Below are 57,671 nucleotides of genomic sequence, written 5' to 3'. Positions count from 1 at the left end.
TACATTTAGATTGAAACCATCAACAGCATAATCTCTATAAGCAGTAGTAAAAATTATTTGTGATTTGTTATTGATAATTTTAGCTAAACTTAATCCAGTAATTTCAGGCATATTAATATCTAGAAAAAATAAATCGATATTTTCTGTTTGTGCAACTTGTAGTGCTTCCATAGCATTTTTACAACTAGAAATTAATTTTAGTTTAGGAGTTTTTTCTATGAATGATTCAAGAATTTCCCTTGCTATAGGTTCGTCGTCAACAATTACACAGGTTATTTTATTAGCCATTTGTTAAAGGGATTTTTAAATCTACAATAAATTGGTTTTCTTCTAATGCTAAATGAAGTTTAAACTGATTGCTGTAAAGCATTTTTAATCTTTTTTGAATGTTTTCTAGTCCAATTCCATTTTTATCTGTTTTGTTTTTTGGGGAAGTGTTTTTAATACGGAAAAACAAGGAATCTTTAGTTGTTTTTAAGTTGATATTAACACTTAATACACCGTCAATCTGAACACCATGTTTAAAAGCATTTTCAACAAAAGGTAATAGTAGCATGGGAGATACTTGGGTGGTTTCGTTATATAAATTCTTAGAGAATTCAACTTGTAAACTCTCTTGAAAGCGCACTTTTTCTAAAGAGATATAATCGTCAATATGTTGTATTTCATTTTTTAAAAGAACAGAAGGTTTGTCTACTTGGTATAAAATATAGTCTAACAAATTAGAGAGCTTTAAAATCATATCAGGAGCTTCTTCTGATTTTTTTAAAGTAAATCCGTATAAGGTGTTTAAGGTATTAAATAAAAAATGTGGATGAATCTGCATTTTTAAAAATTTCAGCTCTTGTTCTTTTAGCTGTAGTTGGGTTTGCAGGAATTTGTTTTTTAAGTTTTCGTTTTTTATGCTAGATAGATAATTGTAAATAATTAAACCTAAAGAGGTTGCTATAATAACAATAAAGTACACACCAATTATGACTAATGGTAAAGATTTAGTTAAGGTCTTTGTGTTGGTTCCTTCTAAAAAAGAGGAAAATACCAAGCCAAAGAAAATAGAGAGCAAAATAGCTGTAAATGATATAATGAAGGTGTAGCAGCTATATAAAATAAAAAGAAAATACTTTTTCTTAAGTAGGTATTTTGGAATTAAATATAAAATAATGAAATAACTTAAGCATATGGTTACAGGCATTAAGTATGCTGAAAAAGTGTTTACATAAGTAGTGTTAGAACTTCCATAGCCTAGGAAGTAGGTGTAAAAGAAATAAACACCTACCCAAAATATAATATTGAATAAGAAGAATATAAAGCGTTTAGCTATTGATGTAAATCTTTTCATTAAGTTGCAATATCTTATTTTTTGAATAAAGAGATAGGTTTTTGCGGTAAAATCCCTGAAATTGTAGACGAACAACGGTTTTCTGTTATTTGGTTGAAAAGGGAATTTAATATGTAGTTTGAGGAACAGAAAAGAGGTACTGTCGATATTACAAAACTCAAATGAATTATAAACATAGGTTTGTGCTGTAAATAACTTTAAAAATTAAAATTATGAAATTCTTATTCTCAAACCTTTTAAATGAAGGAGGATCAATGTTTATGTATCCAATACTGTTAATGCTATTAATTTGTATAGCATTGATATTAAAACTATTCTTAAAGGAAGATAGTAATGGTAAAACAATTAACTTACTTAAACATATAAGTTTATTTGCTTTAGTCTATGGGTTTTTAGGGTTGTTTTTTGGGTTAATTGGTGCGTTTGATAATATTAGTTCAATGCAAGGAGATATAGCAACTCCTGTTTTAGCAGCAGGTTTAAAAATAGGTTTGTTAGCCCCGTCTTTTGGAATGTTAGTTTTTTTAATCGCTAGATTAGGTATAATTGGGTTAACTCTCAAGAAAAAAGAAGCTTAAAATAATCAAATAACTTATTAAATAAACAAAATGAAGAAACAACTAATTGTTTTTATAGGATTGGTATGCTCTATTATTACCTACGGACAACAAGTAAATTTAGATCAACTTTTACATTCTTTTGAAGCAGAGCATAAGGCAATGGGTACGGTTTCTGTTTTTAAAAACGGAGCCGAGGTATATAATAAGTCGTTTGGTAAAGCAAACTTAGCTTTAAATAAAATAGCTAATGAAAATACTATATATAGAATAGGGTCTATATCAAAAGTTTTTACAGCTAGTATAGTGCTAAAACTTATAGAAGAAAAGAAGTTGCAATTAAGTACACGGTTAAGTACATATTTTTCTGAAATTCCTAATTCAAATAAGATAAGAATAAAACATTTGTTAAACCATCAAAGTGGATTATTTAACATTACCGATGAAGAAGGCTTTGATACTTGGATTCGTAAACCAAGAAATAGAAAAGAGATGATAGGTAAAGTTGTAAAAGGAGGAACGGTATTTGAAGTAGGAACACAAACAGCGTATTCAAATTCTAATTTCATACTACTGTCTTATATTGTAGAGGATATAGAAAAGAAACCGTTTGCAAGAGTTTTGAAGGAAAGAATTTTTGAGCCTCTTAATTTAGAAAGAACCTCTTTTGGTGCTGAATTGAACCCGAATAAAAACGAAGCATTTTCTTATTATTCAAATAAAAATGTTTGGACTCCAATTTATCAGGAGACAAACTTAAAGTCAACTATGGGAGCTGGAGGTATATCTTCTACCGCTCAAGAAGTAAATGAATTCTTTAATGCTTTGTTTACTGGTAAAATTATTTCAGATGAAATGATAAAAAAAATGACAACACCAGAGAATGAATGGGGGTTAGGAATATCTGTAGTAAACTTTCAAGATATGATTATTTACGGACATGATGGGGGAATTGATGGGTTCCAATCTTTAGCACTGTATCTGCCTGTGCAAAAAATATCAATAGCTTTTACATTCAATGCAACTAATGTACCTACAACCCCAACAGCTATTCAAATATTACAAACCTATCTTTCATCAGAAGCAAAGAAATAATGACTATGAAAAAAGTGTAATATATTTTATAATGTTTCCATATAACTTGTTTGGTTAACAAGAAAACAAAGGCGATGCCTTTAGGAAGAAGAATATTTAAAAAGAATGATTAATTATACTTGGAATATAGAACAAAAGTAAAACAGTCAATCTAGCTATAAAATACCCGTTTCTATTTCAGAAATGGGTATTTTTGTTTTATGAGAAAAATTAAACTGATTTGGGATTTTAAAGGTCCAGATGGTCTTGAAACCGCAAAGCATCATTGTATCCATTTAAAAGAATTTGCTCAGATTGATAGTTTACCATATCATGAAGTAAATTTTGTATCTTTAAACGAAATGCACACCATTGCTTTTATTGTGGTTGATGAGGAATACATGAAAACCTTTAGAGATGCATTAAAACCTCATAGAGGAGAATTAGCATAATATAACACAAAAAAAATAGATCTATGTTTTTAATTAATGCCTTAGCAAAACCTAAAAAATCTTCTGAACATTACGATGAAGTTATCGGAGCTTACGTAAGCTTATATATCGATTATAAAGATATTGAAGGAGCTATGCGATTAGCAAAATTTTACATCAAAAATGAAGATTGGAAAGTAGTAGAAATAGAAGACGAATATTTTACGTTAGATTCAATTGATGATGTAGAAGATGATGAGCAAAAAGAATTGTATGAAGAAGCTGTAGAGTATGGGTACTCTATCATTTTTAACTGCTACGAAGAAGAAGGAGAAGACGAAGACTAAAAAAAGTAAAGTCATTTCGAACGAAGAAAGAACTCTTAAAACTTTGTTCGAAATGATTTTTTATTCAGCAATTGCATTAGCACAAATAAAACCACCTGTCCAAGCATTTTGAAAATTGAAACCACCAGTGACGGCGTCAATATTTAATACTTCACCTACAAAGAATAAGTTTTGATGTTTTTTACTTTCAAGACGTTTAAAGTTGATTTCCTTTAAATCTACACCGCCAGCAGTAACAAACTCCTCTTTAAAAGTAGTACGACCATTAGCATTAAATAACCCTTTGGTAAGTTCGTTTGCTAAGTTTTGAAGCTGTTTATTACTTATATCAGCCCAATTTTGATTGTTTTTTATTTCTGAAGCTGTAACCAATCGTTCCCATAATCGGCGTGGAATATCACTAAAAGGTGGTTTTAAAAATATCTGTTTTTTAGCCTGTGATTTCTTTAGTCCTTGTAACTCTTCGAGAACAGAATTTGTATCTTGTCCTAACCAATTTACCAGTACATTGTATTGATAATTTTTGTCAGCTAAAATACGAGCACCAAAAGCGGATAATTTTAATATAGCAGGTCCACTTAAACCCCAGTGCGTAATTAATAAAGGGCCAGAGTTTTCTAAATTAGTTCCAACAAGTGTAACTTCTGCATTTGGAACTGATATTCCGCCTAAATCAATAATTCGTTTGTCTTTTATGTTGAAAGTAAATAAAGAAGGAACAGGTTCAATAATCGTATGGTCTAGCGTTTTACATAAATCCCAAACTTTTTTACTGCTTCCTGCAGCAACAACCACAAAATCAGCTTCAAAATCTTGGTTTTTTGTGTTGATAATCCATTTCTCACCTTGTTGATAAATAGAATTCACACCATGGTTTTTTAACACTGTAATTCCGAGGTTATCAACAGCGTTTTGAAAACAATCTATAATTGCTTGTGATGTATTCGCTTCAGGAAATACTCGATTATCTGCTTCAATTTTTAAAGGAACTCCACGATTTTCAAACCACTCAAAAGTATCACCAGTCATAAATTTATGAAATGGGCCAAGTAGTTCTTTTTCACCCCTTGGGTAGAATTTTGTTAGTTCTTTGGGTTCAAAACAAGCATGAGTAACATTACAGCGACCTCCACCAGAAATCTTCACCTTTTGTAAAACCTCTTTTCCTTTTTCGAGAATGGTAATGTCTAATTCAGGATTGAGCTCTTTTGCATTTATTGCAGTAAAATAACCTGCTGCTCCACCACCTATAATAACTACTTTTTTCATTATAAAATCATTTCTTTATACGAAAGAACAGTGTCGAATCCTTTTTGTTTAAAATAACTTATTGTGTCTTCGTTTCCAGTAGCTAAAACAAAATCACCACCCCAAGCTCCTAAACTTTTTACTTCACCAAAATAATCAGAAAACAATCTCTCTTTTACAGTGATTTGCTTTGTAATAGAACTAATGATTCGCTCATGTTCAATGATAATTTTATCTAAGTCTTTGGAAGTTTTAGCTTTTAAAAACTCTTGAGTTAAGTTGTCAATTTCAGGAATTAATGTTTTAGCTTCTACTCTATGTTTTTTATAATGAGCAATTCCTTCTCTACTATTTTGTTTTTGATTCAAATGAATAAAAAACAATTCTTCAGAAAAACTTGGTTTAAAATTAACTTCTTCAACAAGAGGCTGTTTTTCTTTTAGTTTATATAGAATTGGTGTATTGTGTTTTGCACAAGCAATATCGTAACCACTACCAGAAAAAGCATTCCAAAGTAAGGTAAACGGATTCACATTTGCCCAAGTAGCAATATTGTTAATTAAGGTTGATGAACTTCCTAATCCCCAGTTTTGTGGAAAAGTTAAATTGGTTTTTACAATAAAACCGTGCTCAGTATTTAAAAATTCTTGATTTAAACGTTTTACTTCTTGTAAAATATCTCGTAAAGTCTCAGCAATAAACTCAGCACTTCCTTCTTTGTCTGAATTAAACGTTGCTGAAGTTAATCTTAGTTTGGGTAAATCAAAAGAAGCCTCGAACCAACATTCTCCAGTATGTGTAAAACTTCCCCAGATAAGTTGAGGTTCCTTGATAGGTTCAACAATTAAATCTTGCCCAAACTTAGTAGGAACTGCTAATGAGGTTGCACCATCCAAAACAACATATTCTCCAGTGAGTAATAATTTTCCGTTAGAGTAGTGTCGCATTATACTAATCCAAATTGTTTAAAGTGGTGTGTAAAATGTTTTACTTGGAATTTTTTCCAATATTCATAATCTAACTCACCAAAAAATGGGTGTACTACTTTTCTGTTTGGGTTTTCATTAAAAACAGTTTCAAAATATTGTACTTGTTCAATCAAATCATCGATAGCTTCTTCCATAGAGTTAAACTTTAATGGAGTAGGGTCTTCTGATAAAAATGGAGCTTTAAACCCGATTTGTAATTCACTGTCTGAATTTAAAAACGGTTTTCTTCTAGCTGACTTCTCATCAGAAACATAAATGTCGACATTCCAGTTTCCATTAGCTATTTGAGTTACTGCACTTACGTGCTCCACCATTTGCTGTCCATTCATTTTTCCAAATAAAGGTTTTGCATCAGTTTTTAAATTAGCAAGTGTACTACGTACTTCTTCCTCATTTAAAAAATCTACCCATTGTACTTTGGGTTTACGTAATTCGTTTAATTTTTCTACCACAGCACTATGTGAGGCAGTTCTGTCATCAAAATAAGCTACCACAGCTTCCTTTTCTTCATTGGTTGCTTTGTGCTGATTTAAGATATTCATCAAGTGCATTTTCATATGTCCATGTTGAATTCCTTTGGTTGTTAAGGCACGTAAAGCAGCAAAATTTTGAGCTAAACCAGCAGCAGCAATAATTTGCATTAAGGTGCGTGCACTTGGTTTTTGCATCATGTCTAACGATAATTTAGCCATCGGGTGTAAAGCAGTTAAACCACCAACAGTTCCCAATGCTAAAGGGATTTCAATCCAAAATCTAAAAATACCGTCTTTTACTTCACAGTGTGTTAGGCTTTTATATTGGCCGTCTTTTGAAGCATAGGCGTGCGCACCAGCTTCAATTGCTCTAAAGTCATTACCAGTAGCAAGTACAACGGCATCAATTCCGTTCATAATTCCTTTATTATGGGTTACTGCACGGTAAGGTTCTATTTCAGCTATTTTAACAGCTTGTTCAAATTTTTGAGCAAACTTCTCAGGGTTCTTTCCGCCTAACTCTTCTACCTTACAGCTTACTTCAGCTCTAACTAAACATTCAGGAACATAGTTTGAAAGAATACTCATTACAATTTCAATATCGTCCTTTCTAAAAGCCTTTGCAATAGCTTCTAAGCAAGAGTTAATGAAGTTAGCCCCCATACTATCTTTTGTTTCAAACGTAACATGTAATTGATAGTAGTTTGCAAGCTTATCAGTTTTATCAACTAATTGAATATCTAAAATTCCACCACCGCGCTTTTCCATGTTCTTAGTTATGGGTGCCGTGGCTGCATATAATTCAGTTTTATGTTGGTTAAAATAGTTTTCTAACTCATTTTTATCACCAGCATACATAAAATGTACTTGGCCAATTTTGTTGGTAGAGATTACTTCAGTTTTAAATCCACCACGAGTACTCCAAAACTTTGCAACTAACGAAGCAGCAGCAACTACAGAGCTTTCTTCAACTACCATTGGTATTACATAACTACGCCCATTAATAATAAAATTAGGAGCAATACCGTAAGGCATATAAAAGTTAGAAATGGTATTTTCAATAAAATCATCATGCAATTGTTGTAGCTTATCATCTACATTCCAATATTGCGTAATAGTTTGTATAATTTCTGGTTGATTATTAAAGTAAGTTTTTGCCAACCAGTCTATTTTTTCTTCTTTGGTAAGTTTAGAAAAACCAGAGATCGTTTTAGACATTCTCAATTCATTTTTGATGGTTCAAAGATACGTGAATCCTGTTAAAATGGTTATGTTATTTGGTTTTTATGATTTTTTTGAGGGGATTTTTGGCTATTTTTCCGTAAACTTGGCAAACTTTTTAGATAAACAACAACTTAAGATGAAGAAAATATTATTATTGTTTATAGGAATATCTTCGCTAGTACAAGCTCAAAAAAAAGATATTTCTTTAGAGGATATATGGAAAAAAGGCACATTTAGAGCCGATTATATGAACTCTTTAAACTCTATGAATGGAGATTTTTATTCGCTATTGAATTATGAAAATGGAAGTTCTACTGTAGATAAGTACAGTTATGAAACATTAGAAAAAGTTGCAACGATAGTTGATAGTAAAGATTTAGCTGGATTAAAATATTTTCAATCATATAGTTTTAATAATGATGAAACTAAATTAATTTTAGGAACAAACTTCAAACAAATTTTCCGTCACTCATATTTAGGTACATTTTATGTGTATGATATTGCTAAAAAATCATTAGACTTAATTGGTACAGATATTCAAGAACCAACTTTTTCTCCTGATAGTAAAAAAATAGCATACGCTAAAGACAACAATTTATTTATTAAAGATTATTCAGATGCCAATGTGGTAATTCAAATTACTAATAGTGGTAAAAAGAATGAAATCATAAACGGTATTACTGATTGGGTTTATGAAGAGGAATTTGGTTTCGTAAAAGCATTTGAATGGAGTAAAGACAGTAAAAACTTAGCATATTTACGTTTTGATGAGAGTAAAGTAAAAACTTTTTCAATGGACGTATATGGAAAAGGAAAATATCCAACACAGCATGTGTTCAAATATCCAAAGGCTGGTGAAGAAAATGCAAAAGTAGCATTACGTATATTTTCATTAGAAACGAACAAAACTGCAGAAATTAGAGTTGGAGACTATGAATACATTCCTAGAATTAACTGGACAAACAATCCAAATATTTTAGCAGTTAGAACATTGAACCGTCACCAAAATGATTTAAAAATGTATTTTGTTGATGCGACTACTTTTAATAGCTCTATAGTTTTAAATGAAACTGACAAAGCTTATGTAGATATTACAGATGATTTAACTTTTTTAGACGATAATAGTTTTATTTGGACAAGTGAAAAAGATGGGTACAACCACATTTATCACTATGATAAAGACGGTAAGTTATTGAATCAGGTAACTAAAGGAAACTGGGAAGTTACTTCTTACTACGGATACAATGCTAACAAGAAAACTATTTACTATCAATCGGTAGAAAATGGATCTATTAATAGAGGAGTATACAGTATTTCTTTAGATGGAAATAATAAAAAATTATTAAGTAATGCTTCAGGAACAAACAATGCTTCTTTTAGTAAAAATATGCATTACTTCATTAATACTTTTTCAGATGTTAATACACCTCCTGTGTATACGTTAAGAAACGATGAAGGGAAGGTATTAAAAACTATAAAAGATAACGCAGCTTTAAAAGAAACTATTGCAGGATATAATTTAAGTAAAAAAGAGTTTTCTACTATTAATGTTAACGGAAACGACTTAAATATGTATACTATCAAGCCTGCAAACTTTGATGCAAATAAAAAGTATCCAGTTTTAATGTATCAATATTCAGGACCAGGTTCTCAAAATGTAAAAAACAGTTGGAATAGTTCTAATGATTATTGGCATCAAATGTTAGCACAAAATGGTTATATAGTTGTTTGTGTTGATGGTAGAGGAACTGGTTTTAAAGGTCGTGATTTTAAGAAAGTTACTTACATGAATTTGGTGAAGTATGAAACCGAAGACCAAATTTCTGTAGCTAAAGAGTTAGCAAAATTACCATATGTTGATGCAAATAGAATAGGTATTTGGGGATGGTCTTTTGGAGGTCATATGAGTACTAACTGTTTATTAAAAGGAAATGATGTGTTTGCTGCTGCAATTGCAGTTGCACCAGTTACTACATGGCGTTTTTATGACTCTATTTATACAGAACGTTATATGCGTACTCCAGAGGAAAACCCAGCAGGATATGATGACAATTCACCTTTAAATTATCCAGAATTATTAAAAGGAAAGTATTTATTAATTCACGGTACAGGAGATGATAATGTGCATGTTCAAAATGCTTACAGAATGGCTGAAGCTTTAATTCAGGCTAATAAGCAATTTGAATGGGGTATGTACCCAGATAAGAATCATGGTATTTATGGAGGGAACACTCGTTTACACTTGTATACCAAAATGACTAACTTTATTAAAAATAACCTATAAAATTCGACAACTATGAGTACACTTAAACAAACAAATCAAAGTGAGTTTTTGGGGCATCCCAAGGGCCTTTATGTTTTATTCTTCGTAGAAATGTGGGAGCGTTTTTCATACTATGGTATGAGAGCTATTCTAACACTTTTTTTAGCAGCACCTGTTCTTTTAGGTAATCCACAATCAGGTTATGGTTGGTCTAACGCAGAAACGCTATCATTTTACGGAACATATACAATGTTTGTTTATTTAATGTCTATTCCTGGAGGTTGGATTGCAGATAAATTTATTGGTCAGAAAAAAGCCGTTATGCTTGGCGGAGTATTACTTTGTCTAGGGCACGGTATTTTGGCAATTGATGCTCAGTGGGCGTTTTTTACAGGGTTAATATTAATTGTTATTGGTGTAGGTTTTTTAAAACCAAATATATCAACAATGGTTGGAGGACTTTATAAAAAAGGAGATGACAGAAGAGATAAAGGATTTTATATTTTTTATATAGGGATTAATCTAGGAGCTTTTTTAGGAGCTTTAATTGTAGGAGCTGTGGCAGCTAAATGGGGATGGCATTATGGTTTTGGATTAGCAGGTATAGGAATGGCTTTAGGGCAAGTAGTATACATGTTTGGTCTAAAATACTTAGAAGGAGTAGGTGACTTTTTAGGAAAACAAGATTCTCCAGATAAAGATTTAATGAAGAAACCTCTTACTGCAGTAGAGAAAGATAGAATGTTAGTTATGTTTTTATCTTTCTTAATTATCATTGTTTTCTGGGGAGCGTTTGAGCAAGCTGGAGGTTTAATGAGTTTATATACAGAACAGAAAACAGATAGAGCACTTTCTTTTTCATTACCACTTATAGGAAATGAAGTTCCTGCAGCTGTTTTTCAATCAATAAATGCATTTTTCATCATTACACTAGGAACTTTAGTGGCTAACTTCTGGTACAAGTGGGGGAAAAAAGGTAAAGAATCATCTTCCTTATTTAAAATGGCTATAGGAGTTATTATTATGGCTTTTGGTTTTTTCTTTATGAGTAAAGCTAGTATGGAAGTTGTTATGGATGGAGATGAAATAGTAGAAAAGTCAGCAATGATATGGTTAGTCTTAGCATATTTATTCCATACAGTTGGAGAGTTATGTGCTTCACCAGTAGCATTATCATTTATTACTAAATTGGCACCAGTTAAATATGCTTCATTTATGATGGGAGCCTATTTTGCAGCAACAGGTTTAGGAAATAAGGTAGCTGGTTTTGTAGGTGAACTTTCAGAAGGAGCAGGAGAATTCCAAGTGTTTACTGGTATTGCTATTTTTTGTACAGTTTTTGGATTGTTAATCTTAGCTATTTTAAAACCTTTGAAGAGATTAACACATGGAGCAGAAGAACTAAATGGAACTTCACATGAAGAAGCTGAAGGATTCGAATTAGCAGATAATAATTAAGAAAAACAGACAAAAAGCCTAAGTAATAATTAGACTGTTACTTAGGTTTTTTAATTTATTATAAATAAGGATATTCATGAGTGAAACATCAAATGATTTTTTTAAATCAAAGGTATTAGGACACCCATCTGGGTTATTTGTACTGTTTTTTACAGAAATGTGGGAGCGTTTTTCGTTTTACGGAATGCGTGTATTATTAATAAACTTTTTAACAGCAGCAGCAGTTGGAGCTAACCCAGGTTGGGAGTGGTCAGCTGAAAATGCAGGAGCGCTATTTGGTACTTATGCAATGTTGTTGTATTTAACACCAATTTTAGGAGGTATTATAGCTGATAAATTAACGGGTTACCGTTGGGCTGTGGTTATAGGGTCGATAGTTATGACTTTAGGGCATGCAGCTATGGCTATTGAAACTGAATTTTGGTTGTATGTAGGTTTAGCTTTATTAGTAATAGGTACAGGTTTCTTTAAACCTAATATGACTTCTATTATTTCTGAAATGTATAAAGATTTACCAGAGAAGAAAGACGGTGCTTATACCATTTTTTATATGGGTGTTAATGCAGGAGCTTTCTTTGGAATGATGTTGTGTGGATACTTAGCTGAAAAAGTTGGTTGGTCTTGGGGATTCGGTTTAGCTGGAATCTTTATGTTATTAGGAACCTTACAATTCTGGTTAGCTAAACCATTATTCGGTGCTATTGGTGATGTTCCTTCAAAAAATAAAGAAGAGGAAACTAACGAAACGTCGGTTACAGAAACATCTAATGATAGTGATAAAGAAAATCCTTTTACAAGTTTAGATAAAATTTTAATTGTAATTTCTTCGGTAATTGGTTTAGGATATGCAATTAATGATCCGTTATCAAAAATTGGAGGAATCGATATTTTTGGAGCATTAAAAGTTGGAGATTTTGATGGACAGTACGTAGCTGTATTGTTTGGTTTAGCAGTATTCTTATTTTTAACAATTTCTCGTATTTCACGATACACCAAAGTTGTTAGAGATAGAATGATAGCAGTAATTATTTTTGCATTTTTTACTGTTTTCTTCTGGATGAGTTTTGAGCAAGGAGCAACGTCATTAATACTTTTTGCCCGAGACAATGTTGATAGAGTTTTAACAGGTAACGCTCAAACAATATTTAATATAGTAAATACACTATTAACTGTAATTCCTTTAATAATTATTACTTGGGTATTATATTTATTAGGAAAAGAAACAGGTAAAAGAATTCCAGTATCAAACATTGTATTAGCAATTTGTTTTCTTGGTGTTTGGGCATTAGTAGGATGGATGTTATATGTTGAGTTCTCAGCTGAGGCTTCAGAAATCACAGTATCATGGTTCTCAATCTTAAACTCATTCTTCATTATTGCTTTTGCTAACTTATTCTCAAAATGGTGGGATTCAAAATACAATCCATCTGCAGCTGTTAAATACGGTTTAGGTTTAATTATCATGGCTGTTGGTTTCGGCTTATTAGCTTTTGGAGCATACGGAATTACTGATGGAGTTAAAGTAAGTATGGTTTGGTTAATTTTAGCATACTTATTCCATACATTAGGTGAATTATGTTTATCTCCTGTAGGGCTTTCTTATGTATCTAAATTGGTACCAGCGCGTATGATTGCATTTATGTTTGGTATGTGGTACTTAGCTATTGCGATAGGAAACAAGTTAGCTGCAGTATTTGGAGGTCAGATAGAAAATATTACAAAAGAGTATAGTTTATCAACATTCTTTTTAATTTTTACCATAGTGCCAACGTTAGCTGGATTATTGGTAATCGCATTAAATCCTGTGATTAAAAAATTAATGCATGGAGTTAAATAACTCTAAATAAACGTTAAAACAATCTTTTACAGCCTGTCAATTTTATAAGTTGGCAGGTTTTTTTGTAAATTTGGAACACTTATTGAGACTTAAGGAGTATGAAAAAAATAATATTAGTAGCAGTTTTAACCTTTATTTCATTAGGGGTCAAGGCACAAGATAAAGTAAATTGGTTAAGCTTTGAGCAAGCGATGGAAATGAGTGAGAAAGAACCAAAACCAATTTTAGTAGATATTTATACTGATTGGTGTGGTTGGTGTAAAAAAATGGATAAAACGACTTATAAAAATAAGGTAATTATTGAGTATATCAATACACATTATTATCCAGTAAAGTTAAACGGGGAAACAAAAGATGATATTACGTTTCAAGGAAAAACGTTTAAGTACCAAGCTCAAGGAAGAAGAGGGTATCATCAATTGGCAGCTGCTATAATGAAAGGACAGTTAAGTTATCCTTCAACAGCTTTTTTTAATACAGAAAGACAGTTGTTACAAAATGTCCCTGGTTACTTAGAAGAAAAAAGGTTTGAGAAAATACTAGCATATTTTAACAAGGATAATTACAAGAATACACCATGGAAAGAGTTTGAAAAAAACTTTAAAAGCGCGATGTAAAATCTATTCTTTAAAAATATAAGCACCATTTTGACCAGTATACCAAAATGGTGTTTTTTGTTTATAGCAAGTTTCTCTCCATCTAGTAATATATGATTTATAATTACTACCATCAGCAATAATTTGTTGAGGTTTTAAGGTAGTAATAAGTCTATCTAAATTAATTTTAGGGCTGTCTTTCAGAATAACTATTGGGTTTTCAAGTTCTTTTATTTGATAAACACTTAGACTATCTACAATCAAAACATGTTTGTCCATATAGGAGGTTATATTTAAAATTGAATCAGTATTTTTAGAATAAACCTCTTCATTAACTCTATAAGATTGTAGTAGCTTTTGATGACGAAGAACAGAATCATTCAAAGAGCTAAAAATGTTTATTTCGTTACCATTTCTTTTTCCTATAATAGAATGTCTACTTTTATGAAATACAATAAATTCACTTTTTCTGTTAATTTGAAACTTTTCATAAAAATAAATTCCCTGAAGTAGGAGAGTAGAAGCCAAAAGTAAAAATACACGTTTATAAGTTTTTTGAATCCAAGCCAGATACAAGAAAATAATAAAAACATACCAAGCTAGCATTGCTTCAAAAGACATTGAGAGTTCTTTCAATAAAAAACCTTCTTGGTGAGAAATCCAATCAACAAAATAATTCATTATTGAGATTATAAATCCGTAACCATCAGCCATAAATTGAGGTAGTATGCTCAGTGTAGCTAATAAAATAATTACAATTCCGAAGAGTAAAATTACGCCTAAAAAAGGAATGATGATTAAGTTAGATAAAATAAATAAACCTGGAAATTGATGAAAATAATACAAACTTATTGGTAATATACCTGCTTGTGCAGCAATTGAAACGGTAAATAAACTCCAACCTTTATTTAGTAACCAAAACTTAGGTTTCCATAGATTGTAGAGTAATGGTTGAACCCAAACAATACCAAAAACAGCTAAATAACTTAATTGAAATCCAACATCGAATAAAAACATCGGTTTTATTAAGAGTAAGAAGAACATCGAACTGACTAATGAATATTCAATAATCTTTTTCCGCTTGAATGATTGTCCAATAGCAACAAAAGTAAACATCGTTACTGCACGAACTACTGAGGCTGATAAACCAGCGATAAAGGCAAAACACCATAAGAGTAATACAATACAGATGGTTTTTACGAGTATTCCGTTAGGAAGCTTTTCTATGGGTTTAAGTAAATAGGAAAAAAGTAGTAGTAAAATACCAATATGCAGCCCAGAAATGGCAAGAATATGAATAGCACCAGCATTTGTGTAGCTTTCTAACAAGTCTTTTGAAATTTCTTGTCGTTGACCTAGTAATAAAGCATTTATTACGGCGAACTCATCATTGGTAAAGTGATATTTTTTTAAAGAGGTTTGTACGCTTTCTCGAATATTAGCCGATAAAGTGATTAAAGAAAAACTAGCATTGTTAAGTTGTTTAAACTCATGTTTGCTTAAAAACACTTGATGATAAATATACTGTTTGGCTAAATACTGTTTGTAGTCAAATTGATGCGGATTTAAAGGTGGAATCAGCACTTTAAAAGGAGTTTTAATACAAATACGATTACCTACCTTTAATACAGGTGATAAACTGTCCTTTTGAATGTTCAGAAGAATATATCCACTGGTTTTGGTAGAATCAACCTGAGAGACTTTAGTTACATATTTTGTATAATAATTCCCGGGTTTTAATACTTTTTGTACATCAAGTATGTAAGTAGAATTCTTAGTTAATTGATGTTCATAATAATTCGCGTAATTTCTCGGATTGTGAATATACGCGGTACTAATTCCGATAAAAACAAAGAATAGCGGTGTGGCTATACTAAATGTTTTTCGTACCTGAGTTCTTTTTAAAAAATAAAGAATAATTAAAAAACCGATTAAAGAATAAGCCAAGTATATAAAACTATACTGCCAAATTTGTGTGAGAAATTGGAATGTTATGCCAATAACAAGGCACACCAAAAAGTGAAAAGGAGGGTATTCTGACAATTTTTTCATAGCCTTTTAAAGTTATGAAAAAATAGTGAACTTGAAAAAAACAGTTATCTTTTGTTTGTGATTAGTTGATGGAACCCGGAACTAAATTAGAAATTAAAGATACATTTTGTTAGTTTTGGTGCTTTTTATAATAGGTTTATATTGTTTTTTAACTTGTTTTATTTGGTGATGGAGATAAGAATTTAGATTTGATTCTACTTAAAGTTTCCTGTGATATATTAATATAAGATGCTACAATCTTATTTGGTAAGCGTTTTACAATATTTGGGTTAACTTTAAATAATTGTTTATATCGCTCTGATGCATTTAGCGTAGTAAATGAAATTAATCTTTTAGAGTTGTTTACATATGCTTTTTCTAAATAAATATTATAAAAATCTCTCCATTTTGGAATGATTTTCATGAGATATCTAAAGTCCTTGTGAGTGATATATAAAAGTTCACTGTTTTCAATGACTTGAATAGATTCTTGAGCAGGTTGATTTGTTATAAAACTAACTAACTCTGTTGCAAATTGATTTTCAAATGCGATATAACGTGTAATATCCTTCCCTTCTTCATCTATATAGAATAACCTTAAACAACCTTTTATAACAAAATAACTAACCTGACTATTTTTTCCACTTGGAAGTAAAATTTGATTTTTGTTTTTTTTAATTGTTTTAAAATATGATAATACGATTTTTAAATCTTCATTATCAATATTGATATTTCTTTTTATAAACTTGGCAAGTTCTTTATGATTAGTCATCTATTTATAATCTCTTACAAATTTACGGTATAGAATAATATCTTGAATTGATAGTACAATTAAATTATGCTCTTTTGCAAAGTGCAAAATAGAATCATTTTTTGCCATCGTTCCGTCATCATTCATTAATTCACATAAAACAGCTTCAGGTTTTAAACCAGCTAGCTTCATTAAATCTACACTTCCTTCGGTATGACCTTTTCTTGTTAGTACACCATTATTATTCGCTCTTAAAGGAAAGATATGCCCAGGCTTAGCTAAATCACTACTTTTAGTATTTTCACTACAAGCTACTTGGATAGTTTTCAATCTGTCTTTAGCAGAAACTCCAGTAGTAACACCTTCTTTTGCTTCAATTGAAATAGTGAAAGGTGTTTGAAAGTTACTAGTATTTTCTTTTATCATATATGGAAGGTTAAGAAAATCAGCTTTTTCGTTTGTCATGCATAAACAAACTATGCCACTACATTTTCTGATCATCAAGGCCATTTGATTAATAGTCATATTGTGAGCAGAGAATATCAAATCACCTTCATTTTCCCTATCTTCATCATCAACTAATATAATTCCATTACCATTCTGAAGATTTTTTAATGCTCTTTCAAGGCGCTCTTGGCTATTGTTACCAAATATCTTTAGTTTATCTAAATCTGCGATTACCATATTGTTTTTTAATTTTTATATGGCAACAAAACTAATCTTCTTTTAAACGAAACTATTTGACCTAAGTCAATAAATTAATCTATTAGATAGCTGTAATTTCAGCTGTGCATTAATTCAGACTTGGTTTTAAAATTCAACTTCTGTTTCTTTTGTTTATATCATTGATTAGCTAATTTGGACAGAACCTCCTAACCCTTTATTTCACTTAAAGTCTATTCATAACAGTTAAACTTTTTTGCATTAAATGAGTTGTAAAATACAAGTTGGAGTTGCTACAACAGTATCTATTAATGTTTTTTAAGTTATTTATAATAGCATAAAAACCAAACAAAAAAGCAATCTCAAACGAGATTGCTTTTTAATTTTATATAGCTTTTTGAAATACTTTATACAACTTCAACAAATAAACCTTCCTCTGTTTTTTCAACTTTAGCAAGACTGTTTTTAGTTAGTCCTTTAATAGTTTTGTCCCACTTTTTATTAGACAAACCACTTTGAGTTTTTAACTCATTTAAACCTATTTTTTCAGCTTTTTCTAATAAAGCTAATACAGCTTTTTCATCGTCGTTTAGTTCAACTGTAGGAGCTTTCTTTTCAGGTTTCATCTGTGGAAAGAATAATACTTCTTGAATTGATGGATTGTTCGTTAAATACATAATTAAACGATCCATTCCAATTCCTAATCCAGAAGTAGGAGGCATACCATATTCTAACGCACGTAAGAAATCTTGATCGATAAACTCTCCTGCTTCATCATCACCACGAGCAGCTAACTTTAACTGAGCTTCAAAACGCTCACGTTGGTCGATTGGGTCGTTTAACTCAGAATATGCATTGGCAATTTCTTTACCACATACCATTAACTCAAAACGTTCAGTTAATTCAGGATTATCACGGTGCTCTTTACATAAAGGAGACATTTCTTTTGGATAATCAGTAATGAATGTTGGTTGAATGTAGTTTCCTTCACATTTCTCACCAAAAATCTCATCGATTAACTTTCCTTTACCCATTGTTTCATCTACTTCAATTCCCATGTCTTGAGCAGCTTTACGGATTTCATCTTCCGATTTTCCGTTGATATCAAAACCAGTAAAGTGTTTGATAGAATCTGCCATAGTAACACGTGCATATGGAGCTTTAAAGTCAACTTTATGCTCTCCAAAAGTAGCTTCAGTAGTTCCGTTTACAGCTAAAGCACAGTGCTCTAATAATTTTTCAGTGAATTCCATCATCCAGTTGTAGTCTTTGTAAGCTACATAAATTTCCATTGCGGTAAATTCTGGATTATGTGTTCTGTCCATTCCTTCATTACGGAAGTTTTTAGAAAACTCATATACACCGTCAAAACCACCAACAATCAAACGCTTTAAGTATAACTCATTCGCAATACGCATGTATAATGGAATGTCTAATGCATTATGATGTGTAATAAATGGTCTTGCTGCTGCACCACCAGGAATTGGTTGTAGAATAGGTGTTTCTACTTCAAAATATCCCGCATCGTTAAAAAACTGACGCATGGCGTTGAATAATTTTGTACGTTTTACAAACACGTCCTTTACTTGCGGATTTACCACTAAATCAGCATAACGCTGACGGTAACGCATTTCAGGATCAGTAAAACCATCAAAAGTATTTCCTTCCGAATCTACTTTAGGCAATGGTAGTGGTTTTAAAGATTTACTTAATAATTTAAAATCTTTTACCATTACAGTGATCTCTCCAACTTGAGTTTTAAATAACTCCCCTTCAATACCTACAAAATCACCGATATCTAATAATTTCTTGTATACTTCGTTGTACAAAGCTTTGTCTTCACCTGTACAAATTTCATCTCTGTTAAAGTATACTTGAATGCGTCCTTCACTATCTTGCAATTCAGCAAAAGAAGCTTTTCCTTGAATACGACGAGACATTAATCTACCAGCAATAACTACCTTCTTACCTTCCTTAAACTCCTGTTTAATCTGTTTGGAATTCGTATCTAATGGAAATAAATCTGCTGGATATGGATTGATACCCAATTCACGTAATTTTGATAGTTTTTCTCTACGTACAACTTCTTGTTCTGATAATTGCATTGACTTAATTTTTAAGTAATTTTTGTTTAAAGGTGCAAAGATACAATCTATTACAAAATTAGACAACGGTAGTATGATATAGATTTTATAAAAAAAGTAATTTTTATTTGTAGGTTTTAAAAAAGGATGTATATTTGCAGGCTGTCTAATTTTAAAAGGACAGCATTTAGTTGTGTTGTTAGATACTTTAAATAGTATCATGGTTTTGTTAACCAATGGAAAGCTTCCCTTAGATGGGTTGCTTTTTTTTTGCTTTTTATTTACGTTTATTATGAAGCTATTTCCCGCTTTCCGCACTCGCTCTCTACGAGGAGCTCAAACAAATGCTTCAATCGGGGCTAAATAATTAATCGTCATTTCGACCGAAGAGAGAAATCTTAGAGTTATTAGTTAGAATTAAAATGTAAAAAAAACTTTTTCTTAAAAAAAAGCGGCTTTATACTCCCAGAACTTAACAAAAAACAGTACTAAGAATACCATAGATATTGAAAATTTAATTGTAGCAGAAGCTAAAAAGCCTAAGAATGCACCAAACGATGCTTTGATAGCTCTGTTAGTATCTTTACTATCATAAATTAACTCACCAACCAAAGCACCTACGAAAGCACCAATTAAAATTCCGAAAGGAATAGGAGAGAGTAATCCAATAATTAAACCTATAGTGGTACCGTATACTCCATATTTCGTACCTCCAAATCGTTTAGTTCCCATTGCTGGGATAAAGTAATCAAGAAAAAATATAATGACAGCAATAGCTAAAGTGATTCCTAAAAATGTCCAATTTTGAGGAACTGCTTTTGTTAAATGTAATAATAACAAACCTACCCAGCTAGTAATAGGACCTGGTAATACTGGTAAAAATGAGCCAATAATTCCTAAACAAGCAAATACAAAACCGAGTATAACTAAAAATATATCCATTAACTTTTTTATAGATAAGACGAAGATATGAAAGCTTTGTTACACATTTGTTAACTAAAAAATTAGTTTAAACTAATTTTTTAGTTATATTTGTTTCAGAACATTTCATAAAAATATATAATGAGTAAACAATTAACGAAGGCAGAAGAGCAGATAATGCAGGTGTTATGGAGGTTAAATAAAGCTTCAGTAAAAGAAGTAATAACAGAATTACCTGAACCCAAACCAGCATATAATACAGTTTCAACTATTATAAGAATTTTGGAGACGAAAGAGTTTGTAGGGCATGAGCCAAAAGGTAGGGGGTATGTGTATTATCCGTTAGTGGAAAAGTCAGAGTATAGCAATGAGAGTTTACACAAGTTAATGAATGGTTATTTTGGAGGTTCATTTAAAAGTATGGTGTCATTTTTTATGAAAGAAAACAAAATGGACATTCAAGAGCTAGAAAGTATTTTAAAAGAGGTGAATAAAAATAAGAAGTCATGATAAACTATATTATCCAAGTTATATTATTTCAAGTACTTTTTGTAGCGGTGTATGATTTCTTTTTAAGTAAAGAAACTTTTTTCAATAAAAATAGATGGTACTTGTTAAGCACTGCATTACTTTCTTTTATGTTGCCTTTATTTAAAATTCCGACAGTTCAAAAAGCTGTTCCTCAAGAATATTACACTTTATTACCAGAGGTAGTGTTATCACCTCAAAAAGTAATCGAAAAAGCTGCTTGGTATCAATCTGTTAATTATTTAGATGTACTATTTTGGATTGGATGTTTATTATTTTTTGTAGTGTTTTTAGTAAAATTAGAACGTATTATTCGATTAGTTTTACAATATGGTGTTGCTAGAAAAGAAACTTATAAGTTGGTTTTATTGCCAAAAGAAACTAAGGCGTTTTCATTCTTCAATTATATTTTTTTAGGAAACGAAATTCCTTCTTCGAAAAGAGAGAAAATTATTCAGCACGAGTTGGTACATAGCAAACAGAAACACACATTAGACCTGTTGTTTTTTGAGTTTTTGAAAATAGTTATGTGGTTTAATCCGATGGTATATGTGTATCAAAACCGCATTTCTCTGGTTCATGAATATATTTCAGATGCTGTAGCCAGCAAATCAGATAAAAAAGAAAATTATATAAACCATTTACTCGCTGATATTTTTCAGGTCGAGCATATTTCATTCATTAATCAATTTTACAAACATTCATTAATCAAAAAACGAATTATTATGATTACGAAAACACAATCAAAAAAAGTTAAACAATTAAAGTATTTATTACTAATACCTCTCTTAGGGAGTATGATTTTGTATACAGCTTGCTCAAGTGAAGAAGTTAAAATGAATAAGGTTGAAAAACAGCCTGTAACAGTATATAAAAGTGAGGGTGGTAAAATTGTAAAAAAGCCTTCTACTGGTTACCAAAGTAAATATCTTGATTTATTTTTAGGGAAAGAACTTCCAAATACTAAAGAATACTCTATAGATGAATTGACAGAAGAAGAGAAAGGAGAATATTTAGCTTTATTAAATGGGTTTAATAAAGAAGGAATGCCTCAATTAAACATTAGAGTTTTTGAAGCTGAAAATGGTAGAAAAATGGTTGCTTTTGACTTTGTTGGGAAAAATGAAAATAAAGAAAAAACTAATTACCAAGACTCAGAAAGCATTCCTTTTTCCATGCTAGATAAAGCACCAACTTTTCCTGGGTGTGTTGAAGGAGATAAAGTTTGTTTTAATAGAAGTTTACAGAAATTTGTAAAAGAGAATTTTAATCCATCTATAGCTAATGAATTAGGTTTAGATTCAGGTAAAAAAAGACTTTATATTAAATTTAAAATAGATAAAAAAGGTAATGTGACAGACATAATGGCAAGAGCACCGCACCCTACATTAAAACAGCATGCAGAAGAATTGGCACAGAAGTTGCCTCAAATGAAGCCAGGAGAAAAAGATGGAAAGATTGTGGCGACTGGGTTTGTATTACCAATCAGATTTAACGTAGAATAAATTAATTATATTGGTCACAAATAACCAATGAACAACACCAAAAATAGAAACGTGAGAAATAAAATTTTACTTATTGTTTTTGTAATAGCATTTCTAAAAGTCGAGGCACAAGTTTCGACTTTTAAAACTATTGATAGTTTAGTAAATATAGGACGTTACCAAACAGCATTAACAAAGTTGCATGAGTTAGATACTACTTTTCAATCAACTTCAAAAGTAGCATCTATTTACGCTTCAATTGATAATTATAAAAAAGCCTCTTTATATTATGAAAAGGCATTGGAGTTAAAAGATGATTATTCAGTAAAAATAAGGTTGGCAAAAGCGTATAAAAAAGAGAAAAAGCTACAAAAAGCTATTGATGTTTATGAAGGTATTATAAGTAAAGATGCTGAAAACTTACTTATAAAGTATCAGTTAGGAAAATTGTATGCACAAACCAAGCAACCAGCAAAAGCGATTGATACTTTTAAAAATATTATTAAGCAAGATAGCACGAATGCAAATTATCATTACCGATTGGGAATTGCTTATGGAATGTTGAAAAAGCGAAATCTAAAAATAAACAGTTTTTTAGAGGCGTATAAAAATGATACAACCCACATTAAATCTATTCACCACTTAGCATTAGCTTATACTTTATTACACGATAAAGATTCAGCAAACATATTTATAAATAGAGGCTTGGTAGTAAACCCTAACCATATTAATTTAAATAAGCTAAAAATTAATAGTTTATATAGAGAAGAAAAGTTTACTGAGGCTATTCAATTTTTAAAAAGGATAGATACTATAGAACCCAACGAACATTACACGCAAAAAATGCTAGGGCGTAGTTATTTTAATCTAAAGAAATACGAAGAGGCAAAAAAGTATTTTAATAAAGCCATAAGAATAGATAAATCAGATTTTAAAGCCTATACCTATCTAGGTGATATTAATTTTGAAAAGAAAAAATTTTACAAAGCTCAGTTAGATTATATGGTGGCAACTTTTGCTGGTAAAGAACCCAGAGATGTTGAATATTATCAATTAGCAAGAGTTTATAAAGAATTAGGAAACCCTAAAGAAGAACTTAAATCATATAAAAAATCTTTTGAAGAGAATAGGAAAAATTATAAAGCATTGTACCAACTAGCAAAAACTAGTGAAGACTATTACAAGGATAAACGAATAGCTTACAAACATTATAAAAATTATGTAAACCGTTTTGAAAGAAAAGATTCTGTATTAACTAAGCACGCTAAAGAAAGGTTAAAAGAAATTAAAAAGTACTATTTCTTACAAGGAGAGATTTTACAATAGTATTTAATTTTGTATATTCATCTTAAAATCAACAAGATGAGTTTTCGCTATGTGGCTTTTTTAATTTGTGCCTTGCTATGTTCTTCTTGCGACTTCTTTTCATACCCAAAAAAGAATAGTGCGCAAGCTTTAGATACGATTGTAGATTTTACAAAAGTAGATGTATATCCCTCTTTTAATAGGTGTAAAGATTTACTTGATGAAAATTGTTTTAGAAAAGAAATTCATAAAAGAATAACAACGGATTTAAAACAATATAATTTTGTTACTAAAAACAACTTAGATGAAGAAATTTTAATTGATATTCTGATTAATAAGGAAGGGGAGTTTGTTTTAGTTGAATTAACTACATCTGATATTGTTACCAATCAATTACCAGAATTAGATAGTATTGTAAAGTTAGCAATAGAAAAACTCCCAAGAATAAGTCCTGCTATTAAAAGAGGGATTCCAGTAGTAACAAAATATCAATTGCCTATTAAAATTAAAACAGAGTAGTACGTTTATAATTTCAAAAGTTCCTCAACAAAATCACGACTATTTGATAAACGAGGAATTTTATGTTGTCCACCTAATTTTCCTTTTTCCTTCATCCAATCATAAAACAAACCTTTACGGGCTTGATGTATCTTAGGCATTGCTAAAGTCATATTATTATAACGTTTAGCTTCATAGTCAGAATTACAATTTTTTAAAGCATTATCTAACTCTTCAGTAAAAAAGGTAAGGTTTTCAGGAGCTTTTTTAAACTCAATAATCCACTCATGTGCACCATTCTCTTTACCATTCATAAAAATAGGACCAACGGTATACTCTTTAATTTCACAGTTAGTTTTATCACTCGCTACTTTTAAAGCATCTTCGGCATTTTCAATAATTAACTCTTCGCCAAAAACATTAATATGATGCTTAGTACGTCCAGTAATTTTTATGCGATAGGGATCAGTTGAGGTAAACTTAACAGTATCTCCTATCAAGTAACGCCATAAACCACCATTTGTGGTAATAATAATGGCGTAATTAACATCTTTTTTTACATCAGAAAGAGGAATAGCTTTAGAGTTTTCTCCATTGTATTCACTCATTGGAATAAACTCATAAAAAATTCCGTAGTCTAGCATTAATAGCATTTCATCAGAATCATTTCGGTCTTGAATAGCAAAAAAACCTTCCGATGCATTATAGGTTTCATAATATTTAAAATCGTTTCTTGGAATGAGTTTCTTATACTGTTCTCTGTATGGATTGAAGTTTATTCCTCCGTGAAAATAAACCTCTAGGTTAGGCCAAACCTCTAAAATATTATCCTTTCCTGTTTTTTCAAGTACTCTATTTAATAAAACTAACATCCAAGAAGGAACACCAACTAAGCTTGTAATATTTTCATGAATAGTTTCATTAATAATAGCTTCCATTTTTGTTTCCCACTCACTCATTAAAGCAGTTTCTTGCCTTGGAGCTGAGCTAAAGTCTGCCCAAAAAGGCATATTTTCAATAATGATTGCAGATAAATCACCAAAATAAGTGTTGTTGTCTTCATATACTGCTGAACTTCCACCTAAACGTAGTCCCTTACCAGTAAAAAGCTTTGCGTTTTCGTTATTGTTTATATATAAACATAACATGTCTTTTCCTGCTTTAAAATGACAATATTCAATAGCTTCATCACTTACAGGAATAAATTTGCTTTTTGCATTAGTAGTACCACTTGATTTTGCAAACCAACGTATAGGCGTAGGCCAAAATAAATTTTGTTCTCCTTTTCGACAACGTTCAATAAGTGGTTCAATACTTTCATAACGTTGAATAGGAACATTGTTAGCAAAGTCAGCATAACTTTTAATTGAAGAGAAATCTTGTTGTTTTCCAAATTCGGTATTCTTAGCAGCGCTTACAAGCTTTAGTAATAGCTCATTCTGAACATCAATAGGATATTTTAAAAACAATTCTACTTGATGTTTACGCTTTTTTAAGAACCAAGAAATGATGGAATTTATAAATGGAAACGTCATAGATTAACTCTTAATTCAATTTTTTTACTGTAATTTTGTGAAGCTAAATGTAACAAAATTTAAGACATGCAATACCAAGGAGTTTTAAAAAAAATGCCTACTGAAAATTTAAGTACAGTTCAATACTATTTAGATATGAGAGGTGATTTTTTGAATATGAATCAGTTATTGAATAAGGAGCTAACCTTAAGTTTTGTTACTTACGAGTGTTTAAACTGCCATTTAGAAAAAAAAATCTACCGTCAAGGTTTTTGTAAAAAATGCTTTTTTGAAACTCCAACAGCTGGTGATTGGATAATGCGTCCTGAATTAAGTAAAGCGCATTTAGGAGAAGAGGATAGAGATTTGGAGTACGAAAAAAAGGTACAGTTGCAACCACATATTGTGTATTTAGCAAATTCAAGTAACGTAAAAGTGGGAGTAACAAGAAAACAACAAGTACCAACTCGTTGGATAGATCAAGGGGCACATGAAGCCATTGAAATTGTTGAGGTGCCGAATCGTTATTTAGCAGGAATTACCGAAGTCGCCTTAAAAGAGCATGTTGCTGATAAGACAAATTGGAGAACCATGCTAAAGAATGATATTAAGGATGAAAACTTAGTAGAATGGAGAGAAAAGTTACAAGAGTTTATACCTGATGAAGCTAAAGAATACTACATAGCTAATAATACTGAAACGAATATTCAGTTTCCAGTTGAAAAGTTTCCTAAAAAACCTAAAAGTTTAAATTTAGAAAAGGAAGAAACATACACTGGTAAACTGGTAGGTATTAAAGGACAATACTTAATATTTGAGGATGAAACAGTGTTTAATGTTCGTTCTAATGAAGGATTAGTAGTTAAAATTGAGTTTTTATAACAGCTCAATTTCTCTTTGAATATTTATACGAGCAGTTTCTTCAAACTTTAGATAAAAATATTCTGTTTTAAATATATTTTCCATCGTTAAAAAATGCTGTAATGCTTTTTTTCTCCCTGAGTTATAAATCCCACTAGGATAAATGGCGTATTCTTTTCGTACATTTTTATAATACTGAGTATATACTTCCCAGTCTTGCCCTAAAATAGATAAATCAGCATCAGTAAAAAAGTTAGTATCTGAATCTTCAGAGGTTTTATGAGATTTAGTAGCTAATATTTGAGAATAACAATTTTCTATAATTTCGTTTGGTACTGAAAGTTGTTTCATTCTTTTAATAGCTAATTCAGCGCTTTTTTCTTCATTATTACTTTTTAAAGAGTTGTAGATAATATCATGATAAAACAACGTGAATAAAATTGTGTTCCAATGGTTTACTTCAGTTTTTATTGGAGTAAGTTGAAAAAGTAAACTCTCAAGATGTTCCAATGTATGGTAGTATCTCTTTTTATCAGAATAACTCTCAACAACTTCTTGCCATAACAGGATGTTAAGGTTGTTATCGTTTGAGTAAGTAGCTAACAGGTTTAAAAAAGTATTTTTTAGCATAAAATGAGTAAAAAAGAAAAAGGGTTCATTTGAACCCTTTTTTTAATGTTTTACAGCAACATGGTTGTTGTTCATTTTTAATTCGCTTAGTACGTTTAGCGCTTCATTTATGTAAATATCTTTCTGAAGATTTTTATGCCATGCAACACGTTTTTCTTCTAAAACAGTATCCTTTTTAAATAGGTTTAACTCGTACTTAGGAGAAACAAATGTTAAGTGTGAATCAAATTTAAAAATATCTTTAAATTGTTCTCCTTCTTTAGTTTTAGCCTCGCTTTCCTTTTTAAAAGCATCATAGTTTAAAGAATAGACTCTTTCGTCTTGGTTTTTCTTTAACCACTTAGCATAGTCATTTATTTTATTAAACTTTTCGTTGTTCATTACACGTTGCTTACTATTGTAAACAACATCGGCAAAATTACTATATGAGTTGGTAGTGGTATATTTAGCTTGTTGTACCTTATCCCAAGGTAAAGCACCATCTAAATCACGTTCTCCAAAATCCATATAACTATATCTGGTAGGTAAAGAAATATCAGAATAAACTCCTTCAATTTGAGTAGAACCACCATTGATTCTATAGAATTTTTGAATGGTCATTTTTAAAGCTCCTAAATCATTAGGATATTGCTCATAAAAACGGTTTATAGGTAACACATTTTGTACAGTTCCTTTACCGTAAGTTTGCTTACCACCAATAATAACACCTCGTTTATAATCTTGCATTGCTGCAGCAAAAATTTCAGAAGCAGAGGCAGAAAATTCATTTACCATTACTACTAATGGTCCTTCCCATTGAATTTTTGGATCAGTGTCAACCTTTACTAAAGGATCTTCACCACGATATTTAACTTGAACAATTGGTCCTTTGTTGATAAATAAACCACCAATTTCAATAGCTGTTTTTAAAGAACCACCTCCGTTATCACGTAAATCAACAATTAAACCTCGAACATTTTCCTCTTTTAAACGTTCAATTTCTTTTTCCATGTCTTTTGCTGCATCTCTACGGCTTAAGTCATTAAAATCTATATAAAACCTAGGAAGGTTAATGACTCCATATTTTTTACCATTTTTTTCAACTATACTTGACTTTACAAAAGTTTCTTCAAGCTCAACTACATCTCTAATAATTGGAATAACTTTAATAGAACCGTCAATTTTTTTCTTTACAGTTAAACGAACTTCTGTTCCTTTTTTTCCTTTGATAAACTTTATAGCATCATCCAAACGCATTCCAACAATATCTAAAGGCTCTTCATCTCCTTGAGCAACTTTTAAAATAATATCGTCAGCCTCTAACTCACCTTGTTTCCATGCAGGTCCTCCAGAAATTAATTCAACAATATGAGTGTAAATACCTTTTTTCTGTAAACGAGCTCCAATACCTTCTAATTTACCAGACATCTCTTGGTCGAAACGTGTTTTAATTCGAGGAGACATATAAGTTGTATGCGGATCAAAACCGCTTACTACGCTATTTAAAAACGTAGAATACCAGTCAGAGTTTTCAAGTTCACCTATACGCATGTATAAGTCGTCCATATTTTTTAAGACTTTTTTTCGTGCTTCAGCCTCTAAAACTTTAAAACTTTTCTTTTTAAAGCTCTTATCTTTTTTAGTCTTCTCGTTTTGTTGATTTTCAGCGTCTTCAATATTGCTTAAAATCGATAATTTTAATTGCTTCCTCCAATAATCAATTAACTCAGTTTCGTTTTTAGCATACGGAACTTTGTCGTAATCAATATCAATAACCTCCTTTTTCTTATAGTTAAAAGGTTGCTTTAATAAAGAACGATAGGTCTTTTTACCTGACTCCATCTTTTCTAAAAAACGTTTATATACTAATTTGTAAAAATCAATATTCGATTCTCTTAGTTGATTGTCTATTTGATACTTGTATTGAGAAAACTCTTTTAAATCTTCTTGAGTAAAATAACGCTTACTAGGATCTAAACCATCAATAAATGTAGTATACACATGTTCAGAAAAATCGTCATTTAACTTTTTTTGAACGTAATGGTATCTACTTAAAATATTTTTTAAAACATAAACAATAACACGGTCTTTTTCAGGATCGTTATTTGGAAGCGTATTCGAACTAACAGAGTTAGAAAATAAAAGGGTGATTGCTAAAAATGGTATAATAAACTTCGTCTTCATAAAACCTTCTGTCTTTTTAATTTGTGTTGAGTCGTTGTGTTGCTAAGCTACTAAAATAATGCCAATTTTTTAGATTTATTGCTTTTTATAAATGCCTCTAAAAACTTCTTTAGTCTTTTTAAGGTCTTCATTAAGAAAATTCCAAACTTGAGTTACAGAACCATCTTTGTTCTTTGTCCAAGTAATTTGATTGTAATAATTGCCTTTTTCATTTTTTACAAGATCACTTTTTAAAGTCATAGCATTATCTTTAAAATAACCTTTTAAAACTAGTGAAAAACCAGTGTTATCAATCCAAACTTGGTTCCAAGTATTATCTGCTTTGTTATAATAGTTGTAACTGGTTCCTTGACTTTTTGATGTTTTAGAACTCCAATTTTCTTGAATAGCACAAGCATTAGGCGTTTTTATAATGTTGTTATGACCAATTAATTTTCCTTGTGTATTATAAACATTCCAATTTCCGATCCAAAAATCAAACTGGGTATAGTTTATTTCACTGCAAGGTTTTGTGGGGGGATTTTGAGCAGAAATAATTGAAAAAAAAGAAGAAATAACAAAAATTGTAACATAAACAATAATCCGTACCATAACGCTTGAGTTTGATTACCACAATTTTACACATAAAATGAACCAATCTGTCTTTACAAAATGTTAAAAATAGAATCCTTTTTTTATGTTACATTTGTTGTAAAACTTACTTACTATGCAAGATAGACCTTTGATTTTAGTTACGAATGATGACGGAATTACTGCTCCTGGTATTCGTATGTTAATTGAAATTATGAATAAAATTGGAGATGTAGTTGTAGTTGCACCTGATAGTCCGCAAAGTGGAATGGGGCATGCTATTACTGTGAATAACGTGTTACACTGTAACCCAATTACTATTGATGAAGGTCCACAAATAGAGTACAGTTGTTCGGGTACTCCTGCTGATTGCGTTAAAATGGCAAAAAATGAAATTTTAAATCGTACACCAGATTTATGTGTTTCAGGAATTAATCATGGAGCAAACTCATCAATTAATGTAATTTATTCAGGAACTATGAGCGCTGCTGTTGAGGCTGGTATTGAAGGGATTCCTGCAATAGGTTTTTCTTTATTAGATTTCGATTGGCATGCCGATTTTAGAGCAGCACGTAAGTTTATCGAAAAAATAGCGTTAAATGTTTTATTAAATGGATTACCAGACGGTGTAATTTTAAACGTAAACATTCCAAAGTTAAAAGAAGACGAAATTAAAGGAGTTCGTATATGTAGACAAGCGAATGGTTACTGGAAAGAAACGTTTGATAAACGTAAAAGTCCTTTTGGGAAAGAGTATTATTGGCTCTCTGGAGAGTTTATTAATAGAGATAAAGGACAAGATACTGATATTTGGGCATTAGAAAATGGTTTTATATCTGTAGTACCTGTTCAATTTGATATGACAGCACATCACGCAATTCAAAAATTACACACATGGGACATATAAAAAAAGAGATATTGATTGGAATTATAGTCTCATTGTTGGCAACAACTTGTGGATTTTTTATTTATTTAGAGTATATCTCAGAACTTAGTATTTCTGAAACTATTACTACAATAAAAGAAGGAGGAGTATTGGGATCTGTAATAGCTTTAGCAGCGATACCTAATTTATTTGTTTTTTGGGGGTTTCTAAAAAAGAAACAAGATTATAGAGCAAGAGGAGTGTTAATAACTACAATTGCTGTAGCTTTATTAACAGCATTTTTAAAGTTTTTCTAATTTTAATACATGAAATATTACATTCTTGTAGGTGAAGCTTCGGGTGATTTACACGGAGCCAATTTAATGAAGGCCTTGTTTAAGGAAGACCCAAAAGCTGATATTCGTTTTTGGGGAGGAGACCTAATGCAAGAAGTTGGAGGTACTCTTGTTAAGCATTATAAAGAGCGTGCTTTTATGGGGTTTGTTGAGGTGTTGATGAACTTACGTAAGATTTTAGGAATGATTTCTTTTTGTAAAAAAGACATTGCTCAATTCAATCCTGATGTAATTATTTTTATTGATAACTCAGGTTTTAATCTTCGTATTGCTAAATGGGCAAAAAAGCAAGGTTTTAGAACTAATTATTATATTTCACCTCAAGTTTGGGCAAGTAGAGCTGGTAGAGTTAAAGATATTAAACGAGATATTGACCAAATGTTTGTAATTCTTCCGTTTGAAAAAGAGTTTTATAATAAGCATGGTTATGATGTTCGTTTTGTAGGGCATCCTTTAATTGATGGAATTGCAGGAAGGGAACAAGTTTCTATAGAAAAGTTCAGGAAAGAACATAATTTGGGACATAAAGAGGTTATAGCATTGTTACCAGGAAGTAGAAAGCAAGAAATAACAAAAATGTTATCAGTAATGCTTTCGTTGGTAAAGAATTTTCCACAATATCAGTTTGTAGTGGCTGGAGCACCAAGTCAATCGTACGAGTTTTATAAAGAAATAATTGGAGACACAAATGTGAAATTCATTAATAATAAAACTTATGATTTATTAAGTATTTCACATGCAGCTTTGGTAGCGTCAGGAACAGCAACTTTAGAAACAGCTTTGTTTAAAGTGCCTCAAGTAGTGTGCTATAAAGGAAGCAACATTTCATATCAAATAGCCAAACGAATAATAACATTAAAATACATATCGTTAGTTAATTTAATAATGGATAGAGAAGTGGTAAAAGAATTGATACAAAATGATTTTACCAAAGAAAATTTGCAATACGAATTAACACGTATTTTAGAACCAGAGCATCGTCAGCAATTGTTTTTGTCATACTTTGATTTGGAACAAAAATTAGGAGGAAAAGGAGCCTCTGCAAAAACAGCAAAGTTGATTGTTGCTGGATTAAAAAAGTAAAAATAGCATGATAAAAAAAGTCTTCTTTATATGTATGGTATCATTTTTAATGATTTCTTGTGGATCATCAAAAAATGTTAACACGACTTATCAAAAAAGAGCTTCAACAGTTAACCCTAAAAAAGTAGAAGTTACAGATACTAAAACCAGTGAAACATTAACAAAAAAAGAGGATGTAACCGTTGCAGATAAAATTGTATGGACGGCAGTAACTTATAAAGGAGTGCCATATCGTTTTGGAGGAATGACTAAAAGAGGAATGGATTGTTCTGGATTAATTTTCACATCGTTTAAACAACGAAATGTACCCATAGCAAGAACATCGCACCAAATGTACGTACAAGGAGAAAACATTTCATTACGAGAGGTTCAAAGAGGAGATTTACTATTTTTTAAAACTTCAAGAAAAAGGGGGAGAGTAAATCATGTTGGGTTAGTAACTTCTGTAGATAATGGAGATATCCGTTTTATTCACTCAACCACTTCACGAGGGGTGATTGTAACCTCACTTCATGAAAATTACTGGAAACGCGCTTTTATTAAAGCGAAGAGGGTGCTGTAATAATCGTTAAGCCAAGTTTTAACTTCTATAATTAACACTAAAGTGGATTTCTTTATTGGGTGTTATTTGTCTTTCAGCTAAAAAGTAACTGTTTATAAGTTAGCATAAATATAACTTTTAATTAAAGATGAAAATAATTTAATACTTTTGAGCATACCTCTTAAAACTTAATTTAGAAATGAAGACATTGGATGTAGTTATTATAGAAGATGAAGATTTAGCGGCATCTTCTCTAGAGAATTTATTACTTAAAAGTCCATATCCAATTTCTGTAAAAAAGCGGTTGGAAAGTGTTGAAGATTCAATTCTATGGCTTCAAAAAAACACTTGTGACTTAATTTTAAGTGATATTCACCTTGGCGATGGTTATAGTTTCGAAATTTTTGAGAGTTTGAAAACTTCAATTCCTATTGTTTTTACAACAGCTTTTGATGAGTATGCAATTAAGTCTTTTCAGTTTTTTGCAATAGATTATTTATTAAAGCCCTATAGTGAAGAGTTACTTAATAAAGCTATAGAAAAATACATAAACCTTCATGAAAATAAAGGATATACCAATAAGTTAGAACAATTACTGTTACAAATGAATAGTAGAATACAGCATCAAAAAGAAAAAGAACGTTTTTTAGTGTCAAAAGGAAGCTTATCTATTTCTATAAAAAGAGAAGATGTAGCTTATTTTATGGCGCAAGGAAAATATTTATTCCTATTTACTTTTGATAATGAAAGTTATCTTTATGACGGGACAATTTCTAGTTTAGAAGAAGAGTTATCTGAAAAATACTTTTTTAAAATTAATAGAAAATACATTATTCAACATTCAGCGATTAATAACATATCAAAATATAGCAATAATCGTGTAAAAATAGAATTACAACCAAATTTAAATATAGAAGAGATGCTTTTAGTGAGTGCTCAAAGAATTAAAGAGTTTAAAAAATGGCTGGATAATTAAATTTCATGAAGTTTCCGTTAAAAAAAAGAAAGCACCAATATTACCTTTTAGTAAGTGTATCATTAATAGTACTGTTTTTTATTGGGTATAGATTAATAACTAATAAAATAACTTTAGAAGCAGAAGGTTTGATGGAGGTTGTTATAAAGCAGTATGCAAAGGAAAAGGAAAGTATTTTACAATTTGACTTTAATGAATTTAATAATTTTATTATTGACACTCAGAGAATTATTGAGAGTAGTGGAGACTTAGATAAAAGTGAGCTTAAAAATAGATTGCTTTTTAATAGTGAATTAGCTTTTTCTGAAGAAAACATAGATGTAAGCTTTGTTTATTTTTTGGAGGATAAAGAGGTCTTAGATTCTTACTTTTTTGGTAGCATCAATGTTAGTAAAAATGTATTAGAAAAAATAAAATCTCTTGAAGATAAAAATCAAGTTTTTGATACAGTTTTAAATTTAGGAGGTAAAACATATTACCGAAAGATTATCAAATATCAATTGCAAGATGGCGCTTTTGTTGTTTTTGGTTATGATATTAACTTGTTAAAATACTGGAATTATTTTTCACAAAAATATAGTGGAAAAGGAGGGTATGTTACTTTAACGAATAATGAAGGTGTTTGTATGCTACATCCTGAAATAGGGTATATAGGAAAGCGTGAGACTTCTTTTTTTGATAAAGTCTCGTTGAATCAGGTTATGAAAAACTTTGAACGGGAAGATTACAAAAATAAAAAACAAGTTAAAGTAGCTGCAATTTCTGAATATTTGAAATTGGAGGTGATGCGCTATTATGATGTTATACAGGTGGGTAATTCTGAATTAATTTTAATAACAAGCTTTCCTTTAAATATTTTTATTAAAGAGTCAGTAAATAATATAAAGCAGTATTTACTTTGGATGAGTTTATTGGCATTATTAACCTTTATGTTAATATTGACTTTTTCCCGAAGTCAATTAAGAAGTCAGCACTTAAAAACACTTCAGTATGAGCAAGAAAGAAAACGATTAGCTATAAGTAATGAACAATATCAACAAAAAAACGCACGATTACAGTTAAGTCAGTTACGAAAAAAGTTAAACCCTCATTTTTTATTCAACACATTAAATTCTTTACATGTTTTAATAGGGTTAGATAAAACAATGTCTCAACAGTTTGTTCTAAAGCTTTCTGAAGTTTATAGATACTTATTAAAAGACAGAGAAGCTAATTTTGCTACTGTTAAAGAAGAATTATACTTTTTAGAACAATATTTCTTTTTGCAAAAAATCAGATTTAATAATAGTATAAACTTAAGTATTATAGATAATAGTGAAGATAAAGCACTGTTGAAGAAGATTCCTTTTTTAGCATTAGAAACATTAGTGGAAAATGCTATTAAGCATAATGAAATAACAAAAAAGACTCCCCTTTTCGTTAAAATTTTAATTGAAAAGGGTGTAATTGTAGTTAGTAACAATTATAATCCAAGAAAAGGTGAAAAAGAAGCAAGCTATAGTGTGGGTTTGAATTATTTGAATAATTTTTATGAATTTTATAGTGTAAATTCATTTAAGGCAGAAATAATTGAAGGTGAATTTAAATGTTATCTTCCTTTATTATCAAAATAATAAAATTCACTCCTTAAAAAAACTACTTCACTCTTATTTAATTTTTAAAACGCATCTTCAGTTCTACATTTGGTTTCTTGTTAATCAAAATAATTTAAGAAGGGTTATTCTCAAATGAAGTATGTTAATTTAAAAACGCTTAGTTTACTTTTTGTAATTTTTACGACTTCTGTTTTTGCACAAAAAAAAGAAGAAAAGAAAGATTCTATAAAAGATAGTGGTGGTGTATCTTATTCCAAATTAAAAAAAGAAGGAAGTAAAAAAGAGGGATTGTTTAATATTTATAGATTAAAAGAAGATATCTATTTTGAAATACCAGATTCATTATTCTCAAAAGACTTTTTAATTGTCAATAAAGTTTCTCAAGTTCCTTATGCACTAAACGGACACGGACTAAATAAAGGGATGGCTTATGAAACTAAATTAATTAGATTTTATAAAGACACAGTATTAAATAAGGTTTGGGTAAAAACAATTAACCCAAGAGTAACTTCGCCAAAAAATAATGCAATTACACTTTCGGTACATGATAATTTTGGGGAATCTATTATAGAGGAGTTTAAAATTGAGTCAGAAAATGAAAAGAAAACATCAGCATTAATCAAAGTAAACAGAGTTTTTAATGGAAAAGATAAAAGTTTTAATGATTTATTGTCAAATATTGGTTTAGGTGGTAGTATTAAAACAAAATTATCTAAGGTTGAGAAAGTAAAAACTTTTTCTAAAAACATAGTAGTAAAATCTCTTTTAACAACTTCTGTATCTGAAGGGAAAAGTGCAGCACTACCTTTATCTATTGGAGTTACGACTAATATCGTTTTGTTACCAACTAATATAATGAAGCCTCGTTTTGGAGATAAAAGAATAGGGTACTTTAGTAAGCCAATGGATTATTATTCTGATAGTCAGCATGAAGTAGAACATAGAGAATTAATTACACGTTGGAGGCTTGAACCCAAAAAAGAAGATATCGAAAGATATAAAAAAGGTGAATTAGTAATTCCCAAAAAACAAATAGTGTATTATATAGACCCTGCAACACCAAAAAGATGGATACCATATATTGAAAATGGAGTTTATGATTGGAATAAAGCTTTTGAACAAGCAGGGTTTAAAAAAGCAGTAGTTGTAAAACAAGTTAACAAAGAAGATGAAAATTTTGATATTGATGATGTTCGTTATTCGGTAATTACCTACGTGGCTTCAGAAAGACAGAACGCTATGGGACCTTCAATAGTAGATCCTAGAAGTGGAGAAATTTTAGAGTCAGATATCATTTGGTGGCATAATTTAATGAAAGGTTTACATCAATGGATTCGTGTTCAAACAGGACCTATAAACCCTGAAGCAAGAGCTAATGTTTTTTCAGATGAAATTATGGGAGAATCTATTAGGTTTGTATCCTCTCATGAAGTAGGTCATACCTTTGGGTTAAAGCATAATATGGGAGCATCATTTAGTTATCCGGTAGATTCGTTGAGATCAGCCAGTTTTACTGAAAAAATGGGGGGAACGGCGCCATCTATAATGGATTATGCACGATACAATTACGTTGCACAACCTGGAGATAAAGTAACAGAAGTTAGCCCGAAAATAGGAGTTTACGATAAGTATGCTATTAACTGGGGGTACCGTTGGTTAGATGGGAAAACACCTCATGAAGAGTTACCAATTTTAAACCAGTGGATAAGAAAACATGAAAATGATCCATTATTTTTTTATGGTCCACAGCAAAGAAAAGTTATAGACCCAAGGTCTCAAAGTGAAGATTTAGGTAATGATGCTGTAAAAGCAAGTGAGTACGGGCTGAAAAATTTACAAAGAATTGTACCAAACATTTTAAGATGGACAAAAGAGGAAGGGAAAGATTATTATAGAGCGTCTAAGTTATATAAAGCAGTTATAGATCAATGGGTGCTATACAATAATCATGTTATGGCAAATATTGGAGGGATTTATATTAACAATACTATTTACGGTGATAATAAAAATACCTTTGTACCAGTCCCTGTAGAAGTTCAAAAAAAATCATTAGAGTATATAATAAGTAAAGCAATTTTACCACAAAAATGGCTGTTTACTCCTGATTTAATTCATAAAGTATATCCTGTAAGAGATGCACCAGATGGAGAACGGTTTTACTCTCCGGTCTCTATGCATCGAGCCTATCAGACAAACATGATTTTCCGTCTTGTTGAGACAGATAGATTAATGCGAATTACAGAAAACAAAGTGTTAATGTCTGATGATAAAAAAGCTTTTACAGAAGAGTACTTATTCGATGAACTTTTTAAAGCAGTTTTTAAGAAAACAATTAATAATAAAGTTTTAGACATGTTTGATCGTATGACTCAAAAAAACTATGTAGACGTATTAACTGTAGATAGAAACATATTATTAAAGAAAACAAAACAAACAACATTAACAAGCCAACAGAAGGGGTTTAAAAATGTACATTTTACTTACATACCTAGAGTATCAGATGCTGGTTCAAATAAAAGAGCAGAATTAGAAAGAATCTTAAAATTATTGAAAAAGAAAAGAAAGAAAGGGGATAAGGCTACTCAAAATCACTACAATGATTTAATAGCTAGAATAGAGTATAATTTGAATAATTAAGATGATGAATAAAAAAATAATTTACCTACTGCTTCTTATACCATTTTCAGTTTTTGCGCAGAATACAAAGACAATAAGTGGAACAGTTATCGATGAAGCCAGAAACGAAACCTTGCCAGGAGTTAGTATTTATGCTTCAACAAAAATGATTGGAAATAAAACCAATATTGATGGTATCATACAAGCTTCTATGATTGGTACAACTACTGATTTTGATGGAAATTTTTCATTCAAAGCACCAGCGGAAACAAAATATATTATAATCTCATATATAGGCTTTGAAACAGAAAAGGTAAACGTAGAAAATAGAAGTACTAACATGATTATAACCCTAAAAGAGAAAGAAGAGCTTTTAGGAGAAGTTATTGTTATGGGATATCAAAAAATAGAAAAGAGAAAAATTACATCGTCGTTTGCCAAAATAAAAACAGATGATGTTAAACGAGCAGGAACTGCTAATATAGATCAAATGCTTTCAGGTGAAATTTCAGGAGTACTTGTTCAACCAACTAGTGGAGCACCAGGAGCGCCAGCAAAAATTCAAATTAGAGGTACTTCAACTTTAAATGGTTCTTCAGATCCTTTATGGGTTCTAGATGGAATTCCTTTACAAGGAAACGATATTCCAAAAGACTTTAGAGATAAAGATAATATTGATAATTTAAAATCTTTTCCTATTGCAGGAATTAATCCAGAAGATATTGAAGAAATTACGGTATTAAAAGATGCTTCAGCAACTTCTATTTATGGAGCAAGAGCTGCTAATGGAGTAATTGTAATTACGACTAAAAAAGGTAAAGAAGGAACAATGAGAGTTAACTTTAATGCAAGTACTTTCTTAACTTTACGACCAGATTTTGATAAGTTAAATTTAATGAATGCTTCAGAGAAAGTAGATTTTGAATTAGGTTTAGCTAGTAGGTCAGATTTAACCTACCAAAACGAAAGAGGAGGAGTATCTCGTATTTTACAAGCTTATGGAGAATATGATAACTTTCAAAACAATGGTTTTTCAAGTATAAATCCATTAGCACAAAACGCAATCAATAATTTAAGAAATCAAAATGCTAATTGGGGTAATGAGTTATACCAAGCAGCAATAAATCAACAATACGGATTAACACTTTCTGGCGGAAGTGAAAAATCAAGGTATTACTTCTCTTTAGGGTATTTTGATGAAGAAGGAACTACAAAAGGAACAGGTTTAAACAGGTATAATCTTACTTTTAAAAATGACTATGATCTAAACGATAAATTAAATATTGGAGTATCGGTTTTTGCTAGTAGAAACAAAAGTAACTCTTACATTACAGGTGCAGATGCTTACACTAACCCAGCTAATTATTCAAGAAGAGTAAATCCATATTTCACGCCATATAATGCAGATGGAAGTTATAATTATGATCCGGATTTAATTGAAAGATCAGAATTAAACTTAAGCTATAACCCATTAGAAGAAAGACAGAACACAAATCAAAAACTTACATCGTATTCTATTAAACCAATAATTGATCTTACATATGAGTTTGATAATACTTTAAAATTATACACTCAATTAGGTATGCAGTTCGATTTTGATCAAACTGAAAAATTTGGAGATAAAAATAGTTACTATACTAGGAAATATAGATTTGGGTCTAGATATCAAGATGAAGATGGGAATGATGCTTTTTTTATGCCAGAAGGAGGTATAAATCAAAACTGGAATAGTGATGCTTTTCAATACAATTGGAAAACAACTTTAAATTACAACACTTCTATTAATAATATTCATGAACTTGATGTGATGTTAGGTACTGAGTTTAGAGAAGACAAGCGTACAGAAATTCATACAAAAGGATTTGGTTTTAATAGCAATACTTTAAGAACCATACCAATAACAGATGAAAGAGCTTTAGGAAATGAATTGTTTAATCCTTACAAAAAAACAATTAACGAAAATGCATATGCATCTTTCTTCGGAACAGCTTCGTATACTTACGATAGAAAATATACAATCTTTGGAAGCTTACGATATGATGGCTCAAACTTATTTGGAGTAAATCCAGAGTTTAGATATTTACCTTTATGGTCAGTTGCAGGTTCTTGGAATGTAGTGAGAGAAAGCTTTTTTGATGTAGATGCTATTAATGAGTTTAAAATAAGAGGTTCATATGGTGTACAAGGAAACATAGATAAATCAACATCCCCTTTTGTAGTAGGAAATTATAAAGATGAAATTATTTTACCAGGAAATTCAGAACAAGGAATTAATGTAATATCTGCTCCGAACAAAGATTTACGTTGGGAAAAAACAATTTCATTAAATGTAGGGTTCGACTTAGGTTTATTCAATAACAGATTATACGTATCAGCGGATTATTATTACCGTAAAAGCTCAGATTTAATTGGCTTACAAGCAATACCACTAGAATCTGGTTTTAATTTTATTAATACTAACTGGGCAACATTAAGTAATAAAGGTATTGAATTAGCTATAAATACGAGAAATATTGTAAAAGATGATTTTACATGGACAACTAGCTTTAACATATCACACAATAAAAATAAAGTAGAAAAGATTCAAATTAGAGATAATGAATTAAAACCTTCTTTATTAGGATATGGAGTTAACGCAGTTTTTGCAATAAAAACAGCAGGTTTAGATAGTAATGGTTTACCTCTTTTTTGGAAAGATGGGAAAAAAGTAACAGCGGTAGATTTTTATAATTTATCAGAAGGGGTTGATGGAAGTCAGTTAACAGAAGAAGAGCATAGAAATCTATATACTTATGTAGGTAACGGAGATCCAGAGTTTAGCGGAGGTTTTATAAATAAATTTCAGTATAAAGATTTTAGTTTAAGTATTGCAACTAATTTCAACATAAACCAAACTATAAAACGAACACCTTCATATCATCCAACTCAAATAAGCCCAACATATAACTATAATAAAGAAGTTTTAAAGGCAGGTACAGGACATTATCCAGCTTTTATAGGAAGTACAACACCTGGTTTTGAAACAGATTTAGTATACAATTGGTATCACACTTACGATACTGGTAATACGTTCAGAGATTTAGATATTTGGGTAGATAAAATTTCATACATAAGAGTTAATAGCATAAAGTTTGGGTATAATGTACCAAGCAAATATCTAGAAAGTATGAATGTTTCAAGGTTAAGCTTTAACCTAGAAGGAAGAAATTTATTTGTTTTCGGAACAGATTATGACGGATATTTTGATCCTGAAACCTTTGGTAGCCCGTATTCACAACCAATACCAAAAATTATTTCTTTCGGATTTAATCTTTCTTTTTAAAAAATATAGAAATGAAAAAACATATATACATATTATTAATTAGCATAGTAAGCATTGTTTCTTGTGATGATTACTTAGATATAGAACCGGTAGGACAAGTAATACCAAAATCGGTTGAAGATTACCGAAGCTTTTTAACAACAGCTTATGCAACAGAAAAAAATAACCACATATTAACTACTTATAGAGCAGATGAGCTACAGTTAAGCAAAAGCTCTGTAGGTTCAGAGCAGTATGAAGATATTTATTTATGGAATGATGCTAGTGCGTCACCACTAACAACGCCTTTTTCGTATGCTAGTTTCTATAAAATAATTTTTCATACAAACCATGTTATAGAAAAAGAAACTGAAATTACTGGAGACGCAACAGCAATTACCCAATTAGTAGGAGAAGCTTACGCTTTAAGAGCACTACAATATTTTCAGTTAATTAATTTGTATGCAAAGGCATATGATACAACAACAGCAAGTAATGATAATGGAGTCCCTATAGTTACTGAATATAACTTAGACCAAAAGTATGACATTCAATCAGTAGAAGAAGTATATACACAAATATTAAGTGATCTTTCTAATGCCGAAGTACGTTTAAATATAGAACAGCAAGCTTCTGGTTTTAACTATAGATTTTCAAAAATTGCCTTAAAAAGTTTAAAAGCTAGAGTGTATTTGTATAAAAAAGAGTGGCAAAAAGCTATTGACGCAAGTAAAGAAGCTTTAGCTATAAAAAATACAATACAAGACTTAAATTCAGATAGCTCAATAATGACTTCAGAATTTAGTTCTGTAGAATCTATTTTAGCATTAGATCAAGTGTCGTCTTTTGATATAACAAGTAATGCTGCGGTTTCTGATCAATTTTTAAATAAATATGATCGAACAAATGACTTAAGGTTTAACTTATATTTTAAGAAAGATGGAACGGTATACAGGGCAGCTAAAACAGCTGATATCAAATACAAATCAACCTTTAGAGTAGCAGAATTGTACTTAATTTTAGCAGAAGCATATACACAATTAAACGAATTAACATTAGCAAAAGACCAATTGTTAGTATTTGTAAAGAACAGATATACACCAGTTAAAGTTACAACTTATAACACCTATATTAATCCATTAACAAAACAACAGTTATATGAAGAAATATTAGACGAGCGCGCACGCGAATTTGCCATTGAAGGTCAACGTTGGAACGATTTAAAAAGAACTACACAACCTGAAATAATAAAGTGGTATGAAGGAAAAAATTATACCTTGAATAAAAATGATAGTAGGTATGTAGTACAATTTCCAAACGATGCTAAGATAAATAACCCAAATTTTTAAGATAAATATATCCGGTAAGTATCAAACGGATAAAAATAAAATTGATACTTAATTACTAATTATTTAAATATTTACATTATGAAAAAAGTTTTCCCTTTTTTGTCTTTAATTATTGCACTTGTAATAGTAAGCTGCTCTAGTGATGATAGCGATAAAGTAGTACAATCATCTTTAAACAGTATTACAAGTTTCAAAATAAATTTTGAAGGCTTAAGCGAAGAGGATGTTATATATGATTTAGGAAATAACATTACAATAAGTGTTCCTTTTAAAACAGATATTATAGGTTTAGTTCCTAATATTACCATATCAGATAAAGCTACCATTTCACCAGCCTCAGGAGAAGCGGTAAATTTTGTTGACGGTGAAGCAATGCCTTTTACTGTTACTGCAGAAAATGGTGATGAAAAAATATACAATGTTACTATTAACATTCGTGGTGAAATAGGTAGTGGTTCTCAAATAAAAACATATCATTTTAAAGATGATTATAGTGAGAGTATTACTACATATACGTATGATGACAACTCTAATTTTATAAGTTCATATACTATAGAAGAAGGAGGAGCTACTACAACGTATACATTTGTATTTAATGATAAAAACCAAGTAATAGAAGTAAAGTCAGATACAAAAAGTACTGTATACACGTATAATGAAGAAGGTTTAATTGTAAGTGCAATAGAGAAGGAAGACGGTATAGAATCTTACACTTATACATATACGTATGATGCTGAAAATAAATTAGAAAAAAAAGAGAGAGTGAATAAAGAGAATGATAAAGTAACCAATACAAGTTATGTATATAATGAAGAAGGAAATGTTAAAACAGAAACAGTAGGTACCGAAGCATTAGAGAATACTTATGATGATAAAAGCAATCCTTTTAAAGGAGTATATCCTTCAGCTTTTGCTAAAATTAATGTAGGAACAGGGTTAGATGGAGTAAATATTAATAACCCAGCACAAGGAAGTTTTTCAAGCGATACTCCAGTAACCTATGTATATAATACAGATGGATACCCTGTAACAGCTTCGTATGTTGTATTCGGTTTTATTAATACTAGTATTACATATACATATTATTAATTAATGTTTATTCCCCAGTAAAGCACTCTTAGAATTTATTTCTGAGGGTGTTTTTTTATTCTAAAATTTATGAAAAAAATAATAATACTTATCACAGCTTTTTTAGTAGTAAGCTGTAAGACAAGTGAAACTAAAAAAGAAGAGGTAGTAGAAAACTTAACAAAAGAAGAAAAATTAAAGGAACTATATTTAAAAACAGTAAAACCGCTGTTTAAAGAGTTTGCAGATGTTGATATTCCAGATAAGTTTAGAATAGATAAACACGATACTTCTGTGAATGCAGGAGCAGCAATGAATTATGTTGAGGTAAGTCAAGGTTTAATAGATTACGATAAAGATTATATAAAAGTTTTTGTATTAGCCCATGAGCTAGGTCACCTTGTAACATTAAAACAGGCAGAACAGTTTAATTTAGGCGCAGAGATACACTCTGGAACTCATACAAACGCTTATAAAAAAGCAGAGTATTTAGCAGATTTAATTGCTATACATTTAATGCTAACTAAAGAGAAAGCTTTAGGAGAAGAATTAAAACAGAATTTAGAAGTAGTTCAATCTTTATTAGGTCCAGAAATATTTACACATCCAAGTGCTGTAGATAGAGTAGCACTAATGAACTTGTATATTCAAAAAAGTTCTAAAAAAAATTCTAGCATAGTTTTTAAAGAAATTTTTGAAAAAGTTTGGAACATGAATTAAAATAAAAAAGCAACCTCAAATGAGATTGCTTTTTCCAATATTATTTAAGCTGAATAATTAATTCAACATTTGCCACAGTTTGTCTTTCAACTCCATCAAGCCCTGTTGAGTTACAGAAGAAATAAATAACGCTTCAATACCTTCTGGTAAATCTTGTTTGATTTCTTCTTTTAATTCATCATCTAACATATCCGATTTTGAGATAGCTAACAAACGATCTTTATCTAATAATTCAGGATTGTGTTTACGAAGTTCATTTAACAAGATTTCATATTCCTTTTTTATATCCTCGCTATCTGCAGGAATTAAAAAGAGTAGGGTAGAGTTACGTTCAATATGACGTAAAAAGTGGTGTCCTAAACCTTTTCCTTCAGCAGCCCCTTCAATAATTCCAGGAATATCAGCCATTACAAAACTTTGATGATTACGATACTCTACAATACCTAAGTTAGGTTTTAAAGTTGTAAAAGCATAATCAGCAATTTTAGGCTTAGCAGCTGTAATTACTGATAATAAAGTAGACTTTCCTGCATTTGGGAAACCAACTAAACCAACATCGGCTAAAATTTTTAACTCAATACGATACCAACCTTCTTGTCCGTCAATACCAGGTTGAGCATAACGAGGAGTTTGATTGGTAGGAGATTTAAAATGCCAGTTACCACGCCCACCTTTACCACCTTCTAGAAGGATGATTTCTTGTTCGTCTTCAATAACTTCATATAAAATTTCGTCAGTATCGGCATCACGGATAATCGTTCCTAATGGAACAGGGATTATAACATCTGCACCATCATGCCCAGTACTTCTACTGCTACTTCCATCGCCACCGTGTTCAGCTCTAAAATGACGTTTAAATTTTAAATGGAAAAGTGTCCACATATTTTTATCGCCACGTAATATTATGTGACCACCTCGACCTCCGTCACCACCATCAGGTCCACCTTTCGCAATATATTTTTCGCGATGTAAGTGTGCAGATCCACGACCACCTTTACCAGATGATGCGTAGATTTTAATATAGTCGACAAAATTTCCTTCAGTCATTGTTTGTTGTTTATTTGTAGAATCGTTAAAAAATGATAATTGTTATTGTTTTAACGATTAAACAATCGTTTGTTATAGTGTATCAAATACGTCTGATAAACGTTGTGTAATTTCTTCAATAGAACCAACTCCGTTTACTCCGTAATAGTTGTTTTGCGATTGATAATAGTCTTTTAAAACAGCAGTTTTAGTGTTGTATTCATTAAAACGATTACGGATTTTACTTTCATCCATATCGTCAGAACGACCACTAGTTTTTCCTCTTTCTAAGATACGTTCAACTAATAAGTCTTCAGGAACTTCTAAAGCAACCATACCGTTAATACGTTCACCTTTTTCAGCTAAAAAAGCATCTAAAGCTTCTGCTTGCGATTCTGTACGAGGAAAACCATCAAAAATGAATCCTGCTGAATCAGCATTTTTGTTAACCTCTTCTTTTAACATATTAATGGTAACTTCATCAGGAACTAAATCACCAGCATCAATATATTTTTTTGCTAATACACCTAATTCAGTTTCATTTTTAATATTAAATCGAAATACATCTCCTGTTGAAATGTGTACTAAATTATATTTTTCTTTTAAAACTTGTGCTTGAGTACCTTTCCCTGCTCCAGGAGGGCCGAATAATACGACGTTTTTCATTTTGGGTTGTGTTGTTAATTGATAAATAGCAGGCAAGTTTCTACCATACCCTTTGTAATCTAATCCGTAGCCTACAATAAACTTATCTTCAATACCTTTTCCGATATAATCTATATGTAGTTCTTTACGGTAAACATCAGGTTTGTAAAAAAGCGTTACTATTTTTAGTTCTTTTAAATTTTTTGTTTTAAAGATTTCATAAATCTCTTGAAGTGTTGTACCTGTATCAATAATATCTTCTAAAATAATAACGGTACGACCAGTTAAATCTTCATTAAGACCAATTAAATTCTTTACATTTTCTGTTGAGGAAGTGCCTTGGTAGGAAGACAATTTAACAAAACTAATTTCACAGTTTCCTTTATATTCACGTAAAAAATCGGCAGTAAAAACAAAGCATCCGTTTAAAATCCCTATAAAAATAGGAACTTCATCAGAAGGTAAATCTTTTCTTACTTGCTCAGCTAATGAGTTAACAATTTTAGAAATTTCATCAGCTGAAATAAATTCTTTAAAGTATAAATCGTGGAGTTTTGTAATTTTCATCAGACTGCAAAGATAGTTGCTTGATATTAAATGAAAAAACCGTTTTGAATAAACTTCAAAACGGTTTTATGTATGTTTTTATATGAGTTACTTGTTTTCTTCTTTTTTAGAAACGTCAAACATAATTGGCGTTGCAACAAATAGAGAAGAGTAAGTACCTACTACCACACCTACGATTAATGCGAACATAAATCCTTTAATACTGTCTCCTCCAAAGAAGAAGATAGCTAACATTACTAATAATGTAGTTAAAGATGTGTTGATAGTTCTTCCTAATGTACTGTTTAATGCTTTGTTTACTAAGCTAGCAGTAACTGAGTTTTTACCTTCTGTAAACTCTCTAATTCTATCAAAAATTACCACGGTATCGTTTAATGAATATCCTACTACTGTTAATATTGCAGCGATAAATGATTGGCCAATTTCCATATCAAATGGCATGAACTTGTATAGTAAAGAGAATACACCCAATACAACTAATACATCATGGAAAACAGCTACTACCGCACCGATAGAGTATGCCATTTTTCTAAAACGTAATAAGATGTATAAGAAAACTACAATTAATGAACCTAAAACTGCCCATAAAGCTGATTGCTTAATATCATCTGCAATAGTTGGTTCTACTTTCATATAGCTCATAATTCCATTTCCTGCTTTTTCAAAACCAGGTTTAAAGTTTTCATATGAAGTATCACCTAAATATGGTTTTAAACCATTGTATAGTGCATTTTGTACAGTTTCATCAACATCAGTACCCTCTTCATCAATTTTGAAGGCAGTAGTAATTTTTAATTGGTGATCAGAACCATAAGTTTTTACTTCTGGAGCTGTACCAAATACATCTTTTAATTGTTCAGCTACTTCGTTTCCTTTCATAGCTTCATCAAAACGTACTACATAAGAACGACCTCCTTTAAAATCTACTCCCTGTTTTAAACCTACAGTAAAAATAGAAACTAAACCAACTACGATAAAGAATCCTGAGATAATATAAGCAACCTTACGTTTTTGTAAGAATTCAACACTAATATTTCTAAACCAGTTTTTAGAGAAACCTGTATTGAAAGGTAATTTAGTTCCTCTTTCAACAGCACCGTCAATAAATAAACGAGTAATAAATACTGCTGTAAATAAAGAAGTAGCAATACCAATCATTAAAGTTAAAGCAAAACCTTTAATTGGTCCTGTACCGAAAGTGTATAAAATAATACCAGTTAATAAAGTAGTAATGTTAGCATCAATAATTGCAGATAACGCTCCTTTAATACTAAATCCTTCATCTACTGATTCAGCTAAGTTTTTCCCTCCATATAATGCTTCTTTGATTCTTTCGAAAATAATCACGTTTGCATCTACCGACATACCTATAGTTAAGATAATACCAGCAATACCAGGTAGGGTTAATACAGAATTGAATGAAGCTAAAATTCCAAAAATGAATAAGATGTTAACAACTAAAGCGATGTTGGCATAAATACCTGCTCTACCGTAGTATAAGAACATCCAAACTAATACTAAGATAATAGCTAATCCGAATGACCACATACTTGCATCAATAGATTCTTTACCTAAAGATGGACCAACAACCTGTGCTTGGATAATACGAGCAGGAGCAGGTAGTTTACCAGCTTTTAAAATGGTTGCAATATCTTGTGCTTCGTTAACTGTCATAGAACCTCCAGAAATAGAAGAGCTACTACCTAATTGTTGATTAATAACTGGTGCAGTATAAACATAGTCATCTAACACAATGGCAACGAATTTACCAATGTTTTCTCCTGTTAGCTTAGACCATTTCTTGGTTCCTACTGCGTTCATCATCATAGAAACTATTGGCTTACTAACTTGGTCGTATTCTTGTTTTGCATCAGCAATCACATCTCCTTCAATAGGAGCTTGATCTTTTCTGTTAGATTTTATAGCATATAAACCAATAAGCTTAGTTCCATCAGCACCAGCTTGAGACTTATAGTCCCATAAAAACTTAGTGTACTTTAAATTGTTAGGTAATAAAGCTCTTATCTCCTTGTTGTGTAAGAAGCTATTTACTTTCGCAGTATCTTGAACTCTAGCTTGTGCAACTAAAGAACTTATTTGTTGTTGGCTTTGAGCTACATTAGGGTATAAATAAGAAAATAAATTCTTTTGAGTTTCAACTTTTGTTGAATCAGCTGATTCACCTAATAAATCATCAATATCATTGTCTGCCTTAGCAGTATCTTTCACTTGCTCAGTAGCTGAATCATCTTTTAACATTTCAGCAACCTTTGCATTTGCAGCAAAGAAAAAGTTTTGGACATCTGCATTCGTGTGAACTTCCCAGAACTGTAATTCAGCAGTACTCTGTAATAATTTCTCAACACGATCAATGTCTTTAGCCCCTGGTAATTCTACTTGAATTCTACCAGAGTTTCCAATACGTTGAATGTTTGGTTGTACAACACCAAACTTATCAATACGGCTACGTAATACTTCAAAAGCAGTGTTGATAGAAGTGTTGATTTCTTCTTGTAAAGTCGATTTAACCTGCTCATTTGTTTTGTTGAAGTCTATTTTATCACGTAAAGCTTTAGTTCCAAAAATACTTGGATCGCTTAATTTAACACTACCGTTGCTTAATTTTTCGAACTCGCTGTAGAATAAATCTAAGTAGTTCTCTTGACTATTCTTTTGAGCTTCATCAGCGTTTGCTAAAGCTTGCTTAAAAGTTGTGTTTTGAGAATCGTTAGATAATCCGGTTAAGATATCTTTTACCGATACCTGTAAAATTGCATTGATACCCCCTTTTAAATCAAGACCAAGGTTCATTTCCTTGTTCTTAATATCGTTGTAAGAGTACTTTGCAAATCCTAAGTTTACTACCTCTTTGTTAGCTACGCTATCTAAGTATTTTCTTTCATATCTAGCTAAAGCTCTACCATTGTTGTCACTAACATTAGCCTTAGCATACTGTTTCGCACTATCCTCTACCTTATTGGCAAAGAATGTAAACGATAATTGATAAATACTTACTAAACCAAAAAGTATAGCAAATAATTTAATTAATCCTTTGTTTTGCATTGTAAATAATTTAAATCGACTTTATTTTAAAAACGTGCAAATATAGCGTTTCATTAAAAGAAAAGCCAATTCTTTTACCATATTTATGTCTTTAGATAATAATTAAGGAATATTTGCTAACAAATGTCAGTTTTCATAGGGATTATATTACGTATATTTACCTGCTTTTTTAGTACAACAAATAACTTAAAAAATTAAATAATTTGCCATGGCGCATTTAACCGATATCGAGATTGCTCAAGCAAAAGAATTACAACATATTAAACATATAGCTAGTAAGTTACAAGTAAAAGAAGATGATTTAGAAATGTATGGAAAATATAAAGCTAAATTACCTTTAAACTTAATAGATGAAAAAAAAATAAAGCAAAATAACCTAGTGTTGGTAACAGCATTAACTCCAACACCTGCAGGAGAAGGGAAAACCACTGTTTCTATAGGGTTAACTGAAGGGTTAAATAAGGTAGGGAAGCAGGCTACAGTAGTGTTGAGAGAACCATCATTAGGACCTGTTTTTGGAATTAAAGGAGGAGCTGCTGGTGGTGGATACTCGCAAGTTGTTCCTATGGAAGAGATTAACCTACATTTCACAGGAGACTTTAATGCAATTGAGAAAGCTAACAATTTATTATCAGCATTAATAGATAACAACTTACAAAGCAGGACTAATAATTTAAATATCGATCCGCGTACCATTTTATGGAAACGTGTAATTGATATGAACGATCGTTCGTTACGTCAAATCACAATTGGTTTAGGAGGAACAGCAAACGGAATACCACGTGAAGATGGATTCAATATTACACCAGCATCAGAAGTAATGGCTATTCTTTGTATGGCAACTTCTTTTGATGATTTAAAAGAACGTTTAGGTAATATTTTTATAGGATTTACTTTTGATAAAAAGCCAGTTTTTGCTCGTGATTTAAAAGCACAAGATGCTATGGCTATTTTGCTTAAAGATGCGGTAAAACCAAACTTGGTACAAACGTTAGAGGAAAACCCAGCAATTATTCATGGTGGACCTTTTGCAAATATTGCGCAAGGTACCAATACAATTATTGCAACTAAAATGGGATTATCGTTATCAAATTACGTAGTAACAGAAGCTGGTTTTGGAGCTGATTTAGGAGCCGAAAAATTCTTGAACATAAAATCACAATATGCAGGGTTAAATCCTAAATGCGTGGTGTTAGTAGCAACAATCCGAGCATTACGTCACCATGGGGGGGCTCCAAAAGAAGAATACAATACACCAAGTTTAGAGCGTGTACAAAACGGATTTAAAAACTTAGAAAAGCATATAGAAAATATTAGAAAGTTTAATATTGAACCAGTAGTGGCTATCAATTCTTTTATTTCTGATACAGAAGAAGAAGTGAAGTTTGTAATTGACGCTTGTGCTAAATTAGGTGTACAAGCTGTCGTTTCTGAAGGATGGGCTAAAGGAGGAGAAGGAACTAAAAATTTAGCCGAAGCTGTGGTTGATGTAGTTGAAAATAAAGCTACACAATACAAGCCTTTGTATGACTGGAAAAGTCCTGTAAAAGAGAAAATAGAAAAAATTGCTAAAGAAATTTACGGAGCTGATGCTGTAACTTATGATAAAAAAGCTGAGTTAAACTTGCGAAGAATTGATCGTTTAGGTTTTAATGACTTTGCTGTATGTATGGCAAAAACTCAAAAATCATTTTCAGATAATGATAAGTTAATTGGAAGACCAGAAGAGTTTACAGTAAATGTTAGAGAAATAGAAATAGCTGCAGGAGCACAATTTATAATTCCAATTTTAGGAAAAATGATGCGTATGCCAGGGTTACCTGCAACACCTGCATCTGAAAATATGACGATTGACAATAACGGAGTAATTTCAGGATTGTCCTAAGTAATAGGATGCTAGTAACTCTTATAAGGAAATAAAACCTGTTTAAAAAATAAAGAATTATACTGATGGATTACAGCAGTTTTAATAAAAAAATCCCGAGCTTATCACTCGGGATTTTTTGTTAAAACTATTAGAAGCTAAAATTTATTTGCTGATAAGATTGTTTAGTTTTAAGTCTTTTAGAATTTCTAAGTTTCCTTCTATAGAGTTTAAGATTCCTTTTAAATCGTAATTTCTGCCATTTATCGTAACAAGTATACCAATTTTACTAACTTTACCTTCTTTGCTAGTTTGATAGATTTGATATGTAGCATTTTTGTTTTTAAAGGTTAGTGTATTTTTTGTTTTATTGAACTTGAAATTAGAATCTACTCCCGTCATTTCAACAGGGAATGAAAACTCTACAGTGCCATTAGGTTTAATTAAAGCATAATTAAGTACTAGACCATTCATGCTAAATAGAACTACTTGTTTTTGGTTTTTAATAAGGTTAAATGATAGTATTTTAGAAAGACCATCATATTTTAGATCTAGTGTTTTAGTAGTTTTTTTGCTCTTTTTATTTCTGTTCCATTCTGTTGTAGTAGTTGAATAAAAAGGAGCATTTCCAGCGCTTTCTTCTATAATTAGAGTAGGGGTTGGTATATTGTTAACTATTTTAAAAGTTGAATATTGATGCCAACAGCAACCACTTTTTGTGATTGTGTGAATGGTTTTTGTTTTATCATTTGTTTGAAACATACCGCAATATTCTTGAGCTAATCGGGTAAATTCTGGGTTAAATGTTAGTTTGTTGTTAATTTCAAGATATATTCTAAAAGAAGGTCCATGATAACAGCTGAATTGTCCGTCCATGATGGCTAAATCTTTAATGCCATCAAAATTAAAATCTTTATAAATTAAAATACTTTGTTCTCCGTAAGGAAGCTCTAAAGTATTAGTCTTAACAACTCCGATAGCATCTAGTTCAAAAGTTAATTCGTCGGAATGGATTTCTATAATTTTTGTATTTGTTTTAGATTCAAAAACAGCAATACTTCCTTTTTTAAAAATTTCATTTTCATAACCGTTATCAATATTCAACAAGCCTTTGTACCTGTCTGAAAAACCTTTAATCTCATATTTGGATTGGGCAAATGCGTGTAGAAAAGTAAAAATTAATAATAGTGTTATATTCTTTTTCATTAATTAATTTGTTAGGTGTAATAATTTTAAATAGCTTTTTATAATGGTAAATTAATACCTAAAAATAAAAGAAGTAAATACAAAAAGCAACCCTTTGGTTACTAAAGTAGCCAGATGAGGGTTGCTTTTTTATGTAAAACTACGAGGTGTGTTAATTTACACCACGTTGTTTATTAATTTCGTCTTGTAACTGTCTACGAAGTTTTTGCTCTTTTTCAATAGATTTTCTTTTATATTGCTCAAATTCCTCTTCAGTATCAGTTAGCAAACTTTTGGTTTCTTTTGTAACCACATTACTGTTTTTAAACCTGTAGATGAAGAAAGCTAATCCAGCAAGTAAAACAAAAATAATTCCCCAGACTATAGAGTTATAGGTAGATTTGTTTAAAGGAATACCAATAAAGGCAATAGCATCCTCTTTATCAATAGAAGTAGCTAAATCTTTATTCAATGTATCTATTTTAGTTTGTAACTCAGTAATGTTTTTTTGCTGCTCATCTATTTTTACCTGTTTTGCAGCAGCATCTGTTTTAATAACTTTTATACTATCTAAAATACTATTCTGTAGTCTTAAATATTCATTCTTTTTTACAACCTTGTAAATTTGATAGTTGTTTGATTTTTTATAAAGCTCTTTAAATTGATTTTCAACTGTATTAGGTTGGTCAGGAGCGCTATCTTGAGCAATAATACTTTGAGTAAAGATAAAGATGAATACTATTTTAAAAAATTTCATAGGATTGATATTTTAGTTCAATTGATGAATGTGGATGGTTTAAAAAAACCCAAACGTTAAGGTTTGGGTTTTTAGTATAAGCAAGGTTATGAAACTTATTTTACTTTTTCTACAATGGCCTTAAAAGCTTCTGGGTTGTTCATAGCTAAATCAGCTAAAACCTTACGGTTTAACTCGATATTATTAGCTTTTACTTTACCCATAAACTGTGAGTAAGACATTCCGAACTGACGAGCTCCAGCGTTAATACGTTGAATCCATAATGAACGGAAGTTTCTCTTATTGTTTTTACGGTCACGGTATGCATATAACATTCCTTTTTCAACCGCATTCTTTGCTACTGTGTAAACGTTTTTACGACGTCCAAAGTAACCTTTTGCTTGCTTCAAGATTTTTTTTCTTCTATTTCTTGAAGCTACTGAATTTACTGATCTTGGCATAATTCAAATGTGTTTTTGTAGTAGGCGACTTATTTAAAAGTTCTTAAACGAGCCCAACTCCATGGTTAATAATTAAATTCCCTGTGCTAACAATTATTTTAAAACTAATTGTTGCTTAATACTTGCTTCATCAGATTTATGTACTAATGTAGCGTGAGTTAATGCAAGCTTACGTTTTTTAGACTTCTTTGTTAAAATGTGGCTTTTAAACGCGTGCTTTCTTTTGATTTTTCCAGTACCAGTTAACTTGAAACGTTTCTTAGCACTAGATTTTGTTTTAATTTTAGGCATCTTTGTTCTTTAGTTTTATCTTGCTTATATTATTGTTATATGTATTATTTACTCTTTTTGGGAGCAATAAACATAATCATACGTTTTCCTTCTAGTTTTGGCATTTGTTCTACCTTACCATATTCTTCTAATTCTTGAGCTAATTTTAATAGTAAAATTTGTCCTTGTTCTTTAAATACAATAGAACGCCCTTTGAAGAATACAAAAGCTTTTAATTTAGCCCCATCTTGTAAGAACTTAATTGCATGCTTCTTTTTGAATTCGTAATCATGTTCGTCAGTTTGAGGTCCAAAACGAATTTCCTTAACGGTAACTTTAGTAGCTTTAGCTTTTAAAGCCTTTTCACGTTTCTTTTGCTCATATAAGAACTTTTTGTAATCAATAACTTTACAAACAGGAGGAACAGCTTTAGGTGAAATTTCAACTAAATCTAATTCTAACTCTCGTGCAATCTCTTTAGCTTTAGCTAATGGATATACACCAACTTCCACGTTATCGCCTACAAGACGAACTTCATCAACATGTCTAATTTTTTCATTAATTCTATGTTGATCTTCTTTAATTACTCTCGCGGGTCTTCTACCGCCTTTTCTTCTAATTGCTATGACTTATAAATTTTAAATTACTATCTTATTTTTAACTTCCAAAAGGAACTAATGTTTTACTAACTTCTTTCTGTATTAGAGAAATGAACTCTTCTATAGTAAATGTTCCTAAATCACCTTCACCATGTTTTCTTACAGATACTGTACCATCTTTTTCTTCCTGTTCACCAACAATAACCATAAAAGGTATTTTGCTAACTTCGGCATCACGTATCTTTCTTCCTGTCTTCTCGTTACGGTTATCAACGAGGGCGCGAATTTCGGAATTTTCTAACAAAGTTAAAACTTTTTCGGTATATTTTTGATATTTCTCGCTGATTGGCAGTACAATAACTTGCTCAGGAGTTAACCAAAGAGGGAAATTACCACCAGTATGCTCCAGTAGAACAGCTATGAAACGCTCCATAGAACCAAACGGTGCACGGTGAATCATTACTGGACGATGTAGTTGGTTGTCTGCACCTTTATAGTGTAAATCAAAACGCTCTGGTAAGTTATAATCTACTTGAATAGTTCCTAATTGCCAACTTCTACCTAAAGCATCTTTTACCATAAAGTCTAACTTAGGTCCATAAAAAGCTGCTTCACCTTCTTCAACTACATAATCTAAACCTTTATCTTTAGCTGCATTGATAATTGCTTGTTCTGCTTTTTCCCAATTTTCAACCGAACCTATATATTTATCAAGATTCTCCATATCTCTAATGGATACCTGAGCAGTAAAATCTTCAAAACCTAAAGACCCAAATACGTATAGTACTAAATCAATTACATTTTTAAACTCTTCATCTAATTGTTCTGGAGTACAGAAAATGTGTGCGTCATCCTGAGTAAAACCACGAACTCGAGTTAAACCATGTAACTCGCCACTTTGTTCATATCTATATACGGTACCAAATTCAGCAAAACGCTTAGGTAAATCTTTATATGAATAAGGTTTATGATTGTATACCTCACAGTGATGTGGGCAGTTCATAGGTTTTAATAAAAACTCTTCGTCAGCTTTCGGAGTAGTAATCGGCTGAAAACTATCTTCACCATACTTCGCATAGTGACCAGAAGTAACATATAATTCTTTCTGACCAATATGAGGAGTCATTACCATTTCATAACCAGCTTTCTTTTGAGCAGCTTTTAAGAAGTCTTCTAAACGACCACGCAAAGCAGCACCTTTAGGTAACCATAAAGGTAAACCTTGACCTACTTTTTGAGAAAAAGTAAAAAGTTCTAATTCTTTACCAAGTTTTCTATGGTCACGCTTTTTAGCTTCTTCAAGTAGTTCTAAATATTGCTTTAATTCTTTTTGTTTAGGAAAAGAGATTCCATACACACGAGTAAGCTGATTATTCTTTTCGTCACCACGCCAATAAGCACCAGCAACATTCATAATCTTTACAGCTTTGATTATCCCAGTATTAGGAATATGTCCACCACGACATAAATCAGTAAAGTCACTATGATCACAAAAAGTGATATCACCATCCTCTAAGCCTTCAATAAGTTCTATCTTATATTGATTGTCTTGAGCTTTATAATAAGCTAATGCATCAGCTTTAGAAATAGAGCGCATCTTAAATTCAGCTTTTTCACGAGCACGTTCCAAAAACTTCTTCTCTATTTTGTCAAAATCTTTCTCAGAAATAGTGTCCTCACCAAAATCAACATCATAATAAAATCCATTTTCAATAGCAGGACCTATGGTTAATTTAGCGTTAGGATAAAAATCTTGAATAGCTTGTGCTAATACGTGAGCAGAAGAATGCCAAAAAGCTTTTTTACCCGCAGTATCATTAAATGTATATAAAACCAACGAGCCATCTGTGGTTAAAGGAGTAGAGGTTTCAACAGTAGTTCCATTGAAACTTGCAGAAATAACATTTCTAGCTAAACCTTCACTAATACTTTTAGCAACATCCATTGGAGTGCTGTTCATTTCAAAATCTTTGACGCTCCCGTCGGGTAGTGTAATCTTAATCATTATATATATTATGTTTTGTATAATTTCCTTACAAGTGGAAATTTTGAAATGCAAAGATATTGTAAAAGCATTTTTCCTACAATACATAAGTAAATGTATTTCAAGAAAGAGTTTAATTTTTAGGGCGTTTCACTTTATTGTTTGTTTTCGCTGCGCTATAACAGAACAAAGTGTCGGGCTTTCCGCTATATCTTTTGCTTAGTCTGCTAAGGGCAGCCTAAGTAAAAGGATGCCGCTTCAATCCCTAACGCGAACAATTACATTATATATAGAAGTATAAAAAAGGGAAGTTTCTCCATATTAGAAGTACCAAAATAGTAATAAGTATAATAAACAAAGGTATGAGAGGGGTGTATTGAAAAAAACTTTTGTATGTAACTAATTAGATTTTAAAGTATTAAAAAATAGTTTCAAAAAAAGGTTAAGAAAGTACTTGTTGAATGGAAAAAGGTATCTATATTTGCACCCGCAAACGGAAAAGCGGTAAGTTAAGAAGTTAGCGAGAGTTCATTAAAATAGGGTTTAAGATATTTAAAGAAAAGGTTAAAAAATAGTTTAAATTTTTCTTGTTTAATAAGAAATAAAGTGAGTATCTTTGCAGTCCGATTTTTAGGGAAACAGTTCATTAAAATAGTGTAGCAAGCAAACGAAAAAAAACTTCAAAAAAAGTTTTGTCAGATTAAAAAGAGTTTGTAGTTTTGCATCCGCTTTCACAGAGCGACACGATCACAGAAATTTTGGAAGACAGTAAGTCACTAGTTCGAGTCTAGTATTTCTACAAAAGGTTGGATTGAAAAGATGAGTTAACGCTTATCGTTAGAGATCTACCAAGTTCATTGAAAATATTGAAATTGACAGCGTAAAACAAAGAGTAGAATAACCATAACTTTACGAAGTTAGAAATTCTTTTGGAACTTAACATTTATAATATTAAAGATTAT

48 protein-coding genes (1 of these 48 only partly in view) are annotated in these 57,671 nt (G+C 30.9%); 25 read left to right on the top strand and 23 right to left on the bottom strand.

The window, feature by feature from the left end; all coding sequences use genetic code 11:
- Positions 1-288, bottom strand: partial view of a LytR/AlgR family response regulator transcription factor gene (locus VCM48_RS07380; protein ID WP_482272161.1) — the 5' end (the start) only. It extends 414 nt beyond the left edge of the window; the window shows 288 of its 702 coding nt (coding positions 1-288); its start codon is at positions 286-288; the stop codon falls past the left edge of the window.
- Positions 281-1,339, bottom strand: coding sequence for a sensor histidine kinase (locus VCM48_RS07375; RefSeq protein ID WP_482272160.1), 1,059 nt, complete (start codon positions 1,337-1,339; stop codon positions 281-283). The genes VCM48_RS07380 and VCM48_RS07375 overlap by 8 nt, the downstream gene beginning before the upstream one ends.
- A 212-nt stretch (positions 1,340-1,551) precedes the next feature.
- On the opposite strand from VCM48_RS07375, the gene VCM48_RS07370 reads away from it, so the two are divergent.
- The 4 genes from VCM48_RS07370 to VCM48_RS07355 all read left to right on the top strand — a co-directional run bounded on the left by VCM48_RS07370 (position 1,552) and on the right by VCM48_RS07355 (position 3,748).
- Positions 1,552-1,917 carry a hypothetical protein gene (locus VCM48_RS07370; protein WP_274639680.1) on the top strand — a complete coding sequence of 122 codons (366 nt, stop codon included), beginning with the start codon at positions 1,552-1,554 and terminating at the stop codon, positions 1,915-1,917.
- A gap of 30 nt (positions 1,918-1,947) precedes the next feature.
- Positions 1,948-2,991 (top strand): serine hydrolase domain-containing protein, encoded by a 1,044-nt coding sequence (locus VCM48_RS07365; RefSeq protein WP_482272159.1) that lies wholly within the window; start codon positions 1,948-1,950, stop codon positions 2,989-2,991.
- 200 nt (positions 2,992-3,191) lie between these two features.
- Positions 3,192-3,422 (top strand): hypothetical protein, encoded by a 231-nt coding sequence (locus tag VCM48_RS07360; RefSeq protein WP_274639682.1) that lies wholly within the window; start codon positions 3,192-3,194, stop codon positions 3,420-3,422.
- Positions 3,423-3,445: 23 nt separating this feature from the next.
- Positions 3,446-3,748, top strand: a complete 303-nt coding sequence (locus VCM48_RS07355; RefSeq protein ID WP_274639683.1) for a hypothetical protein — start codon at positions 3,446-3,448, stop codon at positions 3,746-3,748.
- Between the two features lie 60 nt (positions 3,749-3,808).
- Here VCM48_RS07355 and VCM48_RS07350 read toward each other — a convergent pair whose 3' ends face one another.
- From VCM48_RS07350 to VCM48_RS07340, 3 genes are read right to left on the bottom strand one after another with little or no spacing between them, the layout of a single operon-like run.
- Positions 3,809-5,017, bottom strand: a complete 1,209-nt coding sequence (locus VCM48_RS07350) for a BaiN/RdsA family NAD(P)/FAD-dependent oxidoreductase (protein ID WP_482272158.1) — start codon at positions 5,015-5,017, stop codon at positions 3,809-3,811.
- Positions 5,017-5,943: a GYDIA family GHMP kinase gene (locus VCM48_RS07345; protein ID WP_482272157.1), complete on the bottom strand. Its 927-nt coding sequence runs from the start codon at positions 5,941-5,943 to the stop codon at positions 5,017-5,019. Before VCM48_RS07345 ends, VCM48_RS07350 begins: the two co-directional genes overlap by 1 nt.
- Entirely contained in the window at positions 5,943-7,676 is a 1,734-nt protein-coding gene (locus VCM48_RS07340) for a hydroxymethylglutaryl-CoA reductase, degradative (RefSeq protein ID WP_482272156.1), read from the bottom strand. The genes VCM48_RS07345 and VCM48_RS07340 overlap by 1 nt, the downstream gene beginning before the upstream one ends.
- 142 nt (positions 7,677-7,818) lie before the next feature.
- On the opposite strand from VCM48_RS07340, the gene VCM48_RS07335 reads away from it, so the two are divergent.
- The 4 genes from VCM48_RS07335 to VCM48_RS07320 all read left to right on the top strand — a co-directional run bounded on the left by VCM48_RS07335 (position 7,819) and on the right by VCM48_RS07320 (position 13,857).
- Positions 7,819-9,966 carry a S9 family peptidase gene (locus VCM48_RS07335; protein WP_482272155.1) on the top strand — a complete coding sequence of 716 codons (2,148 nt, stop codon included), beginning with the start codon at positions 7,819-7,821 and terminating at the stop codon, positions 9,964-9,966.
- Positions 9,967-9,978: 12 nt separating this feature from the next.
- Positions 9,979-11,403 carry a peptide MFS transporter gene (locus VCM48_RS07330; RefSeq protein ID WP_274639688.1) on the top strand — a complete coding sequence of 475 codons (1,425 nt, stop codon included), beginning with the start codon at positions 9,979-9,981 and terminating at the stop codon, positions 11,401-11,403.
- 76 nt (positions 11,404-11,479) lie between these two features.
- Positions 11,480-13,240 (top strand): peptide MFS transporter, encoded by a 1,761-nt coding sequence (locus tag VCM48_RS07325; protein WP_482272154.1) that lies wholly within the window; start codon positions 11,480-11,482, stop codon positions 13,238-13,240.
- A 98-nt stretch (positions 13,241-13,338) separates the two neighbouring features.
- The gene (locus tag VCM48_RS07320) at positions 13,339-13,857 is read left to right on the top strand and encodes a thioredoxin family protein (protein ID WP_099215458.1); all 519 of its coding nucleotides are present in this window, start codon (positions 13,339-13,341) and stop codon (positions 13,855-13,857) included.
- A gap of 3 nt (positions 13,858-13,860) precedes the next feature.
- Here VCM48_RS07320 and VCM48_RS07315 read toward each other — a convergent pair whose 3' ends face one another.
- The 5 genes from VCM48_RS07315 to VCM48_RS07295 form a co-directional block, all read right to left on the bottom strand.
- Positions 13,861-15,888: a ComEC/Rec2 family competence protein gene (locus tag VCM48_RS07315; protein ID WP_482272153.1), complete on the bottom strand. Its 2,028-nt coding sequence runs from the start codon at positions 15,886-15,888 to the stop codon at positions 13,861-13,863.
- Positions 15,889-16,036: 148 nt separating this feature from the next.
- Positions 16,037-16,639: a Crp/Fnr family transcriptional regulator gene (locus VCM48_RS07310; RefSeq protein ID WP_274639692.1), complete on the bottom strand. Its 603-nt coding sequence runs from the start codon at positions 16,637-16,639 to the stop codon at positions 16,037-16,039.
- On the bottom strand, positions 16,640-17,302 hold the full coding sequence (ribB, locus tag VCM48_RS07305; RefSeq protein WP_482272152.1) for a 3,4-dihydroxy-2-butanone-4-phosphate synthase: 663 nt from the start codon (positions 17,300-17,302) through the stop codon (positions 16,640-16,642). It lies immediately after the preceding gene.
- A gap of 386 nt (positions 17,303-17,688) precedes the next feature.
- On the bottom strand, positions 17,689-19,386 hold the full coding sequence (gene lysS, locus VCM48_RS07300; RefSeq protein ID WP_482272151.1) for a lysine--tRNA ligase: 1,698 nt from the start codon (positions 19,384-19,386) through the stop codon (positions 17,689-17,691).
- Between the two features lie 420 nt (positions 19,387-19,806).
- Complete coding sequence (locus VCM48_RS07295; protein WP_099215456.1) at positions 19,807-20,307, bottom strand: DUF456 domain-containing protein; 501 nt, start codon at positions 20,305-20,307, stop codon at positions 19,807-19,809.
- 120 nt (positions 20,308-20,427) lie between these two features.
- Between VCM48_RS07295 and VCM48_RS07290 the strand changes: the two genes are divergently transcribed.
- From VCM48_RS07290 to VCM48_RS07275, 4 genes are read left to right on the top strand one after another with little or no spacing between them, the layout of a single operon-like run.
- Complete coding sequence (locus tag VCM48_RS07290; protein WP_430730706.1) at positions 20,428-20,796, top strand: BlaI/MecI/CopY family transcriptional regulator; 369 nt, start codon at positions 20,428-20,430, stop codon at positions 20,794-20,796.
- Positions 20,793-22,319, top strand: a complete 1,527-nt coding sequence (locus tag VCM48_RS07285; protein WP_482272150.1) for a M56 family metallopeptidase — start codon at positions 20,793-20,795, stop codon at positions 22,317-22,319. Before VCM48_RS07290 ends, VCM48_RS07285 begins: the two co-directional genes overlap by 4 nt.
- A 51-nt stretch (positions 22,320-22,370) precedes the next feature.
- Positions 22,371-23,624, top strand: a complete 1,254-nt coding sequence (locus tag VCM48_RS07280) for a tetratricopeptide repeat protein (protein WP_482272149.1) — start codon at positions 22,371-22,373, stop codon at positions 23,622-23,624.
- A gap of 36 nt (positions 23,625-23,660) precedes the next feature.
- Positions 23,661-24,122, top strand: a complete 462-nt coding sequence (locus VCM48_RS07275) for an SAM-dependent methyltransferase (RefSeq protein WP_482272148.1) — start codon at positions 23,661-23,663, stop codon at positions 24,120-24,122.
- 5 nt (positions 24,123-24,127) lie between these two features.
- On the opposite strand, the gene VCM48_RS07270 is transcribed toward VCM48_RS07275, so the two are convergent.
- Positions 24,128-25,636 (bottom strand): GH3 auxin-responsive promoter family protein, encoded by a 1,509-nt coding sequence (locus tag VCM48_RS07270; protein ID WP_482272147.1) that lies wholly within the window; start codon positions 25,634-25,636, stop codon positions 24,128-24,130.
- Positions 25,637-25,702: 66 nt separating this feature from the next.
- On the opposite strand from VCM48_RS07270, the gene VCM48_RS07265 reads away from it, so the two are divergent.
- A complete protein-coding gene (locus VCM48_RS07265) occupies positions 25,703-26,497 on the top strand; it encodes a DUF2797 domain-containing protein (protein WP_482272146.1) in 795 nt (264 codons plus the stop codon).
- Here the strand turns inward: VCM48_RS07265 and VCM48_RS07260 are convergent.
- From VCM48_RS07260 to VCM48_RS07250, 3 genes are all read right to left on the bottom strand, one after another.
- Positions 26,492-27,106, bottom strand: coding sequence for an HD domain-containing protein (locus VCM48_RS07260; RefSeq protein ID WP_482272145.1), 615 nt, complete (start codon positions 27,104-27,106; stop codon positions 26,492-26,494). The genes VCM48_RS07265 and VCM48_RS07260 overlap by 6 nt on opposite strands.
- A 42-nt stretch (positions 27,107-27,148) precedes the next feature.
- The gene (locus VCM48_RS07255; RefSeq protein WP_482272144.1) at positions 27,149-29,269 is read right to left on the bottom strand and encodes a carboxy terminal-processing peptidase; all 2,121 of its coding nucleotides are present in this window, start codon (positions 29,267-29,269) and stop codon (positions 27,149-27,151) included.
- 75 nt (positions 29,270-29,344) lie between these two features.
- Positions 29,345-29,860: a hypothetical protein gene (locus tag VCM48_RS07250; RefSeq protein WP_482272143.1), complete on the bottom strand. Its 516-nt coding sequence runs from the start codon at positions 29,858-29,860 to the stop codon at positions 29,345-29,347.
- Between the two features lie 115 nt (positions 29,861-29,975).
- Here VCM48_RS07250 and surE point away from each other — a divergent pair, with 115 nt between their 5' ends.
- The 11 genes from surE (at position 29,976) to VCM48_RS07195 (ending at position 44,309) form a co-directional block, all read left to right on the top strand.
- Positions 29,976-30,746 carry a 5'/3'-nucleotidase SurE gene (surE, locus tag VCM48_RS07245; RefSeq protein ID WP_115901697.1) on the top strand — a complete coding sequence of 257 codons (771 nt, stop codon included), beginning with the start codon at positions 29,976-29,978 and terminating at the stop codon, positions 30,744-30,746.
- Complete coding sequence (locus tag VCM48_RS07240) at positions 30,734-31,021, top strand: hypothetical protein (RefSeq protein ID WP_482272142.1); 288 nt, start codon at positions 30,734-30,736, stop codon at positions 31,019-31,021. Before surE ends, VCM48_RS07240 begins: the two co-directional genes overlap by 13 nt.
- Before the next feature lie 9 nt (positions 31,022-31,030).
- Positions 31,031-32,143, top strand: coding sequence for a lipid-A-disaccharide synthase (lpxB, locus tag VCM48_RS07235; RefSeq protein WP_482272141.1), 1,113 nt, complete (start codon positions 31,031-31,033; stop codon positions 32,141-32,143).
- Positions 32,144-32,150: 7 nt separating this feature from the next.
- Positions 32,151-32,705, top strand: a complete 555-nt coding sequence (locus VCM48_RS07230; protein ID WP_482272140.1) for a C40 family peptidase — start codon at positions 32,151-32,153, stop codon at positions 32,703-32,705.
- 178 nt (positions 32,706-32,883) lie between these two features.
- Positions 32,884-33,660, top strand: coding sequence for a LytR/AlgR family response regulator transcription factor (locus VCM48_RS07225; RefSeq protein ID WP_482272139.1), 777 nt, complete (start codon positions 32,884-32,886; stop codon positions 33,658-33,660).
- Positions 33,661-33,665: 5 nt separating this feature from the next.
- Positions 33,666-35,273: a sensor histidine kinase gene (locus VCM48_RS07220; protein WP_482272138.1), complete on the top strand. Its 1,608-nt coding sequence runs from the start codon at positions 33,666-33,668 to the stop codon at positions 35,271-35,273.
- A gap of 114 nt (positions 35,274-35,387) precedes the next feature.
- Positions 35,388-37,892 (top strand): zinc-dependent metalloprotease, encoded by a 2,505-nt coding sequence (locus tag VCM48_RS07215; RefSeq protein ID WP_482272137.1) that lies wholly within the window; start codon positions 35,388-35,390, stop codon positions 37,890-37,892.
- A gap of 4 nt (positions 37,893-37,896) precedes the next feature.
- Complete coding sequence (locus VCM48_RS07210) at positions 37,897-41,193, top strand: SusC/RagA family TonB-linked outer membrane protein (protein ID WP_482272136.1); 3,297 nt, start codon at positions 37,897-37,899, stop codon at positions 41,191-41,193.
- A gap of 11 nt (positions 41,194-41,204) precedes the next feature.
- Complete coding sequence (locus VCM48_RS07205) at positions 41,205-42,521, top strand: RagB/SusD family nutrient uptake outer membrane protein (protein ID WP_482272135.1); 1,317 nt, start codon at positions 41,205-41,207, stop codon at positions 42,519-42,521.
- 78 nt (positions 42,522-42,599) lie between these two features.
- Complete coding sequence (locus VCM48_RS07200; RefSeq protein WP_482272134.1) at positions 42,600-43,610, top strand: hypothetical protein; 1,011 nt, start codon at positions 42,600-42,602, stop codon at positions 43,608-43,610.
- A gap of 69 nt (positions 43,611-43,679) precedes the next feature.
- Positions 43,680-44,309 carry a M48 family metalloprotease gene (locus tag VCM48_RS07195; protein ID WP_482272133.1) on the top strand — a complete coding sequence of 210 codons (630 nt, stop codon included), beginning with the start codon at positions 43,680-43,682 and terminating at the stop codon, positions 44,307-44,309.
- 57 nt (positions 44,310-44,366) lie between these two features.
- On the opposite strand, the gene obgE is transcribed toward VCM48_RS07195, so the two are convergent.
- From obgE to secDF, 3 genes are all read right to left on the bottom strand, one after another.
- On the bottom strand, positions 44,367-45,356 hold the full coding sequence (obgE, locus tag VCM48_RS07190) for a GTPase ObgE (RefSeq protein ID WP_482272132.1): 990 nt from the start codon (positions 45,354-45,356) through the stop codon (positions 44,367-44,369).
- Positions 45,357-45,428: 72 nt separating this feature from the next.
- Positions 45,429-46,547, bottom strand: coding sequence for an adenylate kinase (locus VCM48_RS07185; RefSeq protein WP_482272131.1), 1,119 nt, complete (start codon positions 46,545-46,547; stop codon positions 45,429-45,431).
- An 87-nt stretch (positions 46,548-46,634) separates the two neighbouring features.
- On the bottom strand, positions 46,635-49,610 hold the full coding sequence (gene secDF, locus VCM48_RS07180; RefSeq protein WP_482272130.1) for a protein translocase subunit SecDF: 2,976 nt from the start codon (positions 49,608-49,610) through the stop codon (positions 46,635-46,637).
- 208 nt (positions 49,611-49,818) lie between these two features.
- On the opposite strand from secDF, the gene VCM48_RS07175 reads away from it, so the two are divergent.
- Positions 49,819-51,495: a formate--tetrahydrofolate ligase gene (locus VCM48_RS07175; RefSeq protein ID WP_482272129.1), complete on the top strand. Its 1,677-nt coding sequence runs from the start codon at positions 49,819-49,821 to the stop codon at positions 51,493-51,495.
- A gap of 144 nt (positions 51,496-51,639) precedes the next feature.
- Here the strand turns inward: VCM48_RS07175 and VCM48_RS07170 are convergent, their stop codons facing one another.
- The 6 genes from VCM48_RS07170 to thrS all read right to left on the bottom strand — a co-directional run bounded on the left by VCM48_RS07170 (position 51,640) and on the right by thrS (position 56,730).
- Positions 51,640-52,680 carry an XAC2610-related protein gene (locus VCM48_RS07170; RefSeq protein ID WP_482272128.1) on the bottom strand — a complete coding sequence of 347 codons (1,041 nt, stop codon included), beginning with the start codon at positions 52,678-52,680 and terminating at the stop codon, positions 51,640-51,642.
- A gap of 151 nt (positions 52,681-52,831) precedes the next feature.
- Positions 52,832-53,416: a tRNA (guanine-N1)-methyltransferase gene (locus tag VCM48_RS07165; RefSeq protein ID WP_274639712.1), complete on the bottom strand. Its 585-nt coding sequence runs from the start codon at positions 53,414-53,416 to the stop codon at positions 52,832-52,834.
- A 95-nt stretch (positions 53,417-53,511) separates the two neighbouring features.
- Positions 53,512-53,856, bottom strand: coding sequence for a 50S ribosomal protein L20 (gene rplT / locus VCM48_RS07160; RefSeq protein WP_028891166.1), 345 nt, complete (start codon positions 53,854-53,856; stop codon positions 53,512-53,514).
- A 93-nt stretch (positions 53,857-53,949) separates the two neighbouring features.
- Positions 53,950-54,147 (bottom strand): 50S ribosomal protein L35, encoded by a 198-nt coding sequence (gene rpmI / locus VCM48_RS07155; protein WP_274639713.1) that lies wholly within the window; start codon positions 54,145-54,147, stop codon positions 53,950-53,952.
- 44 nt (positions 54,148-54,191) lie between these two features.
- Positions 54,192-54,710: a translation initiation factor IF-3 gene (gene infC / locus VCM48_RS07150; RefSeq protein WP_262706669.1), complete on the bottom strand. Its 519-nt coding sequence runs from the start codon at positions 54,708-54,710 to the stop codon at positions 54,192-54,194.
- Positions 54,711-54,783: 73 nt separating this feature from the next.
- Positions 54,784-56,730: a threonine--tRNA ligase gene (thrS, locus tag VCM48_RS07145; RefSeq protein ID WP_482272127.1), complete on the bottom strand. Its 1,947-nt coding sequence runs from the start codon at positions 56,728-56,730 to the stop codon at positions 54,784-54,786.
- Positions 56,731-57,671 lie beyond the last annotated feature (941 nt).

The sequence above is a fragment of the Tenacibaculum sp. DPLXC6 genome (assembly GCF_056815515.1).
The sequence above is the reverse complement of the archived record's forward strand: the minus strand, read 5'-3'. Positions and strand labels throughout refer to the sequence as shown.

What these genes read in the sequence shown, in the direction of transcription:
- VCM48_RS07375 (WP_482272160.1), bottom strand. Translation starts at nt 1,339, where the DNA reads ATGAAAAGATTTACATCAATAGCTAAACGCTTTATATTCTTCTTATTC.
- VCM48_RS07370 (WP_274639680.1), top strand. Translation starts at nt 1,552, where the DNA reads ATGAAATTCTTATTCTCAAACCTTTTAAATGAAGGAGGATCAATGTTT.
- VCM48_RS07365 (WP_482272159.1), top strand. Translation starts at nt 1,948, where the DNA reads ATGAAGAAACAACTAATTGTTTTTATAGGATTGGTATGCTCTATTATT.
- VCM48_RS07360 (WP_274639682.1), top strand. Translation starts at nt 3,192, where the DNA reads ATGAGAAAAATTAAACTGATTTGGGATTTTAAAGGTCCAGATGGTCTT.
- VCM48_RS07355 (WP_274639683.1), top strand. Translation starts at nt 3,446, where the DNA reads ATGTTTTTAATTAATGCCTTAGCAAAACCTAAAAAATCTTCTGAACAT.
- VCM48_RS07350 (WP_482272158.1), bottom strand. Translation starts at nt 5,017, where the DNA reads ATGAAAAAAGTAGTTATTATAGGTGGTGGAGCAGCAGGTTATTTTACT.
- VCM48_RS07345 (WP_482272157.1), bottom strand. Translation starts at nt 5,943, where the DNA reads ATGCGACACTACTCTAACGGAAAATTATTACTCACTGGAGAATATGTT.
- VCM48_RS07340 (WP_482272156.1), bottom strand. Translation starts at nt 7,676, where the DNA reads ATGTCTAAAACGATCTCTGGTTTTTCTAAACTTACCAAAGAAGAAAAA.
- VCM48_RS07335 (WP_482272155.1), top strand. Translation starts at nt 7,819, where the DNA reads ATGAAGAAAATATTATTATTGTTTATAGGAATATCTTCGCTAGTACAA.
- VCM48_RS07330 (WP_274639688.1), top strand. Translation starts at nt 9,979, where the DNA reads ATGAGTACACTTAAACAAACAAATCAAAGTGAGTTTTTGGGGCATCCC.
- VCM48_RS07325 (WP_482272154.1), top strand. Translation starts at nt 11,480, where the DNA reads ATGAGTGAAACATCAAATGATTTTTTTAAATCAAAGGTATTAGGACAC.
- VCM48_RS07320 (WP_099215458.1), top strand. Translation starts at nt 13,339, where the DNA reads ATGAAAAAAATAATATTAGTAGCAGTTTTAACCTTTATTTCATTAGGG.
- VCM48_RS07315 (WP_482272153.1), bottom strand. Translation starts at nt 15,888, where the DNA reads ATGAAAAAATTGTCAGAATACCCTCCTTTTCACTTTTTGGTGTGCCTT.
- VCM48_RS07310 (WP_274639692.1), bottom strand. Translation starts at nt 16,639, where the DNA reads ATGACTAATCATAAAGAACTTGCCAAGTTTATAAAAAGAAATATCAAT.
- ribB (WP_482272152.1), bottom strand. Translation starts at nt 17,302, where the DNA reads ATGGTAATCGCAGATTTAGATAAACTAAAGATATTTGGTAACAATAGC.
- lysS (WP_482272151.1), bottom strand. Translation starts at nt 19,386, where the DNA reads ATGCAATTATCAGAACAAGAAGTTGTACGTAGAGAAAAACTATCAAAA.
- VCM48_RS07295 (WP_099215456.1), bottom strand. Translation starts at nt 20,307, where the DNA reads ATGGATATATTTTTAGTTATACTCGGTTTTGTATTTGCTTGTTTAGGA.
- VCM48_RS07290 (WP_430730706.1), top strand. Translation starts at nt 20,428, where the DNA reads ATGAGTAAACAATTAACGAAGGCAGAAGAGCAGATAATGCAGGTGTTA.
- VCM48_RS07285 (WP_482272150.1), top strand. Translation starts at nt 20,793, where the DNA reads ATGATAAACTATATTATCCAAGTTATATTATTTCAAGTACTTTTTGTA.
- VCM48_RS07275 (WP_482272148.1), top strand. Translation starts at nt 23,661, where the DNA reads ATGAGTTTTCGCTATGTGGCTTTTTTAATTTGTGCCTTGCTATGTTCT.
- VCM48_RS07270 (WP_482272147.1), bottom strand. Translation starts at nt 25,636, where the DNA reads ATGACGTTTCCATTTATAAATTCCATCATTTCTTGGTTCTTAAAAAAG.
- VCM48_RS07265 (WP_482272146.1), top strand. Translation starts at nt 25,703, where the DNA reads ATGCAATACCAAGGAGTTTTAAAAAAAATGCCTACTGAAAATTTAAGT.
- VCM48_RS07260 (WP_482272145.1), bottom strand. Translation starts at nt 27,106, where the DNA reads ATGCTAAAAAATACTTTTTTAAACCTGTTAGCTACTTACTCAAACGAT.
- VCM48_RS07255 (WP_482272144.1), bottom strand. Translation starts at nt 29,269, where the DNA reads ATGAAGACGAAGTTTATTATACCATTTTTAGCAATCACCCTTTTATTT.
- VCM48_RS07250 (WP_482272143.1), bottom strand. Translation starts at nt 29,860, where the DNA reads ATGGTACGGATTATTGTTTATGTTACAATTTTTGTTATTTCTTCTTTT.
- surE (WP_115901697.1), top strand. Translation starts at nt 29,976, where the DNA reads ATGCAAGATAGACCTTTGATTTTAGTTACGAATGATGACGGAATTACT.
- VCM48_RS07240 (WP_482272142.1), top strand. Translation starts at nt 30,734, where the DNA reads ATGGGACATATAAAAAAAGAGATATTGATTGGAATTATAGTCTCATTG.
- lpxB (WP_482272141.1), top strand. Translation starts at nt 31,031, where the DNA reads ATGAAATATTACATTCTTGTAGGTGAAGCTTCGGGTGATTTACACGGA.
- VCM48_RS07230 (WP_482272140.1), top strand. Translation starts at nt 32,151, where the DNA reads ATGATAAAAAAAGTCTTCTTTATATGTATGGTATCATTTTTAATGATT.
- VCM48_RS07225 (WP_482272139.1), top strand. Translation starts at nt 32,884, where the DNA reads ATGAAGACATTGGATGTAGTTATTATAGAAGATGAAGATTTAGCGGCA.
- VCM48_RS07220 (WP_482272138.1), top strand. Translation starts at nt 33,666, where the DNA reads ATGAAGTTTCCGTTAAAAAAAAGAAAGCACCAATATTACCTTTTAGTA.
- VCM48_RS07215 (WP_482272137.1), top strand. Translation starts at nt 35,388, where the DNA reads ATGAAGTATGTTAATTTAAAAACGCTTAGTTTACTTTTTGTAATTTTT.
- VCM48_RS07210 (WP_482272136.1), top strand. Translation starts at nt 37,897, where the DNA reads ATGAATAAAAAAATAATTTACCTACTGCTTCTTATACCATTTTCAGTT.
- VCM48_RS07205 (WP_482272135.1), top strand. Translation starts at nt 41,205, where the DNA reads ATGAAAAAACATATATACATATTATTAATTAGCATAGTAAGCATTGTT.
- VCM48_RS07200 (WP_482272134.1), top strand. Translation starts at nt 42,600, where the DNA reads ATGAAAAAAGTTTTCCCTTTTTTGTCTTTAATTATTGCACTTGTAATA.
- VCM48_RS07195 (WP_482272133.1), top strand. Translation starts at nt 43,680, where the DNA reads ATGAAAAAAATAATAATACTTATCACAGCTTTTTTAGTAGTAAGCTGT.
- obgE (WP_482272132.1), bottom strand. Translation starts at nt 45,356, where the DNA reads ATGACTGAAGGAAATTTTGTCGACTATATTAAAATCTACGCATCATCT.
- VCM48_RS07185 (WP_482272131.1), bottom strand. Translation starts at nt 46,547, where the DNA reads ATGAAAATTACAAAACTCCACGATTTATACTTTAAAGAATTTATTTCA.
- secDF (WP_482272130.1), bottom strand. Translation starts at nt 49,610, where the DNA reads ATGCAAAACAAAGGATTAATTAAATTATTTGCTATACTTTTTGGTTTA.
- VCM48_RS07175 (WP_482272129.1), top strand. Translation starts at nt 49,819, where the DNA reads ATGGCGCATTTAACCGATATCGAGATTGCTCAAGCAAAAGAATTACAA.
- VCM48_RS07170 (WP_482272128.1), bottom strand. Translation starts at nt 52,680, where the DNA reads ATGAAAAAGAATATAACACTATTATTAATTTTTACTTTTCTACACGCA.
- VCM48_RS07165 (WP_274639712.1), bottom strand. Translation starts at nt 53,416, where the DNA reads ATGAAATTTTTTAAAATAGTATTCATCTTTATCTTTACTCAAAGTATT.
- rplT (WP_028891166.1), bottom strand. Translation starts at nt 53,856, where the DNA reads ATGCCAAGATCAGTAAATTCAGTAGCTTCAAGAAATAGAAGAAAAAAA.
- rpmI (WP_274639713.1), bottom strand. Translation starts at nt 54,147, where the DNA reads ATGCCTAAAATTAAAACAAAATCTAGTGCTAAGAAACGTTTCAAGTTA.
- thrS (WP_482272127.1), bottom strand. Translation starts at nt 56,730, where the DNA reads ATGATTAAGATTACACTACCCGACGGGAGCGTCAAAGATTTTGAAATG.